We start from the raw sequence: 57,671 nt of genomic DNA, 5'->3' as shown, positions 1-57,671 counted from the left end.
CGACTGCTGTCCGGTATCTACGAACCCTCGCGCGGTAGCGCGCGCATCCGCGGGCGGGTGGCGCCGGTGTTCGATCTGGGTGTCGGGATGGACCCGGAGATCTCCGGGTACGAGAACATCATCATCCGCGGCCTGTTCCTCGGACAGACCCGTAAGCAGATGCTGGCCAAAATCGACGAGATCGCCGATTTCACCGAACTCGGCGAATACCTGTCCATGCCGCTGCGTACCTATTCGACCGGTATGCGGGTCCGGCTGGCGATGGGTGTGGTGACCTCCATCGACCCCGAGATCCTGCTGCTGGACGAGGGGATCGGCGCGGTCGACGCGGAGTTCATGAAGAAGGCCCGGATCCGGCTGCAGGAACTGGTCGCCCGCTCCGGCATCCTGGTTTTCGCCAGCCACTCCAACGAATTCCTCGCCCAGCTCTGCGATTCCGCGATGTGGATCGACCACGGCCAGATCCGGCTACAGGGCGGAATCGAAGAAGTGGTCCGCGCCTACGAAGGGCCGGACGCGGGTAATCATGTGGCGACCGTATTGCGTGAGCTGGAGGCGGAGAAGACCGGTGGTTCCACCGCCGGAGCCGGTGAGCCCGAGCCGCAGCCGGCCGACAGCGAACGAGAACTGGAGAACAACCAGGTATGAGCGAGTCAGGCCCGGAGGGGGCGGCGGAGCGTGACCACGCGGAGCCCTCGGTACCGACGGACCCCGCAGCGGCGGTACTGCCTGCGGTCGACTACAGCGCGGACGCCGTCGTCGTGGCCGTGGTGGTGACGCATAAGCGGCGTGACCTGCTGGCCGAATCGCTGAAAGCCGTAGGGACTCAGTCGCGGCCGGTCGATCATCTGATCGTGGTCGACAACGGGAACGAGGACGAGGTGGCCGAACTGGTCGCCGATCAGCCGGTGCCGACCACCTATCTCGGTTCGGCGCACAATCTCGGCGGTGCCGGCGGGTTCGCGCTCGGCATGCTGCACGCGCTGAGCCTGGGCGCGGACTGGGTATGGCTGGCCGACGACGACGGCCGCCCCGACGGGCCGGAAGTACTTGCCACGCTGTTCGATTGCGCACGCCGCCACGAACTCGTGGAGGTTTCGCCGGTGGTCTGCGATATCGACGAACCCGACCGGCTGGCTTTCCCGCTGCGCCGCGGCCTGGTGTGGCGGCGGCGGCGTTCCGAACTCGGCGACGACGACTTTTTGCCGGGTATCGCCTCCCTGTTCAACGGCGCGCTGATCTCGGCGCAGGCCGTGGATGTGATCGGCGTACCGGATCTGCGGTTGTTCGTCCGCGGTGACGAAGTGGAGGTCCACCGGCGCCTGGTGCGCTCCGGATTACCCTTCGGCACCTGCCTGCAAACGGCCTACCTGCACCCGAACGGTGCCGCCGAATTCAAGCCGATCCTGGGCGGGCGGATGCACACCCAGTACCCGGACGATCCGGTGAAGCGCTATTTCACCTACCGCAACCGCGGGTATCTCATGTCGCAGCCGGGTATGCGAAAGCTGCTGCCGCAGGAATGGATTCGTTTCTCCTGGTTCTTCCTGGTGACCCGCCGCGATCCGGCCGGATTGCGCGAGTGGTTCCACCTGCGCAGCCTCGGCCGCAACGAGCAGTTCCAGAAACCGGACTAACCGCGGATCGCCCATACTGCTCATATCGGTCAACCGATGCGTAACAGGGGTTGACGGCGGATGCGAGAGTTTCCTCCCCAGCAGGTAGGTTCGGCTGGCAATCAGCATGATTCGGGAGGAGATCGATGAGTTACCCCGGCGGTCAGCCGCCACAGGGAATGCCCGCACCCGGCCAGTACCCGGCGCCGCAACCACAGTTCGCGCCGCCGGCACCGCATCCGGGCGGGCAGCCGCAGCAACCAGGGGGACCACAGGGGCAGCAGCAGTGGGGCGTGCCGCCGCAGGGATTCGGGCAGCCCACCGGGCAACCGCAGTTCCCCAGCAGTCCACAACCCCAGCCGGTGGGGCAACCACAGTTCCAGAGCGGACCGTACCCGCAGCCGGGGCAGCCGCCGGCACAGTTCGGACCCGGCGGGCAGCCCGGGCCGTACGGTCAGCAGCCGGGACAGGCGGCGCCGAACGATCCACCGGGCATCACGGTGGACTGTTCCTACACCCCCATAGAATTCCTGCTCGCCATCACCAAACCGAAAATTTTCGTGAACGGGCAGCAGGTGCCGAATACGCGCTGGGGCGCGAACCATATCCCGGTCGGCGCCGGTAACTACCATGTGCGTGTGGTGACGCCGTGGCTGTTCGATATGGGCCCCGCCGAGGCCCCGATTTCTGTGCAGCCCGGGCAGGCGGTTCGCTACTACTATCGGGCGCCCGCGATCATCTTCATGAACGGCGCGTTCGGGCCGGTACCGCAGAAGACCCCCGGCATGGTGGTGATGTACGTGCTGTGGGCGTTCGTCGCGCTCATGGTCGTGCTCAATTTCGCCATTATGGCCTCGATGTGAGTCGGCGCGAGGCGCTCGGCGGGCCGGTACCGGCCCGCCGAGCGCCCGCGTAGTACCGACGCCCGCGTTCTTCCGTAGTCCCGCACATCGCGGTGCCGAACGCCGCGCGAGGCGGCAGAGTCGACAGCCGTGCGGCAGTACGGTGCGCCCGACCTGCGATGATCGCGCGCCCTCTGGGCAATACCCGGCCGGTTGCCTACGCTCGAACCGCATGCGCCGGCCGCGTTGGGTATCGCGCGGCGGCGGCCGCGACGACAGAAGGGCAGGCTATGACGGCAACCGGAGGCAAACCACTGAGCGGGCGGACGATGATCATGTCCGGCGGCAGCCGTGGCATCGGCCTGGAGATCGCCAAGCGGGCCGGCGCCGACGGCGCGAATATCACCCTGATCGCCAAAACCGATCAGCCGCATCCCAAACTGCCCGGCACCATCCACACCGCGGCCGCCGAGATCGAGGCCGTGGGCGGGACGGTACTGCCGTTCGTCGGCGATATCCGGCTCGACGATTCGGTGGCCGAGGCCGTCCGCCGGACCACCGAACGTTTCGGCGGGATCGATATGGTGGTGAACAACGCCTCCGCCATCGACCTGTCCCCCACGGACGCGCTGGCGATGAAGAAGTACGACCTGATGCAGGACATCAACTGCCGCGGCAGTTTCCTGCTGTCCAAGCTCTGCATTCCGGAGCTGCGCAAATCCGCGGCGGCCGGGCGTAATCCGCATATCCTCACGTTGTCGCCGCCACTGAACCTGGACCCGAAATGGGCGGGTTCCGCCCTGGGCTACACAATCGCCAAATACGGTATGTCGCTGACCACGCTGGGTCTGGCCGAGGAACTGAAATCCGACGGTATCGGCGTGAATTCGCTGTGGCCCCGCACCACAATCGCCACCGCCGCGGTACGCAATCTCCTCGGCGGCGAGGAGATGGTGAGTACCTCGCGGACCCCGGATATCTACGCCGACGCGGCCTATCTGGTGCTCACCGCACCGGCCGCCGAAACCACCGGAAATTTCTTCATCGACGATGATGTACTGGCCGCCCACGGCATCACCGACCTCGACAAATACCGCGTAACCCCCGGCGACGGCCCGCTCAGTACGGATCTCTTCCTCTGATCACCGGCGGCACCCACTCGCCGCTACGCGTCGACGGACTCGATGCGACCCTCGCCTCACCTCGCCCGGCCGACAGGTGGCTGCCACCGAGCAGTGCGGCCCTCCCCTTCTCGACGAGCAGGCGGTGGGCGCATGCGTGCGGCAAGCAAGGTCCGCACCGCGGTGGCGGGCAGCCCGCTACCGCGGATCTCGGTGCGCGGATACCGGCTGTTACGGGTGGAACGCCCCGGTTCCACCCGTGATCAGCTCATTTCCCGTTGATGCCGTACAACCGCTCCCAGTTCTCGCGGCTGGTGAGTTCGGCGTGGGCGCTGCGGTAGCGCTCCTGCAGCGTCGGTAGTTCTTTGCGCAACCGGCGCAGGACCCGCAGCGTGCGCAGCAGCAGGGCGCGTGCTCGTGCTTTGTCGCGTTTACGTACCCGCACACCCGATTGCGAGGCGTCGGTGACGACCACATGGTCGAACAGCGAGACATGCCACCAGTGCGCATCCTCGCGGGTCACTCCCATGAGCCCGTACTGCACCCGGCCGGTCCACTGCTGGATCGCTCGTTTGATCAGCACTGCCAGTAGCCGGCTCGGTTCGGCCCCGGCTCGGCGTACCCGGATATCGGCGGAGTTCACCGTCGGGGTGGCCGCCGGATGTTTCACGGTTTCCGGGTAGTCGGCGCGGCTGGTGCGGGCCCGGCGCAGCACATCGATGCCGCCGTCGCGCAAGATCTGCGGCCCCTGCAGGAAATCCTCGATCCCCTGCAGGGTGGTGTGGGCGAGACCGTATTGCATCCCGACCAGGTACTCCCCGATATTGCGGAGCAACTGCTGGGAGACGGTGCCGGCGTCCAGGTCGGCGTGCATGGCGCTGACGATCAGCGAGTTACGGGTGCTGAAGTAGCGGGCCCAGTCGTCGAAATCCTTCCAGTAGAAGTCCGCGTGCCAGACCGCCGCGTTCGGCAGGGTGACCGTGACGAACCCGTGCTCGCGGGCGCGGACCCCGTATTCCACATCGTCCCACTGGAAGAAGATCGGCAACGGCAGCCCGATCTTCTTCACGACCTCGGCCGGGATCAGGCAGGTCCACCAGGCGTTGTAGCCGGCATCGACGCGGCGTTCCTGGTTCTTCTTGAGCATGCTGGTGTTGCGCAGTGCCTTGGGCACCTTCTGGCCGTGCATCAGCTTGTGCAGGTGCACATCTTCGGCGCCGACGTTCAGGTAGTCGGGGTTGAGCAGGAACAGCATCTGCGCGCCGACCAGGGTCGGTTCCACGGTGAGGTTGGCGAAGGCCTGCAACCGCAGCACGGTTTCGGGTTCGCACAGAATATCGTCGTCCATGAGGATGACGTCGGCGTGTTCGTTGGCCGCCGACACCTCGTACAGCCCCCGGGTGAAACCGCCGGCGCCGCCCAGGTTGGGCTGGCGGATATAGCGCAGTTTCGCGCCGAGCGCGGGCCGGGTTTGCTGGTACCGCGGCTGGTTCTCCACCAGATCAGTGCCCTGGTCCACTACGTACACCGCGTCGAGGGCGCCGAGCACGGTCTCGTCGGAGGCCAGTGCCGCGACGGTTTCGGCGCAGTCCTGGGCGCGGTTGAAGGTGCAGATGGCGATGGCCACCGGGCGTACGGTGTCGGGCGCCGGCGCGGTCCAGGTGAGATCCGAAACGGCCAGTTCCCCGCCGACGGCATCGAATTCGAGCCAGAGCGCGCCGCCGTCGACGAACTGATCCAGTGGGGCGGTCAAGGTCACCGGGCCGCCGGCGGTGACCTCGGTGCTGCCGACGATGCGGCGGTGCCCGGCGATATCGGAGGCGACGATCCGCACTCTGGCGTGTTTGCCGACCTCCAAGGTCATGGTCGCCTGTACTTCGGTCACCACGGTCCAGCGCTGCCAGTAGCTGGCGGCGAAACGGCCGAAGTAGGTGTTGGTGTGTGCGGTGGCGCCCTTTTCCAGGTGCAGGCTCAGCCGCTCGCGGGTGGCGCGGCCCTTGACCACCGCGTACAGCTCGTCGCTGATCTTGGGTGACGGTCCGGTGAAGATACCCCGGGCCAGCACCAGCCGGTCCGGTGCCCGATGGTGTTCGGCGCGCAGCGACTCCGGCGCGACCGCCGAGTGTTCGTTCGTCTCGCTAACGGCCTGCATAGCCGACTGGTCCATGAAGTCCTCGAAATCCTTATATGCCGACGGGACCGACATGTCCCGGAATACGGTTCGCGGCGGGCCCGAGAATATCAATCAGCCACGCCGGTCGCCCGTTCGGTCGTTTCCCTATCGCCTCCACCTGTAAACACGAACTTGCCATAGGCCCAATAGCGGAACACCACCGCGATGATCTGACCTATCAGTGTTCCAGAAATATTGTCGGCCAGCGGGGTGGACAGATCCAGCACATACCGGGAGAAACCCAGGCAACCCAGCTGCAGCCCGATGGCGATCACATTGATCAGCGCGTACATCACGTACTCGCGGGCCGGGCTACCGGTTTGCTTGTGCGAGAACGTCCACCATTTGTTGCCGAAGTAGGTGACCACGGTCGCCACCGCGATCGCGATGATCTTCGCGGGCAGCGGGATGTGGAACATCACTCCCTCGCCGCCCCAGGCACCGAAGTTGAACACCAGCAGGTTGTAGGCGCCGGCATCGACCAGGAACCCGATCACCCCGACTACCAGGAACGCCGCGCTCTGCCGTAGCCCGGCACGCACTCGCGCGACGAGCGAACGGGGGACCGGCGCGCCGGTGTCGACCACGGCCGACGACTCACCAGATGACACGCGCCGACGGTACCGTAGTGACCTGAGCCATCGGTCACGACATGGCAGGAGCGAGTCAGGCCCGGAGGCGGCAGCACAGTGTAACCACGAAGGGCCCTCGCTTCTGCCCCATGGATACAGCCCGGTACTCTCCCGGTGTTCCCATATCCATCGATTTCGAGGATTTGACCAGGTGGAGTCCACCGTTCTGCGCGTTGCCGCCGTGGTTCCGTGCCACAACGAAGAAGCGTCGGTCGCCAAAGTCGTCACCGACCTCAAGGCGGCGGTGCCGGGAATTGTCGTGTACGTATACGACAATCTCAGCACCGATGCCACGGTCGAGAAAGCACAGGCCGCCGGCGCCATCGTGCGCAAGGAACTGGCCAAGGGCAAAGGCAATGTCGTACGCCGCGCCTTCGCCGATATCGAGGCCGATGTGTACCTCATGATCGACGGCGACGACACCTACGATGCGGCCGCGGCCCCGGAAATGATCGAAACCCTGCTCTCCGGGCCCTTCGATCATGTGCTCGGCGTCCGGAAGCAGGATGTGGGCGGATCCGCCTACCGGGCCGGTCACGAAACCGGTAACCGGGTCCTCAACGGAGTGGTCGGCAAGGTTTTCGGCGAAAACGTCGAGGATATGCTGAGCGGGTTCCGGGTGTTCTCCCGCCGCTTCGTCAAGAGCTTTCCTGCCGTATCCCGGGAATTCGAGATCGAAACCGAACTCACCGTGCATTCGCTGCATTTGCGCGTTCCGAAAGCCGCGGTGCCGGTCGGCTTCCGGGACCGGCCCGCGGGCAGTGAAAGCAAACTGCGCACCTACCACGACGGATTCAAAATCCTGGCCCTGATCTTCGGCCTGGCCCGGCACGAACGGCCGGTCGCGTTCTACGGCCTGTTCGGCACCCTGAGCTGGCTCGTCTCGGTGGTCCTGACCATCCCGATCATCGCGGAATACTACGAATCCCATACCGTGCCGCGCTTCCCCACCCTCTTCCTGGCGTGCACACTGCTGCTGGTGGGCTTCCTCGCCTGGACCGCAGGCCTGATCCTGGACGGTATCCGCCGCTCCCGGCACGAAGCCGCTCGGCTGATCTATCTGCGCTACGAGGCGCCGACCGCGGCACCACCGGCCGCTTCGACCGGCGAAACCCAGCCGGATCCCGTGGCCGGGGATATCCGTTGACCGCCGATACCGAGACCCGTCCCGCCGGAAACGAGCGGGCCGCGGGCAGTAAACCCCTGTCTGCTCCGGCCCGCGCCGGCCGCGCCGTGATCCACCGGGCCGGCCCGGCGACCGTCGCCTTCCTCCTGCTCGCCGGGATCTTCGGCACGGTGTTCGCGGTGATGAGCCCGCCGTTCTGGGGACACGACGAACTCACCCAGTTCGGCCGCGCCTACCAGGTATCGCAAGGCGGACTGGGCCCCACCGAAATCGAGGACGACCGCGGTGTCGCCTACGGCGGTGAAGTACCGGCCGCCGTGGAAGCGCTCATGGGATTCGCGCTCGACGATTACACGCACAACCCGGGTGAGCCGTACCCCCTCGTCGCCGACCCCGGCACCTACCAGCGGCTGAGTGACGCACCGGTCACCGACGAGCAGAAAACGGTGTGGTTCACCAATACCGCGGCGTATTCGGCGGTGCCCTATATCCCGAACGCGATCGGTATCTGGACCGCCGACCTCGTCGGTGCCGACGCGGGCACGATGGTGCGCCTCACCAGGCTTGCCGGCCTGGCCTCGTATCTGCTGGTGGTCGGTTTCGCGCTGTGGGCGCTGCGGGCGCACCGCATCCAATGGCTGGCCTTCACCGTGGCCGTTCTGCCGATCGCGGTGTTCCAGGCCGGCACCATCACCGCCGACACCCTCACCAACGCGCTCGCCCTGCTGGTCTCCGCATTGCTGGTCAAGGGACTGTTCCTCGGGGACAGGCTGGGTCGCACCGAAACGGCCGCGGTGATGGCCTGCGCCGTTCTGCTGCCGCTGTGCAAACCGACTTACATCCTGCTGGCCATGCTGGTGGTGCTGATTCCGGCCGAACGGATGGGCCTGACCGGGTGGCGCCGCTGGATCACCTGGGCCTGCGCCGCCCTGGGCGCCGCCGGGTTCGCGGTGTGGATGAAGATCGCGGCACCCACCGGCGAGGGCACCAGCCTGATGCGCCCGAAGCACCAGTGGTACACGGTGGATACCGGTGAACAGCTGATCGGCATCCTGACCGACCCGTTCGGTTTCCTGCGAACCTTCTGGGAAAGCATTCTGCGCCGCGACCACGAATGGTTCACCGAATTCTTCGGCGAACTCGGCTTCGCGTACGTGAATGTGCCCGCCACCGCGATCGTGGCCTGCCTGCTGGCGCTCGCCGTGAGTGTCGGGACGGCCGAACGCTTCGCTCACCCGGATTTCCGGCGGACGCTGGTGGTCGCGCTGACCATGGCCGCCAGTGTCGCGATGATCTACGTGACGCTGTACATGTCGTTCACGCCGGTCGGGTACTACATCATCGACGGCGTCCAGGGGCGGTACTTCATTCCGCTGGCCATCGTGACCTCGGCGGTGCTGTTGCGCTGGATGCCGTTCCGGCTGCGCGGCCCCGGGGATCGTGAGCCGGGGCGGGGGGCCGCGGTGACGGTCGTGGTGGCGGCGACGATCGCGCTGGTTGCCACGGTCGCGAAGTACCACATCTACGTCTGGGCGTAGGTCTAGGGCGCCTCGATGGTCCGTTCGCCGGCTTCGGCGTAGGCGCGTTCGGTGGCGGCTTTGACCGGGCGCCACCAGGATTCGTTGTCCCGGTACCAGGCCACGGTGGCGGCCAGGCCGGTCCGGAAGTCCGCATAGCGGGGGCGCCAGCCCAGTTCGTCGCGGAGCGTGCTCGCGTCGATGGCATAACGCTGATCGTGTCCGGCGCGGTCGGTGACGAAATCGAAATCGTCCGGGGCGCGACCGAACTCGGCCAGCAGCAGTTCGACCACGGCGCGATTTCCGAGCTCGCCGTCCGCGCCGATCAGGTACGTCTGCCCGATCCGGCCGCGTTCCAGCACATCCCAGACGGCGCGGTTGTGATCGTCCACGTGGATCCAATCGCGGATCTGCTGTCCGCCGCCGTACAGTCGCGGCCGCACGCCGTCGATCAGATTGGTGATCTGGCGCGGAATGAACTTCTCGACATGCTGATACGGCCCGTAGTTGTTGGAGCAGTTCGACAGGGTGGCGCGGATCCCGAAGGACCGTACCCAGGCGCGGACCAACATATCGCCGGCCGCCTTCGTCGCCGAATAGGGGCTCGAGGGGTTGTACGGCGTGCGTTCGGTGAACGCGGGATCGCCGGCGGCGAGATCACCGTAGACCTCGTCGGTCGACACATGGTGGTAGCGCACCCCATGGCGGCGTATGGCCTGCAGCAGGGAATATGTGCCGACGATATTCGTCTGCACGAACGGCCACGGTTCGGTCAGGGAATTGTCGTTATGCGATTCGGCGGCGAAATGGACGACAGCGTCCACCCCGCTGACCAGTTCGTCGACCAGGTCCAGATCCGCGATATCGCCGTGCACGAAATCGATACGGTCGGCCACCGGATCCAGCGAAGAACGGTTACCGGCATAGGTGAGCGCGTCGAGAACGGTGACCGTCACCTCCGGCCGTTCGGTGACGGTCTGCTGGACGAAGTTGGCTCCGATGAACCCGGCCCCACCGGTCACGAGAAGACGCACCCATCCACTCTACGTCCCGGCGGGCACCGCGGCGGGCGGCCGGTGTTTCAGGCCGGCAGCCGATCCGCTCCCCAGCTGCGGTGCACATACCCGACGACCCCGTCCAGTTCGGCGCGGTCCACCGAGGCCAGTTCGCCCGGTTCGAGGGGGTCGAAATGGAAGATGTAGAGCCGGGAGGCGAACTGTTCGAACGGCAGCGACGCCTCGCCGAAACGTTCGCCGTGGCCGGCTGTTCCCACCACGACTCCGTCGCCCCAGTCCTGACCGCTGTCGTTGTTCGGGTTGTAGAAGTAGACCCGCATCCGGTCCTGCGGATCCAGCGCGACCCGCAGGATGGTGATCGCATGCCAGCCCACGAACCGGGCGGCGCTGTCGGTCACCGCGACTCCGGCCGGCTGCGGGTGGATCAACGGCTGGTTGCCGTTGTGGAACGGGTGGTAACTGGCATAGAAGTGGCGTAGGAACTCGTCCAGATCGGTGAGCTGACCGGTGGCCACGTCGACGTTGATCCGGAATCCCCGGCCCGACCACCAACCGTGGAATTCCGGGTTCACCCAGCGGTGCGGATCGCCCTCGCGATCGGCACACTGCCGGCCCATTTCCGCGTAGATACGGTCCAGATGCGGCACCACCAGCAGCGATACCGGGTCCAGATCGACCGGCAGTTTCGTGGCGACCCCGCCCACGCTGTCACGCGAGGAGATGGGCCGGCCTTCGAAATGCATGACGACCTCGTCGTCGCGCGCCGCCCAGGCCAGTGTTTGCAGCAGATAGTCGGGGTCGTTGTAGGCCCACATCGACAGCGCGCGGGCCGACTGGCAGGTCGGATTGTCGCCCTGACCGACGCCCAGCGGCAGCCCCAGAATGGACAGCATGCCCGCGAGCAGGCGGGCATGGGGGTCCGGGTCGGGGCCGAATGCCTGGGTGAGCCGTTCCTGCGAGTACGGCGAGAGCTGCAACGCGAGCTGCCGCCACAGCGCGGGGGCGACCGGCGGCTGGTAGAGGATGCCGCGTTCCAGCAGCAGCGCGATCCCGTAGATGCACTGTGCGGTTTCGACGTGCACGGCGTCGGCGATGAGGCGGCGTACCAGTTCGTGGTAGCAGAGCAGGCATTCGCGGCCGGTGCTGGACAGGCCCAGCGCCTCCCCCAGCAGGTATTCGCCCTTGCCGAGCAGGAAACGCACCAGTACCGCGTGATACGGGGAGACCAGGCCGGTGTCGTGCATGGACCGAGCGAAACCCGCGGTCTCGTACGCCAGCGCACTGTCGTCCATGGTTTCGAGGCGCTCCCGGTAGACCTCGACACCCGGATCTTCCCGGCACGCCTCGGTGGTGCCGTAGAGACTGCTGATCAACCGGTCGGCACCGAGTCCGGCGGCGCCCAGATCGATATCGGGGTTGGTCCGGGCGACGGCGATCTGGGTGATCATCCGCTTCACCGGTTCCACCTGGATCGGGCGCTGGCGCAAGATCCGCCAGATCTCGTCGACCAGGTTCTCCAGCACCTTCTCGTAGCCGATCTCCTCGACGAGATGGCGCAGCAGTTCCCGCGAAACCTGAGCCATCCGGCCCTGCTGCGCCCGTTCCGCCTCGGAGGGGGGCGTGAACAGCAGGGTCAGATTCATGGCCAGCACCTGGGACAGATGATGGTTCGCCTGTTCGGCGGAGATCATCGGGTGCACGTACTCGCCCTTGGCCACCGCCAGCAGCCGCAGATTGCTCACCGTTTCCAGCACCACGGTGTCGCCGTTGGCGCTGCGCAGGGAACCGGTGCTCAACGAGGGGATCAGGATCTGCGGCTGCGCCCAGTCCGTACCGACGAACAGACCGGCCGATTCCAGCCGCGCCGCCCGTGCCCGTACGGCCGCGCAACCGCCGGGCAACAGCAGGACTCGGCGCAGCGCCGCGAGAACCCTCGACAGCTTCAGGTGCTTGCCGAAATCGCTGGTGTCCGCGAGCAGCTGCGTCGCGTCATCCAGCAAGGCCAGACGTCTGTCGAGGGTCGCCCCGTCACCGCTGAGTGGGGTCAAATGAGGATCCTCCCCGTGATCAGATTACTGCCGAACGAATCAGATGTAGAAATCGAGCTCTTCCTGTCGCTTCAGCAGATCCCGCAAAGTGTACGGGTCGTCACCGAAGAAGTACAACAGGCCCCAATGGTTGCCGAACGCGGTACGTTTGGTCACTTTTTCCGTCAACGGCTCCGCGAGCTCGTGAGTTTCGAAATATTCGTGGTCCTCGGTCTCGTCGGGCACCGACAACTGACTGACCACGCGCCGCCGCGGATAAACACCGAAGCAGCCGGCATGCCCTTTCGCATCCTCCACTTCCCGCGGAAAGAAGTTCTCGATCTCTTCTTCGGTGGTCTTCGGGTCGAAGGCCAGGACGAGGGCATGGTAGGCGTTGAACCCGTACGAGCGCTCCAGCAGTTCGAACACCTTGAACCCGGGCGGCCGGTAGGCGACCTCACCGAAGTACATCTCACCGTCGCTGGTGACGAAATATTCCGGGTGCACGAAGCCGAACTCGATATCGAACGTTTTCACCAGCCGTTCGACCTGGCGGATGATTTCCGGGCGGAACTTCTCCAACTCGGGTGTCGCCGGGACGAATACAGAATACCCGAGGGTGACATACTCGGAAATGTTGAGGAAGCATATCCGGCCGTTGTGTATCCACGCCTCCACGGCGAATTCCCAGCCGTCCAGATGTGATTCCATCAGGACCGGGAACTCGTCGTCGGGGATCGTATCGATCTCGTCCGGGGTCCGGATAACCCGATGTCCGAGGCAGCCGGCCTTGTCGAAGGCCTTCACATGGATGGGATCGTTGGGGTCCCCGTCGAGCTTGAGCAGGGTCTGGTTCACTCGTTTCAGAAAACGGATCACATCATCGCGTTCGTGGGCTTCCTCGAATATTCCGACGCGGATACCGCCCAACTGTGCGCGCCGCTTCATCAGCGCTTTGTCGCGCAACAGCATGGCCTGCCCGAAAAGGCGTGGATTATCCATCAACACCGAATTGATGGCACCCGCCCATTCGACGGTTTCCTCGAAGATGGGAATGGCGACGTCCACGCCCATGTCCTGTAGCGTCTCGGCGATTTCCATCGACCGATCGTTGAGCCGTTCGAAGTTCCAGGGAAGATAGGGTATGCCGTTTTCGGCGCAATAATCCGCCACCCACTCCGGGGCCACCACGACGTAGCGCCGGTCGAACCGATCCACCGCTTCCACGGCATTCAAACTCCAACCCAGCAAGGCAACGTAACCTTTATCCGGGTCGCACCCTTCATCAGTGTTCCGAACTCTGGATTCTGATGCCGAAATCGACAAAACCTCTCCCCTCTCGACCATATCTACAGCTCGCTGAATCACGAGGGCGTCGGTTCACACGCGAAAACTCCGGCCACACCGCCGGCACAGATATCGGGTCGCTACCGAATCCGCGTCGAAAGTTCGAATTCGCCGTGGACCGGAAAAAGTAACGCCCTCATTTCCACCGAGTACCCGATGTTTCCGGAACGAAACCGGCAGACGGGTCCCGGCGCACCCGGTCCGCACCGAAAGCGCCGCAGCCTCACCGGTATCGGGCCACCCGAACCGGCCGGGCCCCGGGTCGCGCACCCACCCGGGCGTGGCCACCGGACCCCCGGTAACCCTGCCGCACGAACACCGCCGCATCCCGGCTGGCACACTGATCGAACATGCGCGGAATCATTCTGGCGGGCGGCACCGGGTCACGGCTGCATCCGATCACGCGCGGGGTGAGCAAACAGCTGGTCCCGGTCTACGACAAGCCGATGGTCTACTACCCGCTGTCCACTCTCATGCTGGCCGGTATCCGGGACATCCTGGTGATCACCACACCCGAGGACGCCGAATCCTTCACCCGGCTACTCGGCGACGGATCGCAGTTCGGCATCTCGATCAGCTATGTGGTGCAGCCGGTTCCCGACGGTATCGCGAAGGCCTTCGTACTCGGCGCCGGCCATATCGGCGGCGACTCCGCCGCGCTGGTTCTGGGCGACAACATCTTCCACGGCCCCGGCCTGGGCACCAGCCTGCACCGGTTCGCCGATATCGACGGCGGCGCCATCTTCGCCTACCGGGTCTCGGATCCGACCGCATACGGTGTCGTCGAATTCGCCGACGGCAAGGCGATCTCCATCGAGGAGAAGCCGAAGGTCCCGCGCTCGAACTATGTGGTGCCGGGGCTGTACTTCTACGACAACGACGTAGTGGAGATCGCTCGCGGTCTCGTCCCGTCGGCGCGCGGCGAATACGAGATCAGCGATATCAACCGGGCCTATCTGGAAGCCGGCCGGCTGGGTGTCGATGTGCTGGCGCGGGGCACCGCCTGGCTCGATACCGGCACCTTCGATTCGCTGCTCGACGCCGCCAACTATGTGCGCACCGTCGAGGAACGCCAGGGTTTGAAGATCGGCGTGCCGGAGGAGGTCGCGTGGCGGATGGGCTATATCGACGACGAACAACTGTGCCTGCTGGCCGACCCGCTCACCCGCTCCGGTTACGGTAAGTATCTGCTCGATCTGCTCGAGCACGGACGGAGTTGGTGAGTAGGTAGATGCGGATCAGTGAGATGTCGGTCCCCGGCGCCTGGGTGTTCAGTCCCACGGTCCACGGCGACGATCGCGGCTGTTTCGCCGAAACCTTCCGCGCCTCGGAGTTCGAGAAGATCACCGGCCGGCCGTTCGATCTGCTGCAGGTCAACACCTCGGTCTCCGCGGCCGGGGTACTGCGCGGGATCCATTACACCGACGATCCGCCCGGCCAGGCGAAATACGTCACCTGCGTACGGGGCGCGTTCCTGGATGTCGTGATCGATCTGCGGGCCGGATCGCCGACCTTCGGCCGCTGGGACAGTGTGCTGCTCGACGACCGCGACCGGCGCTCGGTTTTCCTCTCCGAGGGGCTCGGGCATGCCGTCCTGTCGCTGGCCGACGATTCCACCCTCACCTATTTGTGCTCCCTCGAATACAGCCCCGAATACGACCACGATCTGGACGCCTTCGATCCGGATCTGGCCATCGATTGGCCGACGGCCGGTCGCGACGGGCAGCCACTCACCTACCTCCGTTCACCGAAGGACGCGGCGGCACCGCGACTACGCGACCGCTGACCGCCCGGGCGAATCGGGCCGGCGCCGGAAATATCGCGCAGAACCCCGCCGCGAGCGCGGTTTCCGCCGGATTCGCCGAGCGGCCGGTTCGGCGGTAATGTCGCTGCCCGGTGGTTCCGTCGCGGAGCCGCCCCCACGGTGCCGGTGAAATCACCGGCCCAGGCGCCCCGGCCGTCGCCGGGCCGGTTCTCGGGGGATTCGTCCACTGACTCACTGGCCGTACCGGGATCCTCCCTGGATTCCACCCGGGAAGCCGACCGTGACCAGGTATAGCGGTGCCGGCCGCTGCTATTCCCCCGTGGAAAGGAATGAGACCTAGCCGACAGTCGAAAAAATTCGCTGGAACGGCGTAACGCCACGGGGACCCGGCACCGATACGACCCATGAAAGCCGGAGCTGATCTATACCGGGGAATGGAGATGACAGTGCGTACGACGTTTTCGACTTCCGTCTCGGCGGGCGCCAAGTCCGCGGCCGCGCGGGACTACGTCCAGCGTGGCTGGACGGTCGCCGAAACGACCAACGGCCTGTGCCTGATCACCGATGCCGACCTGTCCGCCGTCGAGGTCACCGGGGAGTTGGCCGCGTCGGTACGCCGGTACCTGCGCGCGAACAACCTGACCGGTCCGGTCATCGAGATTCCGGGCGCCGAGCGCCGCGAAATCCATCTGGTCACCGGTATGCGCAAGGCCGAGCGTGCCGTCGAGGCGCTCCGGGCAGCCGGTGCGGTCGTGCACACCGACGGTGACGGCATCCCGCTGCCGCCCACCCACCTTTCGGCGGGTTCGGCCAGCTGGGGCGTCGCGCCCGACGAGTCCCGCTGGATTCCGCCGGTGGTCGCCCTCGGCGCGGCGGTGCGTACCGCCCTCGCCCGGCGCCCGCGCCGGCTGACCAGCGTCGCCTGAGCAGGCACAACACATACCCGGAAGCGAGAACCCCGGTCGTGGACCACGACCGGGGCTCTCGTCGTGCCGAAACACTGCCGGGCCGGGGCCCAGGGTCCCCAGGTTCTCCCTCGGCCGGGGACAGCGCCGAAAGAAATCAGCGGATACGGAAGATGACCAGGCGCTGCACCACGAAGTTGATAACCGTCGCCGTCCCCTGGGCGATCAGATAGGCCAGCGGTACCCGCCACCACAGGCCCTCGTCGATGGCCTCGTAGACCACCCAGTTGATGCCGACCTGCACGCAAAAGGTCAAGGCATAGAGCACGACCACAGCGATGAAACGGGCCCGGCTGGGCGGCGCGTTGAAGGTCCATCGCCGGTTGATCAGATACGCCGTCGTGGTGCCGGCAATGAAACCGATCGCCTTCGCGATATTCACCGGTAGTCCGGCCACCTCGAGCAGCAGCCAGTACAGCCCGAAGTCGACCACCGCGGAGAGCGCTCCGGTGGCCACGAATCGCAGCAACTGCGTTTTCAGGCCGATTTCCGCGCTCGCCTGACCGGAAGCATTCGGCGCGAGCCCGCCCGTCGCCTGCTCCTCGGGCGAGACGGAAAGATCCCCGGTTTCCCCCGGCGCTACCCGAGGTCCCCGGCTTACGGCATTGCTTTCAGGGGCCACCGCCCGAAATCTACTTGCCCGACCCACCCGTGGGCCTCCCGGGTGACCGACACCGCCGAACCTCCCGCTTCCTGTGATGCAGTAACCCCCACGGGCGACACCGCAGGCGGCGCAATGTTGCAGTAGCCTCTATCCCGATGTCCACGAAAGCTCCGACCTCGACCCAGTCGGCCGGTACCGAGACCCCGGCGGCCGGCGAACCCGATACAGCTGTTACCGGGTTCGCGCTACCTACCACCACCCGGAAACTCGCCGGATGGGCTCGTACCGCCGCGACCACCGCCGAGGTGCTCTCGACGAGCGACCCGGAACTCATCGCCGAAGCGGTCGCCAAGGTCGCCACGGACAACGATGGCAAACCGGCGCATCTGCAGCGCGGTGTGATCGCCCGCGGCCTCGGCCGCTCCTACGGCGACAACGCGCAGAACGCGGGTGGCCTGGTGGTCGATATGACCGCATTGAACAAGATCCACCGGATCGACCGGGACAGCCGGTTGGTCGATGTCGATGCGGGCGTCAATCTCGACCAGCTGATGAAGGCCGCACTGCCGTTCGGGCTGTGGGTCCCGGTTCTGCCCGGAACCCGGCAGGTCACCGTCGGCGGCGCCATCGGTTCCGATATCCACGGTAAGAACCATCACAGCGCGGGCAGTTTCGGTAACCATGTGCGGTCGATGCAGCTGCTCACCGCGGACGGCACCGTGCAGACCATCAGCCCGAAGAAGAACGCCAAGCTGTTCTGGGCCACCGTCGGCGGCTGCGGCCTGACCGGCATCATCCTGCGGGCCACCATCGAGATGACCCCGACCGAAACCGCGTACTTCATCGCCGACGGTGATGTGACCTCCGGCCTGGACGAAACCATCGCCTTCCACAGCGACGGCTCCGAGGACAAGTACGAGTACAGCTCGGCCTGGTTCGATGCGCTCAGCCCGATGCCGAAACTCGGCCGGGCGGTGATTTCGCGCGGTTCGCTGGCCACACTGGACCAGCTGCCGAAGAAACTGCAGAAGAACCCACTCGGGTTCACCGGGAAAACCTTCCTCACGTTCCCCGATGTCTTCCCGAACGGCCTGCTCAACAACAAGACCTTCACCCTGGCGACGGAGGTCTGGTACCGCAAGGGCGCGACCTACCGGCAGAAGCCGCAGAACCTGACGGCCTTCTACCACCCGCTCGATATGCTCGGCGAATGGAACCGCGCCTACGGTTCACGCGGATTCCTGCAGTACCAGTTCGTGGTGCCGCCGGAGGCGGTGGCGGAATTCAAGCAGATCCTCATCGATATCCAGGCCAGCGGGCACTACTCGTTCCTCAACGTGTTCAAGTACTTCGGTGAAGGTAATCAGGCACCGTTGAGTTTCCCGATGCCGGGCTGGAACGTCTGCCTGGACTTCCCGATCGCACCCGGGCTCAACGAGTTCGTCACCGAATTGGACCGGCGGGTCCTGGAATTCGGTGGCCGGCTCTACACCGGGAAGGATTCGCGCACCACGGCCGAAACCTTCCATCAGATGTATCCCCGGATCGACGAGTGGATCAAGGTGCGCCGCAGCGTCGACCCGACAGGCGTATTCATGTCCGATATGGCGAGAAGGCTGGAGCTCCAGTGATCAACGCGGTAGGCAATCCGCAGTCCATTCTGCTGTTCGGCGGGACCTCGGAAATCGGCCTCGCGATCTGTGCGGAATACCTGAAGAAGGGCCCCGCCCGGGTGGTCCTGGCCGTGGTGCCCGGTGATCCGCTACGCGATACCGCTGTCGCCCAGCTGAAGGCGGCCGGTGCGAGCCAGGTCGATGTGCTCGATTTCGACGCGCTCGACACCACCGCGCACCCCGAGGTTGTCGAAAAGGCCTGGGCCGACGGCGATATCGATGTCGCGATCGTGGCGTTCGGGTTGCTCGGCAATGCCGAAGAACTGTGGCAGGACCAGCGCAAGGCGGTCCAGATCGCGCAGATCAACTACACCGCCGCGGTATCGGTGGGCGTGCTGATCGGCGAGAAGATGAAGGCGCAGGGCTTCGGCCGGATCATCGCCATGTCCTCGGCGGCCGGTGAGCGGGTGCGGCGCTCGAATTTCGTCTACGGCTCCACCAAGGCCGGGCTGGACGGTTTCTACCTTGGCCTCGGCGAGGCGCTGCGGCCGTTCGGGCCCCGAGTGCTGGTGATCCGGCCGGGTCAGGTGCGCACCACCACCACGATCGAGCACTGGAAGGCCACCGGCGCCAAAGAGGCACCGCTCACGGTGGACAAGGAAGAAGTGGCAGCGCTGGCCGTCGCGGCCTCGGAGAAGGGCAAGGAGCTCATCTGGGCGCCCGGCGCGTTCCGGTACGTGATGATGATCCTGCGCCATATCCCGCGCCCGATCTTCCGCAAACTCCCCGTCTGACGTCCCGCCGCGACAGCGGCCGGAACAAGCTCGAAGGCCGTCGTGCCGGATCATCTCCGGCACGACGGCCTTCGTCGTATCAGGTCCACCCAGCGCACGGTTATCCGTGGCGGGTTCGCTCTCACACCCGCGTCATTCGCTGTCCGAGTTCCCGGCGCAGCACCTCCTGAGACGGCAGGCGCCCGAGGACGCGCAATACCGTTGGTCGTAGTTCTCGCTGCTCCTCATCGGTGAGCAAGCCGACGAGATCGCGCAGTTCCATATCTTCGAAGGCCGAGGTCATGCGACCCAGGGTACGGCGTGAGTCCGGGTTCGTCATCCGTTCGGGAATTCCCTCACCTGGAAATAAACCGGACTGTGAGGTAACGCATATGATTGACGAGTCTCGATGTAGCGCACCGTAGTTCAACTCACCTTGATGGGCGCGTCGGTCTCCAGACCGCCGCGATTGCGCTGGGTGACGGTCAATTCCGCGGGCTGCGCGCCGGTCCGGTACGGGGTGTACCGCTCGAGCGAACCCCAGTCCCGCGCCCAGTCCTCGGCGAGGTAGGTGGCCACCGAATCCGCCTGCAGGAGTAGTTCGGTCCAGCCCAGCGGGCCGCCCCCGATATGGTCCTGCCAGGCATTGGACGCATCGGATCCGGTCCGGTCCGGCAGGATGCGCCAGCGCGGCACCTCCGCGACCCCGTTTGCGTGGTCGAACGGCCGCTGACAGGCGAAAGCGAGACCGACGTGCCAATCCAACAGCACCGGATCGGTATGCCCGACAACCGAATCCAAGGTCGCCAGGCGCGGCAGGCGGGGCGGGGTGACGGCCAGCCACTGGCGGCTGGTGATGTCGTTGTCCACCGCGACCAGCCGGACGGCATTCACCTCGGGCGGCAACTGGTCCAGCGGGACCCGCAGATTGCGCCAGGACGGGTTCGGGCCGATATCCAGCGGAGTCACCGAGCCCAGTACCTGCATGGTGCCATCGGCGGCTCGCGTGCCGTATTCGACGGTCAATTCCTGCCCGTAGGTCAGAACTCCATCGGCGTCTATCGATTTGATCCGGCCGGCGGCGGTTATCGCCAGCACCCGGTAGGCGGGGTCGGCGCGCATCTCGTGGGTCAGGTCCAGGCGATACCACTGCGAGGTCAGTTGCGCCTGCTGCTGGTCACCGTCCTGGTAGCTGCCCAGCACCGGCGTGCGGGCGGGGTCGAGACCGAACGGCAGGGTCACGGTGGAACCGTTGATCCCGGCCCGGGCCTCGGTACCGCCGCCGGTCCCGGCACCGGTGGTGTCGGTGGTTTTGTTCTCGCTGTCGGATTCGAGCGAGTTCGCGCTGCCGGAGACGGTTTCCTCCGCGTCGGCGGTGAGATCATCGGCCACTCCGTCCGGAGTGAAACCGGTCGTCTCGGCCTCGGGATCGCTGGAGACCAGACCGTTGGCCGGATCGCCGTCGTACGGCTGCAGTAAGGAATCGGCGGTATCGGTCTCCACCAGCACCTCGTCGGCCAATCCGCACGGATCACCGGCCAGCGCCCGGATATTCGATTTGGCGATCGAATACGCCGGGTATTGGGCCACGGCTGCCTTGGTCAGCGACGCGATCTCGAACAACACCATCAGCGCTGCCGCGATGGTCAACGGTGCCGATGCGTAGCGCGACGAACGGGACGGCGGACCGCCGCGATACGGCGCCCGGTAGTGCAACCACAACGCGACCAGCAGCGCGAGCACGCTGAGCCCGAGGAACAGTGTCGAGAAACCCTTCCCCGCGGCCAGTGGCGCCTTGTCCCACCACGGGACCCCGTAACTGGACACATACCACCAGCCGTTCGACCCGGTGAAGGTGATGGCCAGCAGGAACAGCACGGCGGCGGCGAACAGCGCGCGGTTACGGGGCGCGCGAATACCGTTGGTGCCCACGGCCACCGCGGCCAGGGCGGCGAGAGAACCGGCCAGACCGGCGTAGACGCCGAAGTGATGGGTCCATTTGGTGGGCGTGAACATCATCAGCAGCAGCGAGGCGAACACGATGCCGAGAACGCGCACCGACGGTCCTCGCGCGGTGCCCGGGATCCGGCCCTTGCGCAGTACCTGCAGAATGCAGACCAGCAGGCAGAGCAGCATCAGCAGCACACCGAAACGCCGGGCCAGCGAACCGTCCGGGGAGAGCATGAGCAGCGAATCCCAGCGGGTGCGCTCGTCGAACCACGCCACGTTCGGGCCGACAGCGGTGCGTACCCGGGTGGCTTCCAGCACCGTCGACAGGGTCTGGTCGGCGAAGATCACCACGAGTACCAGCGTTCCGGCGGCCAGTCCGGGCGCGAGCAGACTCGCGTACCGTCCCACCGCACCCCACACACTCCTGCCCTGCCTGTCCGGCGCCGGTGAAGGTCCTGCGTCGTCAGGCTCCGCTACCGCATCCGGGCCCGACCCGTTCCTGTCGGCACGGGCCCGTTTGATGATGATCTGCAGAACCGGACGGGAACCCGCGATCAGCGCGGCGATACAGATGAGCCCGGTCGGGCCCGCGGCCAGCGAGAACGCCGCGATCAGGATCGCGACCGCGGCCGGCAGCAGCCGTGCGGTGGCGATGGCGCGTTCGATCGAACACCAGGTGAGGAGCGCACCGGCGGCGATCAGCGGTTCGGGGCGCAGACCGTTGTCGTAGGGCAGCCAGAACGCCAGGAACACCAGCCCGGCGGTCCACAGCGCGACCTGGTTACCGCGTACCCGGGCGCCGAGCCGCGGCAGCACTTCGCGGCTGATCACCAGCCAGCAGACGATCCCGGCGAGCAGCGTGGGCAACCGCATCCACGGGCTCGATTCCGAGATCCGCGACATCCACGCCAGCACCTCGTAGGACCAGCCGAACGGTGCCTCGGGTACCCCGAACCAGCGGTAGTAGTTCGCCAGATAACCGGATTTCTCCGACACCCTGGCCATATTCAGGATGTAGCCGTCGTCGGAGGTGTTGGCACCGATCACATGCCAGCCCACCAGCACCCCGAGTACCGCGCCGTCGGCGAGCCGGAAGCGCCACCAGTGCGATGGCAGGAACCGGCGGGCGCGGCGGCCGTCGCTGGTGTCGAGCAGGTGCAGGGCCAGCAGCGCCAGCATTGTGAACACGACCGCGCCGATGATCGCGGCCAGTTTCAGCGGGGTCGGCGAGGAGGTGAAACGGGAGTCGATATCGGCGTGCAACCGGATACCGCCGAGCTGCTCGGCGGGCAGATCGGTGAAGACACCGACCATTTGCGGCCGGATATCCCGATCCACCTGGGTGCGCAACGGAGTGCCGTCCGCGCGGACGGCACCGGTGATCTCGGCGGTGGTAGAGGTCGCGGTCGAAACCACCGACAGCGATTCGCAACCGGCCAGTTCCGCACGGTCGGCGGACAGCAGCGGTACATCGCGCAGCACCACCGAGAATGTGTCGCCGGACATGCCGACCCGCAGGCCGCGGGCCGACGATTTACCCGATTCGTCGGGAACCGTGGCCACCACGGTCCCCTCGGCGGCGGCCGCTACCGGGCACGGCACCGTGAGATCCAGCCGCAGCGGCTGATAACTCACCAGTGGCGCCTCGACGTCGGTCGCACCGGCCTGCGGCCACTCCAGGACCGTCTGGTCCTGCCGGACCGGCAGCACCGGCGCCAGGATCGCCAGCACGAACCCGAGTAGCCCGGACATCAGGGCCAGCAAACGGATACGGTTCAACGCTCGGGGGGATCGTTGCGGTCGCACGGGGCTCGACTCTAATGGGCGCAACCAGGTGCAGCGCATCCACGGCTGTGCACGGCGGATCTCAGCGGTTCACCACGATCAGGCTGAACGGTCCGATATCGGTGGTGGTGAACCGGGGATCGTCGAACAGGGCCGCCGGGAACGTGACGGTGTAGCGGCGGACGTTGGGGTCGTTCGGGTATACGTCCTCGGCCAGCCGCAGGGTGTAATCGTCACCGCTGCGGCGGAACAGGAAAGCGTCGGGGGCGCGCCACGGTGCGGCGGACATCGCGTCGAGGAGTTCCTGCGGCGTCTCCAGTTCGCTCCAGGCCTCGATGGCCGCGGACCGATCCGCGTAGTCGGCCAGCGGATTCGCGTAATGCGAGGTCAGGCCCTGGAATCCGAAGTACGGGTAGTAGGCGAGGAAGGTGGTGTCGCCGGTGAGCAGTACGTTCTCCGACGGTTCGCGGCCGGTCTGCGCCCGCAGCGCGTCGTCGATGTGGTGGTAGTGCCGGACGGCGGCGGGGTCGCGCTGGTCGGCGCGGTGTCCGTCGCCGTCGGTATCGGTATAGGCGGTGGTGATCTCGGGAGCCAGGATGTGCGGAATGTTCTGGCAGTAGGCCAGCGCACCCACGGTCGCGAGCACGATCGCCACCCAGCGGAACCGTGCCGGTTCGTTCAAGGCCTGATACACCGCCCGGGCGCCCTCGACGAACCCGAACGCACCGGCAGCGGCCAGCAGCACCAGCAGCACCGGTTCCAGCCGGAACGACAGCAGGGTGCTGCCCGCCACCGTGGCCAGCATCGACAGCAGCGACCACAGATAGACCGCGATCACTCCGAGGCCGAGAGATTGCGCCCGCCGCGAGGAGCTCGCGCGCAGTACCAGCCAGATCACTCCGACCAGGCACAGGCCGCCGAGCAGCGAGAACTCCGCCATCGGCAGCGGCAGTTCGGACCCGGCCTCGGGCAGATAGTGGAAAGCACCACCGGATTCCAGCTTCGGGTTGTCCAGCATCCGCAGCAGGAAAGGTACGAACACGGGCAGCCCGACCAGCGCGGTGACCACGCCCATTACGACCAGCCGCAGCAACGGCGCACCGATCGCGCGCCCGATCCCCTGGACCTTCTCCCCCGCAGACCCCTGTTGTGCCGCGATCCGCCGCGGTGTCCGCGCGGCGTAGCGGGCCCGCACCCCCAGCCCGGCCGCGACCACCGCCATGAGCACTACCGTGAACACAGCGAAGGCGAAGTAGAGCGTGTAGAACGTGGCCGCCAAGCCGAGGAACAGCCCCGTCCCCAGTACCGCGGCCCAGCCGCCCGCCGTGGCAGCACCGGGTAGTCCGGCGATCTTCCCGTCCGCGCCGGAATCCCGCGCGGCCGTAGCACCGGACGACCCCGCAGCGGACGGGTTGTCGTTGCCGGCGCCGCGTTCCGTCGCGATGGTCTGCCGATCCGCCGGATCGGCAGGCGAAGCTGCCGGCTCAGGGGTATCGGCGGGGCTCCCCGGGCGCACCGCTCCCCCGCTTGCGGGCGAGGTCGGGCGTGCGAGTTCGGCCGGGCGATACAGCGCCCCCCACGCCATCACCAGTACCGGCGGGATGAGGATGGCGATGACGGCGCCGTAGGCCTCGGGCGCGGCATAGGTGACGCCAACCGCGGTGATCGCGGCGGTCACCCCTACTGCCCAGTCGGCGCGGATCAACCGCGACCACAGCACCATCGAGACCACCGCCGCCACCGCGATCGACCCGATCGCGTACGGCTTGAAGACCTCCCAGCCGTCCATCCCGAGCACATTGGCGACGCGGCCGCCGAACCAGAACCATCCGGCCGGGTAGAACGGCGGCAGGTCCGCATAGGTCATATCGCGCAGCGCGGCGCTGTCGGTGAGCCGCGTCAGGTATTCGGTGCGGAATTCCTGATCGACCGAGATACCGAACAGGTACAGCTTCGTCGCCGCCAGCGGCAGTCCCAGCGTGACGGTGACGAACGCCGAGATACCGGCCCAGGACAGCAGTTTCGCCCACCGCCGGGCCCGTCGCAGCCGCAGCAGCGCGATCGATACCGCGAGCAACACCGCGGCGCCGACCTGACCCACGGTGGTCAGCGCCCGCAACACATTCGAGGAGTTGAACGCCGGCCAGTTCACCAGCGAAAACGCGATCAAACCGACCGCGACCACCAGCACGGCGACCACTGTGGCCGATACCGCCTCGCCGATTCCGGCCCCGACCTGACGCCCCAAACGCGCGCCACGACTCGTCGTCATCGGCGTACTTACCTCCGGCTCCTGTCCACCTACTGGCCGTCGGTCAGCCTAGTGGAGAACCACCGCGCGCCGACCGCACCGGCCGACGGGTCCGGCCGAGACCCGGCCGACCTCGGGACCGACGGACGGGCCGGGGTCAGACGACCGGCCCGTCCGAGCCCTCGCGCACGAGGCCCTGACCACAACGAATCGACTATCAGTACACCCGCAACATCCCTGGATCCCACAGACCGCTCCGGGTTGCGGTGCCGGTCTGCAGTTGGGCGGGGACCGCGTCGTAGTACTGGTCGTAGCGTTCCAGCGTGCCCCAGTCGCGACCCCAGTCGTTCTTCAGATAGGTCGGGATGGTGGTGGATTTCGCCAGCATCTGGGAGAACCCGAGCGGGCCGCCGAACTCCTGGGCCTGCCAGGTGTTGGTGGAGCTCACCGCCAGCGGGCGGTCGGGCAGGACGCGGAACTTCGGCACCTCGGCGACACCGTTCTCGTGCCGGAACGGGCGCTGGCACGGGAACTGCAGGCCGACCGCCCAGTCGAGCAGGATCGGCTGTTCCGAACCCAGGTAGTCGTTGGCGGTTTCCAGTTTCGGCAGCCGCGGCGGCGTGAACGCCAGCCACTGGTCGCCGATCAGGATCGGATCGTTGGCGACGATGCGCACCGCATCGGCTTCGGGGGCGAGTTCGTCCAGCGGGATACGCAAGTTGCGCCAGGACGGCGAGGGACCGATATCGCGCGGCACGTAGGTGCCGATATAGCTGACCGAACCGTCCGGCTGTCGTTTCCCGTAGTCGACGGTGAGCGACTGGCCGTACTGCATGACACCGCTGTCGTCGTAGGACAGGATCCGCCCGGCGGCGGTGACGACCAGCAGCGGATGATCCGGGGAGCGCTGCGGCATTTCGTACCAGCTGGAGGTGACCTGCGCGGGCCGCTGCACACCTTCCTGGTAGCTGCCGAGGATCGGCGTGGTGGCCGGGTCCAGCCCGAACGGCAGGGCCACAGTGGATCCGTTGACGCCGAGCGCGCCTTGACCACCGCCGGTCCCGGCGTTCTGGCCTTCCGCGAACGAGGCACCCACCGACTGGTTGGAGGTGTTACCGGTCCCCGGTTTCACCTCGACCGCATCGGCGGACAGATCGTCCGGGACCCCGTTGGGATCGAAACCGACCGGTTCCACCCCGGCCAGCGGATCGCCGGGGTTGGTGGGCGGGTTGGCCGGATCGATGATCGGGTTCAACCGGCCCGCGTTGGCGTTCACCTCGACCAGCACATCGTTGGCGAGCCCACAGGATTCACCGGCGACAGCGTCGATATTGCCCCGCGCCAGCGAATAACCCGGGTACTGCGAATAAGCGCCCTTGGCCAGCGACAGCACCTCGAACAGCACCATCGCCGCGGCCACCAGGGTCAGCGGTATGGCGGCGAACTTACGGATCCGCCGACCGCGCACGGTCCGGGCGGAATCCGGCGGCTTGGCATACCCCTCCCGCAGTACATGCCAGCCCACCAGCAACAACGACAGCCCGAACAGCACCAGCATCACGGTGTTGGACGAGATTCCGAACAGCGAGATCCGCTTGTCGAACCACGGAACCCCGTAGCTGGAGACGTACCAGTAGCCGTTGATTCCGGAGAACGCGAGCGCCAGCGTGAACAGCAGACCGGCCAGGAAGATCGCCCGGTTCTTGCGAGCACGCAGCGCCGACGCCGACACCGCGACCGCTGTCACCGCCGCCAGCGAACCCGCGATACCGGCGTAGGCGCCGAAGTGGTGGGTCCACTTGGTCGGAAGGAACATCATGAAGAAGATCGTTCCGATCACCACACCCATCAACCGCCAGGTCGGGCCGGCGGCGATACCGGGGACCCGGCGGCGGCGCAGCAGCACCAGCATGGTGGTGAACAGGCACAGCAGCATTACCAGGAAAGCGAAGCGGCGCGCGAGCGATCCGTCCACGGTTTCGACGAACAGGTAGTAGTAGCGCAGGTAGTCCTCGTACCAGGCGAGGTTCGGCCCGGCCAGCTGCCGGACGCGGTTGGCCTCCTGGATCCCGGCGAAGGTCTGATCGCTGTAGACCACCGTGAGCACCAGGAGCCCGGCGGCCGCCAGCGGCGCCAGCAATGCGGCGGTGCCGTGTTCCCGATGCCGTTTCACGATTATTCGGGTGATCGGCCGGATACCGGCCAGCAGCGCGGCCACACACATGAGGCCGGTCGGGGCCGCGGCCAGGGTGAACGCCGCGACCACCACCGCGACGGCGGCAGGTAGCAGGCGCGCGGTGGCGATGGCCCGCTCGACCGAAACCCAGGTGAGCAGCGCACCGAGCGCGACGATGGGCTCCGAACGCAGACCGTTGTCGAAGGGCATCCAGAACGCCAGGAACACCAGGCCACCGGTCCACAGCGGCACACTGCCGAACCAGGCCCGGGCACGCGCCCCCCGCAACCCGTTGCCCAGACGCGGCACCACCTCGCGGCTGAGCACCATCCAGGACAGGATCCCGCAGGCCAGGGCGGGCAGCCGGACCCACGGGCTGGCCGTGGAGACCTCGGCGAACAGCTGGATCACGTAGTAGTACCAGCCGAACGGCGCCTCCGGGACCCCGTACCAGCGGAAGTAGTTGGCCATATAGCCGGCGTCCGGCGCCACCCGGACCATGCTCAGGATGTAGCCGTCGTCGGAGGTGTTGGCGCCGAGGAAATGCCAGACCAGCAGGGTGCCGACCACCCCGCCGTCGGCGAGGGTGGGTTTGAGCCAGTTCGCGGGCAGGAACCGCCGGTGCCCGCGCCCGTCGCTGGTGTCCAGCCGGGCCAGCGCCACGAGCGCGAGCACGGTGCACAGTACGGCCGCGATCATGGCGGCGAGTTTGATCCAGGTGGGGCTCGAGCTGAACCGGGTGTCGATGGTCGACTCGAGGCTCATCCCGGCCGGGACATCACCGGTCATATCGGTGAAGATGCCCACCATCTGCGGTCGCAGATCACCCACCAGCTGCCCCGCGTTGGGGGCGCCGGTCTCGGTGACCAGCCCCTCGAACGCCGCCGTGGTGCGCTCGTTGTCGGAGCTGATGGTGATGGCCGAGCAGTTCGCCATCTCGGCGCGGTCGGCGGTGGCCACCACCGCATTACGGTCCACCACATCGACCGAAGTGTCCGAGACCCGCACGAACAGCGCCTCCAGCGCCGCCCGGTCGCCCTGCGGGGGTGCGGTGGCCAGCAGCATGCCGCCCTCGGGCGGCAGCTGGTTCACCGCCGAACACGGGATGGTCGCGGTGAGGTCGAGCGGTACCTGCGACATCAACGGGGCCTGCGTATTGGCCAGGCTGTTGTTCTGCGGCCAGGTCAGCATCGCCGTGGTCTGGGTGACCGGTAGGAACGGGGTGGCGATCGCGAAGAGCGCACCGAGTACACCGGTGACGATCGCGACGAGACGCGCCACCCGGAAATCTCTCGGCGTAACCCTGCGCCCCGGCTCCGGCGGCGTCTTCGTCAGTACTGCGGTGGCGACTTCTGGCACGCTGGCATGCTACTTGGGCGCGCCGCGCCCGGCCCGCTGATACCCCGGCGCGTACCCGGCCGAAACGAAAACGCTCAGGCGAACAGGCATAAAATCTATCGGAACGGGGTAAAGAGGGGCGGCTGGCACAATCGGCCCGGAAATCACCCCCTTATGCGCGGGGTATAGCGGCGGTAATGGAAAGGTAGGGGCATGACCAAGGTGAATCTCGAGACGAACTACGGAACCATCGGCCTCCAGCTGGACGAGGCGAAGGCGCCGGACACCGTCCGCAACTTCGTCGAATACGTCGAGTCCGGACACTACGACGGCACGATCTTCCATCGCGTGATCCCGGGCTTCATGGTTCAGGGCGGCGGCTTCGACGGTCAGATGCAGCAGAAGCCGACCAAGGCGCCGATCCAGAACGAGGCCGCCAACGGCCTCAAGAACGACAAGTACACGGTCGCCATGGCGCGCACCAACGACCCGCATTCCGCGACGGCGCAGTTCTTCATCAATGTCGCCGACAACGATTTCCTCAACCACACCCAGCCCGCGGGCCAGGGCTGGGGTTACGCCGTCTTCGGCGCCGTCACCGACGGCACCGATGTCGTCGACGAAATCGCGAAGGTGTCCACCTCGTCGCAGGGTATGCACCAGGATGTGCCGTCGGAGAACGTGGTGATCAAATCCGCGTCCATCGTCGGCTGAAATCGGGTTCTGATCGCGGTTCGGGTCGCGCCGGCGCCGTTACTCGGCGCGCCCCGGGCCGTGTCCGGTCACAGCGGCAGCAGATGGTGTTTACGCGGATTGCGGACCACCGTCTTGTCCCGCAGCAGTTGTAGCGCGCGGCGCAGCTCCAGCCGGGTCTGCGACGGCTCGATCACCGCATCGATGAACCCGCGTTCGGCCGCCACCCACGGCGTGGCCACGGTGGCGTTGTAGAAATCGACCAACTGCTGGCGGACGGCCGCTTTCTGGTCCTCCGGCGCGGCAGCGATCTGGCTCGCGCCGATCAGGCTCACCGCGCTCTCCGCGCCCATCACCGCGATCCGTGCCGTGGGCCAGGCGAGGTTCACATCGGCACCGCACTGTTTGGACCCCATCACGGCATACCCGCCGCCGTAGGCCTTGCGGACGACCACGGTCACCTTGGGCACGGTGGCCTCCACGAACGCGAACAAGAACCGGCCACCGCGTTTGATGACGCCGATCTTCTCCTGTTCCACACCCGGCATGAAACCGGGAGTGTCGACCACGAGCACCAGCGGAATCTCGTAGGCATCGCACAACCGGATGAAATGCGAGGCCTTGTCCGAGGCACGAGCGTCGAGGGCGCCCGCGTACACCATCGGCTGATTGGCGACCACACCCACACTGCGACCGTCCACCCGGGCGAAACCGGTGATGATGTTCTTCCCGGCTTCCGCGCCGTATTCGTGGAAGCCGCCGTCGTCGAAGATCCGCAGCAGAACATCGTGCATGTCGTAGCCGGCATTATCGGAATCCGGGACGAGCGAGTTCAGTTCCCGGTCGCTGTCGGTGACCTCCGGTTCCAGCCCCGGATTGATGACCGGCGGCTGCTCCTGGCAGCTGGTCGGCATATACGACAGGTACTCGCGCACCCAGGCGAACGCCGCCGTCTCGTCCTTCGCGATGTGATGGATATTGCCGTACTGAGCCTGCGCATGTGCGCCACCCAGTTCTTCCAGGCTCACATCCTCACCGGTGACCTCACGGATCACCTTCGGACCGGTGACGAACATATGCGCCGATTCCACCGCCACCACGACATCGGTATTGATCGGCGAATACACCGCGCCACCGGCGCAGTTGCCGAGAATCATCGAAATCGTGGGCACCATCCCCGACAGCGGCTCCTGCCGGGTGCTCAACTCGGCGTACCAGGCCAGCGAGGACACCGCCTCCTGCACCCGGGCACCACCGGAATCGTTGATCCCGATCATCGGGCAGCCGACCTTCGCGGCATACTCCATGATCGCGGCGACCTTACGGCCGAACATCTCCCCCACCGACCCGCCGTAAACGGTCTGATCGTGGGAGAACACCGCCACCGGGCGGCCGTCGACCAGCCCGTGCCCGGTCACCACACCGTCCCCGTACAGCGCGGCCGGATCGCCGGGCCGGCGAACCAGCGCACCGATCTCGGTGAAACTACCCGGATCGAGCAGCATATTGATCCGGTCACGAGCGCTGGGAATCCCCTTTCGCGCCCGCTTCGCCACGCCGGCCTCGCCCGCCGGTTCCTGGGCGAGCTCCAAACGCTGCCGCAGGTCGGCGAGTTTTTCGGCGGTAGTGCTCACTTGCTCCCTTTCACACCCGATGAGTCGATCCGGGCGAGTTTAGCGGTGAGGTCCGCGCCGATTTTCCCGATCCTGGGCTCGTCGACAATCTGCAGGTGATCGCCGGGAATGTGGATAACCTCCAGGTTGGGCACGTACTCGTCCCAGCCGCCGTTGGGCTGACGCTCGGCAAACCGCGGCTCGAGCTCGATGATCCCATCGTGGTACCGATCGGCCAGGTAGAGAACCACGTCACCGTCGTATCGACTGGGTTGCACCTGCTGCAGTGCCCGGCCCTCGATCCAGGACGTCCGCTGATGTTCGAGGACACCACCCGGGATTTTGGCACCGGTCATCTTGATCAGATCTGCCACGATCTTGAACTGCTCCTCCGGCGAAGCGTCGGCCAGTTCGCGCAATTGATCAGGATCCAGTTCGCCGTCGACGCCGTATGTCTTCTGCGCGAATGCCTGATAGCGCTCCATCCGGCGTACCCGCTCGGCCGGGCTGTCGTCCTCCGGTTCAGAGGGAATCGCGAGATCGATCAATCCGACAATCCGCACATCGGCGCCTTCGGCACGCAACAGCTGCGCCACCGCCATTGCGAATACCGCACCGAGCGACCAGCCGTACAGCACATAAGGGCCGTCGCCCTGAAGCTTCCGTAGTTCGGGCAGGTACTGCCGGGCACGCTCTTCGATCGAGCCTTCGACCCGTTCGAACCCGTACATCGGGGTCTCGGCGGGCAACCGCTTCAACAGCGGTTCGTACACGAGAGTGTTACCGCCGGACGGATGGAACACGAACACCGGAACGGCCTGCGACCCTTCGGGTCGTGCGCGCAACGGCCGGACGAACCCGTCCACATCCGCCCCGCTGTCCTGCAGCGTGCGCACGATATCGGCGAGCTGTTCGATGGTTTCGCAATCGAGCACATCGTCGACGGTGATCTCCGCCCCGACCCGCTCGGTGAGGCGTTCGGCCAGCTTTTCGGCGGTGTCTTCGTCCAGGATCGGCAAGGTATTGAAGATCCCGCCGGCCGATTCGCCGGTGATCGTGGCCCAGGAGGCGTAGGTCAGCCGCTCCGCAGCGTCACGTGGCGGAACGTTCTCCTCATCCGCGGCACCGGCCGCACCGCCCCCGAATACCGCAGCACCTGCGGCCGGGGCCGGCTTCGCCGCAGCGACCGCGGGCTGGGTCGCACTGCGCCCGGAATCCGTTTCCGTATCGGCGCCACCGGATTTCGCACCATTCGCGGTCGCACCCGGCGCCTGGTTCGTGGTGGCTGCCGCGGCCGGGCTATCCGTTACCGACTTCGAAGTCGCATCGGCGGGGGTTTCGGTTGTCTCGGCAGTGGTTTCGGCCGCCGTATCACCGCCCGATGCCTGATTCAACGCCGCGACCGGGTCCTGCCCCGATTCCATGGCCGCCTTCGCCGCTTCGACGAAGTTATCGTCCACATTGAGCGCACCGGATTCCCCGGCGGCCTGCTTCTCGGCCATTTCCCGCACTTCGTCGCGGTGCTCGATCGCGTAGCGCAGCACCTTCCCGACCTCGTGCAGGCTGGCATCGCGTACCGCCGACACCTGGAGCTGCGGAATATCGAATTCGTATTCGACCCGGTTCTTGATCCGCATCGCCATCAGCGAATCGAGGCCGAGTTCCATGAGCGGGATCTCCATCGGCAGATCCTCGACGGCGTAACCCATGGATTCGGCGACGATGAGCGCCAGCCGTTCCTCCACGGTCTGGCCGCTGTCCGGGTTCCAGCGGTCGCCGAAGCCGGCGGTGTCCACCGCGTCCAGGACTTCGGGTTCCGAGGTGAGGGCCGGGGCAACTGCCGCGGATTCGGCCGGGGCGGGGATCGCCCGGTCCGCACCGGAGGTGATCACCGCGTCGAACAGCAGCCGGAACTGCGCACCTTCGCGCGCATGCACCTGTACCGACGCGCCGCCGGGGTGCGGGGTGAGGGTGGTGGTCAGTGTCCCGGTCGCGGGCAACGGTGCGTGGGCGATACTGGCGCCCACGTTCACATCGGCCAGTACCTGTGCGGCCGCCGCGCGTACCAGCGCCGGCAGTTCGTCCACCGCCGCCGCCTGCACCTCCCACACGTGGCGGCCGTCCGGCAGCGCCACCGAGGCGCCCGGCACCCGCGCGCTGCCGCCGGTGGACAACGGGCTCACCTTGGGCCAGTAGTACTTACGGACGAACGCGGTCCGCGGGATATCGGCGTAGGGCCCGGCCGGGACCAGCGACGTCAGATCCACCGAATGGCCGTGCACGTACAACTGTGCCAGCGCCGTGATCACCGCGGCGGATTCGTCTTCTTTGCGTTTGAGCGTGGGGATGAGCTGGGCGTCGTGCAGCCCGGCAGCGAAGGTGGTGCCGAGTACCTGCATGAGCGCCACCGAGTTCGGGGCCAGTTCCAGGAACGTCGTGATCCCGGCGTCGACCGCGCGTCTCACCGCATTGGTGAAGTACACGCTGTGGCGCATGTTCTTCACCCAGTAGGCCTCGGTGTGCACCGGGTCGTGACCGGGTGCGTAGTACTGCTCCTTGTCGACCGTGGAGTACAGCCCGACCGTCGGTTTCGTCGGTTCGAGCCCGGCCAGTTCGGCGGCGAGTTCACCGAGCAGTGGATCCATCTGCGAGGTGTGCCCGGCGCCCTTGGTCTGCAGCACGCGGGCGAATTTCCCGGCTTCCTCGACCTTCGCGACGATCGCGGCGACCTGATCCACCGGGCCACCGATGACGGTGTTGGTCGGCGCCGCGTAGACCGCGACCTCGATATCGGGGTAGTCGGACAGCATGGCGGCGATATCCTCGGCGCTCAACTCCACCAGCGCCATATTGCGGACATCGTCGTCGGTGAGCATCTGCTCGCCTTCGCGCATCAGGCGGGAACGCGCGCAGATCACCCGCACCGCGTCCTCCAGCGGCAGCCCGCCGCTGATGTACGCACCGGCCACCTCGCCCTGGGAGTGGCCGACGATCGCGGTGGGTTCGGCTCCGTGCGCCCGCAGCAGTGCGGCGAGCCCGATCTGGATCGTGAACGTGCCGACCTGGGAGGTGCCGATATCCCAGTCCTGGGCGTCGTCGAGCATCAGCTCACGTACCGAATAGCCGGCCTCGTCCTCGACGAGTTCGTCGACCTCGTCGACGGTGCGGCGGAAGATCGAATTCTCCTGGTAGAGCTGTTTACCCATCTTCCGGTGCTGGGCACCGAACCCGGCCATCACCCACATCGGCCCCTCGGGCGCGGGCGCGTCCGCGGTGAACACCCCGGCGCCCGGCTTACCCGCGGCGATCGCGCGCAACCCGGCCACCGCCTCGGCGTGATCCTTGGCCAGCACGACCCCGCGAGACCGCCAATGACTGCGCTTGGCCAGTGCCCGCGCCACATCCGCCAGCGGGGTCCGCTGTCCCGCTTCGCTTTCGAGCCAATCGGCCAGATCGGCGGCGGCGCGGCGACGACGCGAGGGCAGGTAGGCGGAAACGGCCAGGATCACCGGCAGCGGTTCGGCGCGATCGGCCGACCATTCGGCTTCGGGCGCGGCTTCCGCGGTGACCGCTTCGGCCTCCGTCACCACATCGGTGGTCTCCACGTCGAGTCCGGCGGCCTCCGGCGAGCTGTCGGCGGGTTCTTCGGCCGCGAGGGCCGGAGCCACGTACTCCTGGACCACCACGTGCGCATTGGCCCCGCCGAAACCGAAACCGGAGATACCCACCGTGGCGGTGCCGCTGTAGCGCGGGAACCGGGTCGGTTCGTCGACGACCTTCAGCCGCGCCTGCTCGAACGGGATGTACGGGCTGGGCGCCGCGTAGTTGATATTGGCCGGCACGACATCGTTACGGAACGCCATGAGCACCTTGGCCAGGCTTGCCACGCCGGCCGCGGATTCCAGGTGCCCGAAGTTGGTCTTGGCCGATCCCAGCAGGACGGGTGCATCGGCGGCACGACCGGCGCCGACCACACGGCCCAGCGCCGCCGCCTCGATCGGATCGCCGATGGGGGTACCGGTGCCGTGCGCCTCGATGTAGTCGACGGTGGAGGGCACGATCCCGGCGTCGCGATAGGCGCGGCGCAGTACATCTGCCTGGGCCTCGGGGTTGGGCGCGGGCAGACCGTTGGACCGTCCGTCGCTGTTGACCGCCGAACCCTTGACCACGGCCAGGATGTCGTCGCCGTCACGTTCGGCGTCGGCCAGGCGTTTCAACACGACCAGCCCGGCTCCCTCGGAGCGCACCATACCGTCGGCATCGGCGGAGAAGGCCTTGATCCGGCCGTCCTTCGCGACCGCGCCGGCCTGGTCGAATCCCAGCGTGACCATGGGCGCGAGCATCATATTGACGCCACCGGCAAGGGCCACATCGGCATCGCCGGCCCGCAGCGCCTGGACGGCCTGGTGTACGGCTACCAGCGTCGACGAGCACGCGGTATCCACTGCCACGGACGGACCGCGGAAATCGAAGAAATAGGAGACGCGGTTGGGAATGATGCTGTTCGCGCTGCCCATGATCTTGTAAGCCTCGGCCGAGGCCGGGACGTTCGGATCCGTATCGCCCAGGCTCATGGCGGCGAGCAGCTGGAAATCGCTGGTCGAGGTACCGATGTACACACCGACCGATTCCCCGCGCAGATCACTGGCCGGGATATGCGCGTGCTCCAGCGCTTCCCAGGTCAGCTCCATCATCAGCCGCTGCTGCGGATCGATCCGCTCGACCTCGATCGGCGACATGGCGAAGAACTCGGCGTCGAAATCGGTGACGACGTTCTGGTCCAGGTAGCCGCCGCGGGTATTACCCTCTGCCACGGCCTGCGCGAACTGCGGTTCGCTCAGGAATTCCGCCCAGCGTCCCTCGGGGAGGTCGCGGATGGCGTCGCCGCCGTTCATCAGGAATTCCCAGGTCGATTCCGGGGTGTCGCCCGCACCCGGCAACCGGGTCGACAGACCCACGATCGCGATATCGTGCGCTTCCCCCGGTACGAGCCCGGCGGTATAGAACTGGTCGTCGGGAACCTCGAGCGTGCTCTCCGGCGGCCCGTTGACGATCACCTCGGCCAGCGAGGCGATCGTCGGATGCTGATAGATGATGGTGGGATCGAGCATCACACCGGTGAGGTCCTCGATTTCGCCGCCGAGGGCCAGCGCATCGCGCGAGGCGAGCCCGAACTCCTCCATCGGCCGGTCGACGGTGATCTTGTCGACCGACTGGCCGGTGGCCTCGGCCACCCAGCGCCGCAACCACTCTCGTAGTTCCGCCACCGATATCTCGGATTTCGCGGCACCGGACCCGGCCGCCGCGCTCGTCCCGGCGGCATCGCCCTCCTGCTCGACGGGAAGGTTCTCGGTCGTATCCGGCGACGTGCCCTCGTTATCAGCCATCAGTCCTCAAGCTACCTGTCTGTATGCGGTGCCTGGCAACAGCCTGCATCGCAGGGATGGGGTGGACGGCAATCCTCCCGGACGCTGCGACACCGCGACGACCGGGCTCATTCCTCGGGTGCATCGGGGAACGCCTGCTGCGTGTAACCACCGCGCAGTGTGCCCTCGATATATGCCGCCTTGCAGGCGCGGCGTGCGATCTTCCCGCTGGAGGTACGCGGGATCGAGCCCGCGGGCACCAGCAGCAGGTCGCGCACGGTGACACCGTGGCGCTGGGAAATCGCCGCCCGGACCGCGTCCGCGATGGGCATCGGATCGGCCTTACCGGCGCCGGGGCCACGCTCGGCGACGACGACCAGCTGTTCGGAGGCATCGTCGGCGTCGAATTTCAGGCCCGAATGGCTGCCCTGCGCGAAGACCTCGGCGGGGAGCTGATTGGCCGGGACCGAGAATGCCGCGACGAACCCGGGCCGCAGGGCATTGCTGGCTTCCTGCGCGGAGAACTCCAGGTCCTGCGGGTAGTGGTTGCGGCCGTCGACGATCACCAGGTCCTTCACCCGGCCGGTGATGTAGAGCTCGCCGTCGAAGTACACGCCGTAGTCGCCGGTGCGCATCCAGTTCGCGTCGGCGGCGCTGCCCTCGGCGTGGCTGCCTTCGGGCAGGCGCTCGGTGACCTTGTTCCGGAAGGTCGCATTCGTTTCGTTCTCGCGGCCCCAGTACCCGATACCCATGTTGTTGCCGTGCAGCCAGATCTCGCCGACGTGCCCGTCGGGCTGTTCGCGTGGCGTACCGTCGACCGATTCCGGATCCACGATCACGGCCCACTGCGAGCGGGCGATATAACCACAGCTGACCTGGGCGATCGCATTATCCGAACCCGGTTCGACCTGCACCATCCGGCCGGCGTTCAGCTCGGTGCGGTCGACATAGGTGACCTTGGCCTCGTCCTCCGCCTTGGTGGCCGAGACGAACAGGGTGGCTTCGGCCATGCCGTAGCACGGTTTGATGGCCGTCTTCGGCAGGCCGTACGGGGCGAAGGCCTCGTTGAACTTCTTCATCGACGAGGTGGTCACCGGTTCGCTGCCGTTGATCAGGCCGATCACATTGGACAGGTCCAGCGATTCACCGTTCTTCGGCAGCCCGCGCACGGCGGCATGTTCGAACGCGAAGTTCGGGGCCGCGGCGAAGGTACCCGCGCCGTCGGAGGCGGCGGCGAGCTCCTTGATCCAGCGGTATGGGCGCCGCACGAACGAGGCCGGCGACATGATGGTGATGAACTTGCCGCCCACGGCGGGCAGGATCACGGTCAGCAGGCCCATATCGTGGAACAGCGGCAGCCAGGTGACACCGCGCGAATTCCAGTCCAGATTGATGGCGTCGACCATCTGCAGCAGGTTGGTGCCGACGGCGCGGTGGGTGATCTCCACACCGGCCGGGGTGCGCGTGGAACCCGAGGTGTACTGCAGGTAGGCGATATCGTCCACCGAGATATCGGGCCGCACCCAGCTTTCCCCGACACTGTCGGGAATCGCGTCGACGGCGATGATGCGTGGGCGCTGCGCGGCGGGCAGGGAACGGAAGAACTGGCGCACGCCGGCCGCGGACGAACTGGCGGTGAGAATGGCCGACGGTTCGCAGTCGCCGAGCACCGCGTGCAACCGGTCGGTATGACCGGGCTCGTCGGGATCGAACAGCGGCACCGCGATCGCGCCCGCGTAGATGGCGGCGAAGAAGGAGATCACGTAGTCCAGGCCCTGCGGTGCGAGTACCGCCACCCGGTCACCGGGTTTGGTGACCTGCTGCAGTCGACCGGCCACCGCGCGCAGCCGGACCCCGAACTGTTGCCACGTCAGCTCGTGTACCTCACCATCGCGTTCGCGCGAATAGTCGATGTAGCGGTACGCCAAGGTGTTCGCGTCGTTGCGGGTGTGCTTCTCGACGTGGTCGACCAGGGTGCGATCATCGGGAATGGTGATGTTCCCGTTCTCGTCCAGGTAGTCGTCGAAAGTCTCGTCCATTCCTTCTCCTCCGAGGCGCACGCCGCAACGGCACGATGACCGTTATTTACTGTGTGGCCCCGACTCGCTTTCGCCGCGGTGCTCTCATCCGAGAACTTTTCCCGCAGGTTCGGTGTGCGGTCTGCGCGGTGACCGCTATCGGCTAGATGTTCTCAAACCAGAGACATGTTACAGAGATGAGCTTCTCACTCCTCCCGGAGCAAGGGAATCACCGGCGCGAAAGCGTCCATCTGGGTCGGGTAGATGCCTATATAGGACATGCCCGTGAGTTGGCGCACCCGCCGCATCTGGTCGGCGATCTCCTCGAACGTGCCGATGGCCACATACGGGGAGTTCAGGATGTCCTCCACAGTGAGCTGGGTATCCACCTCGAGGTCGGGAAGCTGTCCGCGGTCCAGGGCCGCAAGGGCCATTTCCGCCATTTTCTCCCGGTCGTCGGTGATGACGATCGCGGTAACGGCCCAGTTCAGCTCGATCTGGGAGAACCGCTCCCCGGCGGCTTCCTTGATCAACTCCACCTTCTCGATGGTCTTCTCCAGGGTGATGCTGGACAGCAGGCCCTGACCTTTCGGTGTGGTGACCGGTACCACCGAGATGATGTCGGCGTGTTTGGCGGCCAGCTTCAGCATGCGCGGCCCACCACCACCGGTGCACAGCGGCGGACGGGGCCCCTGCCGCGGCCGTGGCGTCCCCTTGATACCGCGCACCTGGTAGTACTTGCCCTCGAAGGTGCATTCCTGCCCACGCAGCAGCACATCGAGGATGGTCAGCGTCTCGTCGAGTTTGGCCAGCCGGATTCCGGGGCGGTCGTAGTCCAGCCCGGCGGCGGCGAATTCGTCGGCCTTCCAACCGGCCCCGATGCCCACCTCGAGCCGGCCTTTCGACAGCACATCGATGGTGGCGAGGTCCTTGGCGAGCACCACCGGGTGCCGGAAGCCGTTGGCCAGCACCGAGGTGCCGAGGCGGATCTTGTCGGTGGCCTGGGACAGCGCGCCGAGGGCGGCGATCGGACCGATCTGGTCACCGAGATGATCCGGCACCACGAAGGTGTCGTAGCCGTACTCCTCGGCCTGCTGCGCCGTTTGGATGAACTTGCGGGCGCCACCTTCCTGCTTGTTCCCCTCGCCGGCGGCGGCGAAGCGGAACTTTCGCAACGGAGTGCCCAGCGCGCTCAACTCATCCACCGGTGCGGCGGCTTCTGTCATGAACTCATGCTCCTGGATATCGGAAGTCACTGCGTATCCCGGCCGGCGCAGGGCCGGGACGCGCGATCACCAGCGCACTTTACAGCGTGCTGCGGGGGAAGGAACACGCTGCGTGCGGTGAATTGTCACAACACGCCGCCCGCACTTCGCGGGTCCACCGCAACAGCGGCTCACCAGGGACAATTTGGCCTACTCGAGCCGAACGGGCCGCGCCGGGTGTCTGGGTCGCCGCCGCCGTGCGCCGGTCGCCTTCCTGACTGTGCGGCCTCATGCTGCTGCCTGCGGTATCGCCGCATGGCAACACTGCCCCGACCGGACGATCGCGTCATGAATGCGGCGGCTGCGGCGCGCCTTCGACCAGGCCGGTAGCCCAGTTCGCCGCCCACTGGGTGGCCGTGGTTCCGTCGGGCTCCACCACGAAGTTGTGGTACAGGCTGTGCACGGGGTTACCGACGGCGGCCGTGAGTGTGCCCAGGCTGCCGACGATATTGCCGGGGCTGAGCGCATTGCGCGGTGCGTCACAGATCAGGTCGCCGGGTGCGCAGACCGTGTAGACCCGGTCGGCGATTTCGCCGAAACCTTCCTCACGCGCCCCCGTCATCGTGATCCCGGGCACGCTCAACCCGGCCAGCGCGACCTCCGCGCCGATACCGGGCGGCGGGGTACCCACCTGGATCGGTTGCCCCGGTCCCGGCTCACCGGATCGGCGGCCGTCGGCGATCAGGGTCACCCCGAGCACCCGGTCGGCCGGCACCGGGCCATTGCCCTTACCGATCTGTTCGGCGATATCCCCTGCGATCACCGCGCCCTGCGAGAACCCGGCCAGCACATATGTGGTGAGTGGGCATTCTTCGTGACGCTGGGTCAGGAAATCGAATGTTCGCCGCATGCCCTCGGACCGCGAGACGTTGTAGGAGGCCTGCCCGTCCGGCGGGAACGCTATCGGGTTGGAGAACTGCGCGACGTAGGGAACCGTGTACACGTCGACTCGTTGGTCCGGGAACTGTTCCCGCACCGGATCGCTGATGTTCAGCATCAGCGAAGCCGGGTTGGCCGACGGGTTGTAGGGGTCGTCGGTACTGTTCGACTCCCAGGTACCCGGCACCGAAATCATCTGCACATCCGGGCAGCTCGCCGGCTGGCTGGTCGGCTCCTCCGGCCCCGGCTCCGGCCCGGGCGCCGGCGGCGGTTCGCGCAGGCACCCGGCCAGCAGATACCAGAGCACTATCACGATGACGAGCCCGGCCACACCGAGCGCGAGCAGCGTCAAACAGCCCGCCGACCTCGACCGACGGGCTCCGGAACGTCCCCTACTCACCGGCAACCACTAGCAGTAGTGCGCTTTCGCGGTATTGATGTAGATCTGTCCCGCCTGCTCGACCGGCATCTTCGCGGGATCGAAGGCCGCATCCGCACCGGCCATCGCGGTCACCCAGGTGAGCATGGCGGGGTCCGGGGTGCCCTGCGCCACCTGACTGCACACGTAGGAACCGATACTCAGCGCGGTATCCGGGGTCGACGGGGTCACACCCTGTTTCGCCAGCTCATCGATATAGGTCTGTTCCTTGGGGCCGAGCTCCGCGGCCGCGGGTTCCTGAGGCTCCACCGGCGCGGGACGCTCCATTTCCTCCGCAGGTTCCTCCGGAGCGGCGCTCTCCTCCGGAGCCGGAGCCGGCGGCTCGGGCGCGGGCGTCTGTTCCCCCGGCGCGGGCGCCGGCGCCGAGCTCTCGGACGATGCGGCGGCCGGGGTCGACAGCGTCGGGGTGCTGGTCGCGGTCGATTCCTCGTCGCCGCAGCCGGCGAGCAGTCCGGCAGCCGCCACGGCCGCCACCACACCGAGCATCGTGCCTCGGGTCCGATACATACATTCCATCCTGTGTTCCGGCGCGCCGTTGCGCGCTGGTTCACGGCACCCCTGTCGAGTGCCGCCGAACCACTGGTTTGACCGTCGGGTTACGTCCGGGCCCGCCGCAGTAGTCGCGGGCCGCGCCCTCCGAGGGTAATACCAGAACCCAGATCAACGCTGCGCGGCGCTGTCGATGCTCTGCAGCGCGTGGGTAGACCGCCGGAAAAGTGCATCACCGCCCAACCTATCCCTGATTTGCCGACCTCAACGGTTCGGGGCCCGTCTCGTTCTGGAGCGACAGAGCGGGGGAGCGAAGCGGAGGAGCGTCGGAGTGAAGAACGAGACCCATAGGGCCCCGAACCCCGCGCTGCCGGAGGCGGCGCCATCAATACAGCACTTCGGCACGATTGTCCCGGACAGTGATCACGCCGTGCTGGAAATTCTGCTGCACCCCGCCCGGGATGGCGAATTCGTCACTGATCGGGAAGCCCAGGCGACCGTTCTCGAATCCCGCGTCGCGCCAGGCGTCCATGATCGGGCCGTTGCGGACCGTCCAGGCACCCGAGAGCGGACTCCAGTAGATGTTGCCGCCCTCGAACCCGCTGTACCTGCCGAAATCCTTCAACGGGAGTTCGGGAGCCACCGGGAAGCCGAGCCAACTGTTCTCGAAACCCAGTTCGGCGTATTTGCCGAGGATGAGCCCTTCCACCCGGTGGGCACCGGTGGCGGGGCTGAAATAGAACGGGCCGCCTTCGAAGGGTTGCACCGCGCCGTCGCGATGCGGTGTCCGGACCTCCGGCCCCACCGGGTATTTCGCCGGGCCGCCCTCGTAGCCCTGACGGCCCCATTCGGCCAGGATCGCCCCGCGCACCATCTGCGCGCCGGTTTCCGGTGTCCAGTACAGCGACCCGTGCTGGAAGGGCTGATAACGACCCCGGCCGTCCGGCAGTGGTGTTTCGCCGCCGATCGGCAGGCCGAGCGCACCGTGCGGTCCGGAAGCGGCCTGATAACCGCCACCGATACGGCCGGCCACCGGGTGCGCGCCCGCCTCGGGAGTGAAGAAGACCCGGCCGTGCAGGAAATCCTGGGCCACGCCGCCCGGCACCCGGTATTCGCCGGTGAGGCAGGTGCCGAGCCAGCCGTTGCCGGCCGCCACGGCGGCGATGGCACCACCGACAGCGCATTCCGGTTTCGCGGCGGGTACACCGAGTGCGGCGGCGGCCTGGGGCCAGGACTGGCGCAGTTCGAAATCCCAGTACGGCCAGGTATGGGTACCGGCGGAGCGGTATTTGACGGTCGCGGGGATGCGCAGTTCGTGCAGCTTCGAAACGAAATTCTGGGAGGTGATCAGCGAGAGTGTTTCCAGGCCCATCCCGAACATATTCGGGGTGACTCCCGGGATCTCGGATCCTTCGTCGTGTTTTCCGGAGGCGCCGGTCCCGCTGGATATATAGAGGGATTTACCTTTCAGGCGGTCGGCGAGGTACACCGGATCGTGTTCCTCCCACAGCGGGCTGTCGGGCGGACCCCACATGGCCGCGGCGTCGAATCCGCCCGCGTCGATCATGGCGAGCCGGATCGCCTGCGGCATACCCGTACTCGTGGTGGTGAGGAAACCGGAGTAGGAGGCGGCGAATTTCGCGAAATCGCTGTTGCGGGCGGACAGGAACATGGCAGCCGTGCCGCCCATGGAGAGTCCGGCAATTCCGCGGGTATCGGTGGCGCGCCATCGACTTTCCAGCAGGGGCGGAAGTTCCTTGGTGAGAAAGGTTTCCCACTTGTAGTTCTTGCCGTTGTCGGGTTCCAGCCAATCCGAATAGAAACTGGCCTGGCCGCCGACCGGCAGCACGGCCGTGACGTTCTTGTCGGCGAAGAAATCGACAGCGCCGGTTTCGGCAATCCAGCCGCTGTTGTCGTCGGTAGCGCGCAACCCGTCGAGCATGTAGAGCACCGGGAACTTCGCGTTGGGCGAGGTGTTCCAGTCCCGTGCCAGCAGCAACCGGACCTGGATGGGTGCGCCCATGGCAGGCGAATTCACCCAGATAGCGACGTGCCGGTCGGAATGCCAGACGATATCGCGGATCGTCGCCGGTGCGGCGGCCGCGGTGGGCTGGGCAGGCGCCGGAGCCTGGGCGGCGGCGAAGGGCAACACCAGCGCGGCCGCCAGTAGGGCGAGCCCGCGCCGGGCACGTACACCGGATCGGCCGGTCGAACCCCCTCTAACGCGTTTCTTCCCTGCCACACACTGTTTGTACCGCCGTCACCGGCGGATTCCCGGTAGACGCGCGGACAGCAAATCAGTTGATCACCGTCGTGACCCGGAAACAGCAACGGCGCCACCTGCTCGTATTGCTTTGCAGGTGGCGCCGTTGCGCGGTGCTATCGGTTCAGCGGCAACCGATCAGCGTGTCGTTCTTGTCACCAGCCGTTGGTGGAATCCAGGAACATCTTGCGGGAAGCGAAGAGCTGGCTCTCCCAGTACTTCCAGGAGTGGGTGCCGACGTTCGGGAAGTCGAAGTGGGCGTTGATGCCGAGCGACTTCAGCCGCGACTGGAAGGCGCGGGTGTTCACCAGCGACAGTGCTTCCAGTGCCATGGCGTTACCGGTGTTGAACGCACCGATCGCACCCGCCGGCTTGTCGTGCGGACCCGGCAGCCCGCTGGCCGCCGAGATGTACATCGGCAGGCCGCGCAGCTGCGGCGCGAAGACGAACGGGTCCATACGCAGCCACTGCGGACTCCACGGGGCGGCCATCGAGTCGACGTTGTAGCGGCCCGCGTCCAGCATGGCGATCCGGATGGCCTCACGCATACCCGGCGCCGAGATGTTCAGGTAGCCGGAGTAGGCAGCGGCCGACTTGAACTGGTCCCGGTGGTAGGCGGCCAGCGCCAGCGCGGCGCTACCACCCATCGACAGGCCCGCGATCGCGTTGTTGGTGCGGGAGACACCGTGGCCCTCGAGGAACGCGGGCAGTTCCTGAGTGAGGAACGTTTCCCACTTGTAGGTGAACTTCTGGCCGTTGGTGTTGCTGGGCGAGTACCAGTCGGCGTAGAAGCTGGACTGGCCGCCGACCGGCATGATCAGCGAGATGTTGTCGTTCGCGAACTGCTGGAGCGCGTTGGTCTCGAAGGACCAGGCGTTGCGGTCTTCGCGGGCGCGGAGACCGTCGAGCAGGTAGAGCCCGGCGTTACCACCGCGCGCCGCCCACTGCACCTGGACCTTGATGGGGCCCATACTGGAGGGAACCATCAGTTCCTCCAGGCCCGCCCGGTGGACCGGCGTCGCCGGCGAGGCCACGGCGGTCGGAGCCGCGAGACCCGCAGCGACCGGTAGCGCGAATGCCGCCGCACCGATTGCCAGAATCCGGTTACGCCAACTGCGAGGTGCCCGAGACCGCCCAATACTTCTCTTCGGGCCGGCTGCCCTGCCGAAACGCATGAATTCTGCTCTCTTTCTGCTGTTGTGGTGTTGTACGCCACCGCTGCGCGGACAACACCCCGTTTCTCCTCGGCGGCGCCGGCGGCCGGTCCCGACCAACCATCGGCCGACAGCGCTACAACGATCTGGTCACAGATGCGCTCGCTGGACCTTATTCGACCTCATCGAGCCCAAGCAAGGCCGTGCTGATCGGATGGCCGAAATCCGCCGCGAGAACGTTGTGATCGCCCCGTGACGATACCTTGCCGAAGCGTTGATGTCTCGGTGGGCCGTGATATTCCTCCGTTATCGAAATCGTGCTCTGACCGGGGTTGTGTAACGGAATACGAACCATGGGCGAATTCCCATCGACAGCAGTGTGCCCGCCACCGAGAAGTCTCGGTGGCGGGCACACTGCTGTGGTCGCGCGGGCCGGTCCCGGCCCCCCAACCGCCGGTTATCCGATATTCGCGGACAAATCCGGAATCATCCGATGTACTTCGGCTTCCCAGTACGTCCAGGAGTGGATGCCCGCCTGCGGGAACGAGTACGTGACATTGTTCGCACCCAGCGACATCATCCGCAGCTGGAACGACCGGGTGTTGGCGAGCGCCAGCGCCTCCAGCGCCATTCCGTTCACGGTATTGCCGTTGAATCCGTCGGCCGGGGCGGGCAACCCGCTACCGGCGGATATCCACAGGCGGGTGTTGTGGTCGCGTAGCAACGGCGCGAAAACGAACGGATCCATCCGCAGCCACTGCGGACCCCACGGCGGCGCCATGGAGTCGACGTTGTACCCACCGGCATCGATCATGGCCATCCGGATGGCCTCACGCATACCCGGCGCGGAGATGTTCAGGTAGCCGGAGTAGGAACCGGCGAAACTGAACTGGTCCGGGTGATAGGCGGCCAGGGTCAGTGCGCCGCTGCCGCCCATCGACAATCCGAATACGCCGTTGCGGTACGGGTTGAATCCGAGCCGGTCGCGCAATGCCCAGCGCAGATGCTGATTTATGAACGTTTCCCAGGCGTAGCGATAGCTTTTGCCCGGCCCTTCGGATATCACGTTGAGTGCGCCGGAACCCGACGACGACCCGGTCGGCGGTGCCCCGAAGAACGAACTCGGCGCATTCCAATCGGCGTAGAAGCTGGACATACCGCCGATCGGCATGACGACGTTGATATTCCAGTCGGTGAGCGCGTCGGCGACATTGGTGTCGAACTCCCAGCCGCTGTGCGTCTCGGGGGCGCGCATACCGTCCAAGGCGTAGACGACGCGGTTGGTGTTGCCGTCCTTGGCCCGGAAGATCCGTGACCTGACCGGGCCCATCTCGGGGGAATCGACCACGAAATCGAATCCCCGAGGGTTGGGTGCCGCCTCGACCGGGGCGCCCGTATCGGACAGCGACACCGCGAGCGGGACGAGCAGTGCCACGGTGATACCCAGTGCCCAACGACCGATCCACCGCCGGGATCGGACCGATCTGAGCCTTCGCGCACTTCGCATTCGACTAGACCTTTCGCCTGGACAGCCGGACAGCAAACCACGAGCTACGTTACCGGCCCCATATCGGATACATAGACCACAGCACCCGTTGGATACGGGAGCCGTTACCTGGATACATGTTCCTGGCGCATCAATCGGCCAGATGCATGTTCATGTTGCCAGATAGTGGCGCAGGTCACGTGCATACGCGTGGCGCGGCTGCGATTTCGTTGCCCCGCGCCCCAGTGAACGGGCGCGGCAACGTCTCCGCAAAACAAACCGTCCGGTCCGGTCAAGGCGGGCGGGATCAGCCGATATTCGCCGAGAGATCCGGGATCATCCGGTACACCTCTTCGGTCCAGTACCGCCAGTTGTGCACGCCGACAGCCGGGAAATCGTAGGTGACGTTCTGGGCGCCCAGCGACATCATGCGGGCCTGGAATGCCCTGGTGTTGACCAGCGCCAGTGCCTCCAGCCCCATGGCGTTCACGGTGTGCATATCAAGCCCGTCCGCGGCCGCGGGCAGCCCGCTCCCGGCCGATATCCAGAGCCGGGTGTTGTTGGCGCGCAGCATCGGCGCAAAGACGAACGGGTCCATCCGCAGCCACTGCGGGCTCCACGGTGGCGCCATTGCGTCGATATTGAAACCGCCGGCGTCCAGCATGGCCACCCGCAGGGCCTCACGCATACCGGGCGCGGATACGTTCAGGTAGCCCGAATAAGAGGCCGCGTACCGGAACTGGTCCGGATGGTATGCCGCGAGGGCGAGTGCCGCGCTGCCGCCCATGGACAGCCCGAAGACGCCGTTTCCGTTCGGGTTGAAGCCGAGCCGGTCGCGCAGCGCCCAGCGCAGGTCACGGGTCAGGAAGGTTTCCCATTTGTAGGTGTTGGACCGGCCCAGCCCGGCCGCCGAACCCGAGGCGAGCCCCGAACCCGAATCCGCCGCCGACCCGCTGGCATCGCCGGCGCTACCGGAACTGCCGAGGCCGAAGAAATTGCTCGGCGCGTTCCAATCCGCGTAGAAGCTGGAGCGGCCGCCGACCGGCATGACCACGTTGATATTCCATTTGGTGAGCTCACGGGCGACATCGGTATCGATCTCCCAGCCGCTGAGATCGTCGCGGGCGCGCATCCCGTCCAGCGCGTAGACCACCCGGCCGGTGTTGCCGTCCGCGGCGCGGAAGATACGCGATTTGATCGGCCCCATCTCCGGGGATTCGACCCAGAAGTCGAACCCGAAAGCGGGATCGAAACGCGCCGAGGCCGGAGCGTCCGGACCGGCGACCGACATTCCCACCGGCAGCAGTACCGCCAGGGAGAGCAGCGCCGCTCGTTTCAGCCGGTTGCCCAGCCGCCGCCCTGGGTGGCCGGTCCGTTGGCCGCGGCCGATAACGCCTCGCATTACTCCCACCCTCCGTCGTGCGACCCATCGATCGCGTGGTCCGACGCCGGTTCCCGGCTGCGTGCGTACCGAGAACGGACGCCAGCACAATAGCGTGACACGCCCACAGCCGCCCGCCGGGAACCCACGCCGATCCGGCAGTGCCGAAAGGCTATCGGTGAAAGGGCAGCTCAGCGCACCGGCGGTACGGGATCGACCAGGCCACAGCGTTGAATCTCATACTCCGGGACGCGATCTATGCGGTAGGAGGCGAAATCGAAGGCGTTCAACAGATTGTGCTTGAAGCGTTCGAAGGTCAACGGCCCCTTGTAGGACAGCTGCAGTGCGTGGGTCTGCGGGCACGACATGGCGACGTGGGCCTGTTCCACCCAGTCCTCGTCCATGTACCAGGGCAGCCACGGTTTACGGTCCACCATGCCGGTTTCCACGATCACCCAGTCCGGGTAGAGGCTCTTGTCGTGACCGATACGGCCGTCCTCGAGTCGTTCGGTATGCGCGGCCAACGGGAAGGCCAGACCCATCGGATCGATGACCCGGACATCCAGCCCGACATTCATGCTGGTCATACCGAGGTTGAGGAAGTAGACCGTATGCCCCGCGCCATCCGGCGGAATCGGAACCGGCGGCGGTGCGATATACCAGAACATGAACGAGGGCGAATTCAGCAGCAGGCCACCGTCGGGCGTGTTCTCGATGGCCTCCACCATGGGCCGCATCCGCGCGTAGTCGAGGTAGTCCTCGGCGCGGATCGGGTGGTCATGGCCGGTGTTGAGGACGTAGTAGATACGTTCGTCGACGATACCGGAGTCATCGATCTTGGTTCCGGTTTGGATCGCGGTGGTCCCCGAAGCCATCAGGGCCCAGACCACCGTTCCCGCCAGCGCAACCACCAGCAGGCCGAAGGCCGGGGCGTCCCGGCGTGTCAATGCCCGGACTCCACCCTCGGGCAACCGCAGCGGCAGCACCGCAACCGGCAGCAGGAACAGGAACAGCTGCGGCAGCAGCATCCGGCCGTGCATGAAATCGCCACCGACCCGCAGTGCGTAGACGGTGAGGATCACCGCGGCGCCCAGCACCAGCGTGACCACTGCGGCCGGGGTCCGCAGCCGTTCGCGCAGCCGGCGCAATCGACCGGGCTTCTCTCCCGCCGGGTTCTGCTCCGCGGCACGATCCACGACGACCGGTTCGGCACGGTACACCCGCGCCGCCACCAGGCCCGCGATCAGCAGAATCGCCAGTGGCACATAGAGGTAATACGGGCCCGCGAGATCCCAGAGGTAGGTGAGGCCCTGCCCCCATTTGGCCCCGCCCGCATCCTTGGCGACCGCGGTGTTCGGGTACGGCAGCCCGTAGTAACCCATCCGCCAGACCTGGTAGCACAGCGGTAGCGCGCCGGCCACAGCGACGATCAGGCCGCGCAGCAGCCACGGCCGCAACCGCGAGGCCGGCATCGGAGCGAAGAAGATCAACAGCAGCGCCAGTCCGCCGACCACCGCCATCTCCGGCCGGATCAGCGGGGCCAGGCCCGCGAGAAATGCCAGTCCCAGCAACCCGGGAACGCCGGGGCGTTCAGCTTTGCTCCAGCGGATCAGCAGCAGCCACAGCAGCGCGATCCAGCAGATGACCAGGCCGTTCTCCAGGCCGGAGGTCACATAGTCGCGGGCCGGCGGGACGGCGATATAGGCCAGCGCACCGGCCGGTAGCAGCAGCGTCGACGAGGCCGGACCCCACAGCTTGCCCGTACCCAACATCGCGAACACCAGCGCCAGCAGCGACAGTGTCAGCGCGACGCCCAGGACGACATACTCGAGCCGGGCCTGGGTCACCCAGCTGAAGAACCAGACCGTGTAGGTCCATGCCGTACTGGTGTTGGTCTCCACCCGCTCACCCGGGTTGAACACCGGGCCGTTACCGGCCAGCAGATTGCGCACGGTACGCAGCACGATGAGACCGTCGTCGGCGATCCAGCGCCGCTGCCAGGCGCCGAAGGCGAACAGCGCGACAGTCGCCACGATCCCACCCGCGAACACCGCACGCGGTATCCAGGTGGGACGCGCCGACGAGCGGGACTGCTCGGTGGCAGCCCCCTCGCCGGTCTTTTCTTGTTCGGCTACCGCAATCTCGTCAGAAGAGATAGACAGCGACACCTACCGCTCCGATCCAGGCAATGGCGAGCAACTGCAGGACGCGGTCTCCGAAGGCGATCTCTTCCGGCTCCCCCGCTTCACCACCGTCGACATCCACGGCGTACCGCAGAATCGCGACGGTGAACGGGATCATCGAGAGAGCAAACCACTCCGTATCTTTGGCCGCACCCTGTTCGAAAGCCCACAGTCCGTAGAAGACCACGACCGCCGTGGCAGCCAGGCTCCAGGTGAATCGTAGGTAGGTCGGGGTGTAGTACTCCAGGGATTTGCGAATCTTGGCCCCGGTCGAAAGTGCCAGCTGTAGTTCGGCATACCGCTTACCGGCCGCCATGAACAGCGACCCGAAGGCCATGATCAGCAGGAACCACTGCGACAGCGGGATTCCGGCGGCCACACCACCGGCCACCGCGCGCAGCAGGAAGCCCGAGGACACGATGCAGATATCCAGGACGGCCTGGTGCTTGAGACCGAAGCAGTAGGCCAGCTGGACGCCGACGTACACGCCGATGGCGGCGGCGAGCTGCCAGTTCGCCACGAAGGAGAGCCCGATCGAGCCGATCAGCAGCACCGCCGCCAGCGCGAAGGCCAGGTTCACCGGAACCACACCGGCCGCGATCGGACGGAACCGTTTGGTGGGATGGGCCCGATCGGCCTCGACATCCATCGCGTCGTTGACCAGGTAGATACCCGAGGCGGCCATACAGAAGACCACGAACGCGATCCCGACGTGGGCGAGCACATCCAGATCGGTGACCGACCCGGCGGCCATCGGCGCCGCCAGCACCAGGACATTCTTCACCCACTGGCGCGGGCGTGCGGCCTTGATCAGGCCACCGACCAAGGTCTTGGGTGGTCCCTTGACCTCGGACTCGGCCAGATCGACGCCGGTGGGCTCTTCACTCATATCAGGCAGCGCCTTTTCGTCTTGTACGGTCACTGTCGAGTCTCTTTTCGGCGGCGAGCAGGACGGCGGCGGACGCGGCGCCGAGCGCGGAACCGGCGATCACATCGGAGGGGTAATGCACCCCGAGAACGACCCTGGACAGCAACATCGGCGGTACGAGCACCGCTGGCAAGGGTAGCCCGGTCAATTTTCCGAGCAGCACCGCCGCCGCCGTTGTCGACGTCGCGTGTGAGGACGGGAAGCTGAGTTTGCTCGGCGTACCGACGTTGACCTGCACCGACGGCGCATGGGGTCGCGGGCGGCGCACTATGCGCTTGATCACGATGGACGCCGCGTGCGCGCCGACGGCGCCGACGGCAACCCCGGCCCACTGCCGCCGGCGGGGCTTGTCGGCGAGTGCACCGGCCGCGGCGATCGCGACCCAGCCGAGCGCATGCTCACCGAAATGCGACATACCGCGCGCCGCCGAGATCACCGGCGGGGTCGCGATGGCACCCTGCACCGCCTCGATGATCTTCACCTCGGGCGGGGCCTGCCCGGCGGCCGAATCCTGCAGGCTGGGGTTCATCGCATTCACCGCTGGGTCTCCGTACTACCGTCGATACCGAAAACCTTCTCCCACGCGGCGGTACCGGTGAGTTCGGCATGCGCGGCACGATAGCGCTGCCGCATCTCCGGCATCCGGTCGGCGAGTTCCTTACGCAATCGCAGCGCTTCGCGCAGCAGCCCGTAGGCCTGCCGCGGATCCCGTTTCCGGTACACCACACCGCGCCCGTCGGCGGTGGTGACGGTGACTCCGTCGACCTGGGAGAGCAGGAACCAGCGCGCGTCCAGGGTCGGCACATTGAGCTGCGGGCGCTCGTGATGCTCCGGATGCGCCGGCCGCAGATTGTTCAGCACGCCTTTGCCGAGCCGTACGATCTTGGCGATCGGGTTGGCCGGTTCGGCCACCGCGCCGACCCCGATACCGCTGGCCAGCGGTAGTTCGGTCGAGGACGGCAGGGTCACCGCGTCCGGATATCGTTTGCGCAGTTCGTGTACCGCGCCCAGCGCGCTGGGCAGCAGTTCGAAAAGGCGCTGCGGACCGGCCAGGAAATCGCGGATCGCCAGATTCTGGACGGCGACCGTCGAATATTCCAGGCAGAGCAGATGTTTGACGGTCGCCTTGACCGTATGCGCGATCATGGCGCGCCCGTTACCCGGCTGGTACAGCGAGGCCACGACCAGGCGGTTGCGCAGATGGAAATATGCCTGCCAGTCGATGGCGTCGTCCTTATCGCTCCACGCCATATGCCAGACCGCGGCACCCGGCAGGGTGACCGTCGGATAACCGGCTTCCCGGGCTCGCAACCCGTATTCGACATCGTCCCATTTCAGGAACAGCGGTAGCGGCTGCCCGAGTTGTTCGGCCACCTGCCGCGGAATGACGCAGGTCCACCAGCCGTTGAAATCACCGTCGATACGCCGGTGCAGGAGTTTCGAATTGTCCCGGTCACGCAGCGGGTACTTCGCGAAATCGTGATCGTATTCGACATTCGGCGCCGCCGACCACATGAAGATATTGCGGTCGACCACCTCGCCCATCACATGCAGGTGCGAACGTTCCTGCAGGTTGAGCATCTGGCCGCCCACCAACACCGGAGATTCGGCGAAACGGGCGAAAGCCAGGGAACGCAGAATCGAATCGGGTTCGATCTCGATATCGTCGTCCATGTAGACGATGAATTCGGCACTGGTCGATTTCAGTGCCTCGTACATCACCCGGCTGTATCCACCGGATCCGCCGAGATTCGGCTGATCGTGAATGGCGAGCCGGTCGCCCAGTACGGCAGCGGCCTCGTCGAAACCGGGTTCGTCGACAACCTTGCGGGTGCCCTGATCGGGGATGATCACCGCGTCGATCTGTGCCAGCACCAGCGGGTCGGCGCCGAGCGCGGCCAGCGTTTTCACCGCGTCGGTGGGGCGGTTGAAGGTCGGCATACCGACTGCGATCCGGCCCTCGCCGGGCGCTTCGATCGGCGCGTACCAGCCGCCGGACACCAGCGTCACCGCGGTATCGGTGGTGATATCGAACCAGAGCCAGCCGCCGTCCTCGAACGGCCCGAAATCGGTCTCCAGTTCGAGTGTCACGGTTTCGGCGCCGGGCGCCACCGCGAACTCCTGGCCCTGCACGTGGATACGCGAGCCGTCGGCCTTGGACCGGTACATATCGACCCGCCCGTGCCCGGCCAGCTCCAGCCGCAGCACCACCGAATCGAGGATGCTCCAGCGCCGCCAGTAACTGGCCGGCAGCGCGTTGAAATAGGTGCAGAACGACACCTCGGACTCCGCGCCCACCGAGAGCGAGGTCCGGGTGCCGGCATGTGCGCGCCGCGCGTTGGTCGCCGACTCTTCCAAGTAGAGAGTGCGCACATCCAGCGGCTCACCCGGACGGGGCAGGATCACCCGCTGCAGGAGTGATTTCGCACGGGTGGCGGACGCGCTGTGCGTCAGTGATGCAGAGGTCATACGTCGTTGTTCTCCTCGGCCAGCGGTGCACCCGATTCCAGATGCGGCCGCAGCACATTGTCGAACATGTTCAGTGCGCTCGCGATGGCCATATGCATATCCAGGTACTGGTAGGTACCGAGGCGGCCGCCGAACAGGACCTTCGCCGCGGCGGTCTCCTGCTTGGCCAGCGCGCGATACGCAGTCAGTTTGGCTCGGTCTTCAGGGGTGTTGATCGGATAGTACGGTTCGTCGCCGGTCTGGGCGAAACGCGAGTACTCGCGCATGATGACCGTCTTGTCCGTGGGATAGTCCCGCTCCGGATGGAAATGCCGGGGTTCGATGATGCGGGTGTAGGGCGGGTCGGCGTCGTTGTAGTTCATCACCGATGTGCCCTGGTAGTCACCGGTCGGCAGGACCTCGGTCTCGAAGTCGATCGTGCGCCAGCCCAGCTCGCCCTCGGCGTAGTCGAAGTAGCGGTCCAGCGGGCCGGTGTAGATCACCGGGGCATCCGGGTTCTGCGCACGCAACTCGTCGCGCACGTCGAACCAGTCGGTGTTCACCCGGACCTCGATCAGTTCACTGGCCGCCATGTTCTCCAGCCACTTCGTGTACCCCTCCTTGGGCAGGCCCTCGTAGGTGTCGTTGAAGTAGCGGTTGTCGAACGTGTAGCGGACCGGCAGCCGGGTGATATTGCCGGCCGGCAGTTCCTTGGGGTCGGTCTGCCACTGCTTGGCGGTGTAATCGCGGACGAAGGCCTCGTAGAGCGGGCGCCCGATCAGCGAGATGGCCTTTTCCTCGAGGTTCTGCGCGTCGGCGGTCTCGATCTCGGCGGACTGCTCGGAGATCAGCGCGCGGGCCTCCTCCGGAGTGAAATACCGGCCGAAGAACTGCGAGACCAGCCCCAGCCCCATCGGGAACTGATAGGCCTGGCCCTTGTGCAGGGCGAAAACACGATGCTGATAACCGGTGAACTCGGTGAACTGCGTGACATAGTCCCAAACCCGCTTGTTCGAGGTGTGGAACAGATGTGCACCATATTTGTGTATTTCGATCCCGGTTTCGGGTTCGGGCTCCGAATAGGCGTTACCGCCGATATGCGGACGGCGGTCCAGCACGAGGACTCTCTTGCCGAGTAAATTCGCGCTGCGCTCGGCGACCGTCAGCCCGAAGAAACCGGAGCCGACGACGATCAGGTCGAACTGTGCGTTGTTATCTGAGTTACCCGGAGACGATGCGGCGGTCACGGGAGCCCAGCGTATCGGAAGCATTTCCCGGCGCCAGTCGGGATCAGCGGACTGTTGGTAACAGCAGGTGAGATGGGTTCCGGACATCTGGGGCCGGAACCGTGCCGCCCGGCATCGGTACAGGATGCACCGGTGAGCTCGACCGGCCGGGCTCCATGGTCGGACAGTTCGGTGATTCCTGGACCGTCAGTAGCCGTACGGAGCGGGTCCGTAGCCGCCCGCCATGGCGGGCGCGGCAGGCATCCGGGCCGCGTCGATCCACCGCTTGGTCGAACCGAGAGAGGCCAGGATCAGGGTCCCGAGAGCGAAAAGACCGGCGATGATCGCGGTGATCCCGAATCCGAAAATCGAGACGATGAGGAACGCGACGCACGCGACGATCACCGTGGTGCGGCCGGCGCTGCTCCGTTTCAGCAGCATGATCCCGCCGACCAGCAGGGCCACCGCCACGATGAGGTACAGAATTCCCCAGATGATGCCGACGCCCTCGAAATCGATATCCACGTCGGTGCCGCTGCTACTGCTGCTACTGGAGGAGCTGCTGCGCCGGCGCGCCCCGGTGGCCAGCGCCGCCCCGTTGGTGAGCGAACTCTCCGAGGTGGCAGCGGTCAGGATGAACATGGAGATGGCCATACCGACGCTGGAGAGGGCACCCAGCAACGCAAGGATGCCTGCGGTGATACCGGTTCCCCCGCTCGGCGCGGGTTGCGGGTGCCCGTACGGGCCGGGTGCGGCCGCATAGGCCGGGGCCGGGTAACCGGGACCCGGTGCCGGGTATCCCGGTTGGTGCGGCGGCTGACCATACGGATAACTCATGGGACCTCCCCCTGATAAAGGTTTTCGGGAACTCTACCGCGCCGCAATGGAGTTCGCCGACGTCTCGTCCCACCCATTGTGAAACGCAGGTGTCCGCACACTTTCTCGTGTGCGGACACCTGCGCCGGCCCGTTTTCTATTCGAGATAGGTGTCCGCGTAGTACTTCATCGCGTCGCGAACCAGCTCCACCGTGCCTTTACCGTGCCGGTCGTAGTTGATACCGAAACGTTCGTCCGCGACATACATTTCACCGAGTCCGGCGAATTCCTTCGCGCTCGGCCGGCGGCCCTGCCAGCCCGCCGTCACCCATTCGTAGTGCCGCCGGGTGATCGCCCGGACCTCGGCGCTGTCCGGCGCCAGCCCGGCCTGCCACGCCCGGCCGTAGTCCGCGGCGATATCGAGCTGATCCTGCTGGAACTGCTGTTTCTGTGCCGTGGTGAGCGCATTCCACCAGCGGTCGCCGCGCTCGTAGGCCTCGGCGCCCCAGCGCTCGGTGACCTCGTCCTTGTATTGCGTGTGGTCGAATTCTTCGAAAACTTCTGCCGCCACGAGTCGTTCACCTCTTTCCAATTTGCCCAGCGTGGTGCGTACCGACTCGATCCGGCGGCGGATCCGGTCCTGTTCACCCTGCAACAGGTCCAGTTGCGCGCGCAGTGCGGTGGCGGCGTCCTTCTCCCCGGCCAGGATCTCCCCGATCACGGGTAGACCCACACCGAGTTCGCGCAGCAGCAGGATCCGCTGCAGCCGCACCAGGGAACGCTCGTCGTAGTAGCGGTATCCGTTGGCGCCGATCCGGCTGGGCGGCAGCAGTCCCACCTGCCCGTAATGGCGCAGTGTGCGACTGGTGGTACCGGCCGCCCCGGCCAGCTCCTGGATGGACCATTCGCCGGTGCCCGAACCCGCACCCACGACCACTCACCTCTTCCGTATCGCGTCGGTTCCTCCAGCGTGCAAGTTGACGCAGCGTAAAGGTCAAGCGGTCGTGAGGCGGCGTTCACGCACCGTCGAAGAGGTCTGTCGCCTCCATGTCTGTAGGGATTTTCTGGGCACCCGGTACGGCGGCCGGGCGGTCCCCCTGCAGCGCAGGCCCGCCGGCGGGGGTTTCCGGTACGTCTGCGGCCCCGGCGCGACCCGCCGGCACGCGGCCCGGAGCGGTATCGGGGTCGCCTCCGGCGGCTCCCGAACTACCCGATTCGGTGGTTCCGGGTTCGCTCGTTCCGGGAGTGCCCGTGCCGGGTTCGGTTGCTTCCGAATCTGCGCTGCCCACCGCGGGCTCCTCCAGGTTCGGCACCATCTGCATCAGCGTGGTGAAGTCGACGACCTGCGCCCCGAGCGTCGGCGTGTAGACGATGACGCCGTTCTCGAACATTCGGTAGCTACCGGCGTCGTCGGGAAGCGCCATTTCCGGGGTGACGGGCAGGCCGACCACACTGCGTGCGCCGCCCATCTCCGCGTAGGCAGTATCGATCGGCGAGGGCGTTTCGCCCGGTTTCAGGCCGGGTAGCACCGGATTCGTCCCATCCGGTGACGTCGGCAGACTGCCCTCGGGGGTCCGCGGCACCGGGGCGCCCGCGTTCGGTGCGGTCTTATCGCCTTCCGGTGATGCCGGCGGTACGGAGTTGCCGGGCATACCGGGCGTGGACCCGTCGGGGCGCGCGGCCTGGATCTCCGGGTCGCCCGGCGCGGCCGGCATGGGACCGGCGACCGCGAGCTCCGCGGGGGTCGGGCCCACCTCGAAAGTCTGGATATCGGCAGGTTGCCCGCCGTCGGGCGCGGCGGAGTACTCGGACCGCAGAATCCGCCCGTCACGCAGCAGCACCTGGCCTGCGGTGGCCTCCACCGCGGCGGTGGTGCGCGGATCCTCCTGGGCGGTACCGCTGTAGACCTGGCAGTCGGTGGTATCGCAGGTCTGCGCGTACGGCCAGCGTGTCTCGGCGAGAGCATAGGAGCGCGCCGCGATGGCCTGGGCCCCGAGCGCGACGGGGTCCCAGCCTGCGGGCATCTCCGCGGGGATCACGCCGAGTAGATAGTCCTGGACGTCCACCCGGTTGACCGTGCGGGGGTCGCCGTTTTCGGTGGCCACGCCCACGGATCCGCGGTACGCGCCACCTCCGCACAGGGTGAGGTGTTCGTTCGCCGGGCGGTTGGGGTTCGGGTCGACGGGATAGACCCAAGGGTCGTCGACGGCGGTCTCCCAGAGCACGCCGCCCGCACACCCGTCGGTGACCACGACATGCGCGCCGCCGTCCGGCAGGGGTATCAGCCGGGCGGCCTCGCCGGGTTCGAGCACCCGCCCCGCCACCCGGGCACCCGCATCCGAGAAGACAACCGGTTCGGCGCCGTCGTAACCCTGCAACCGGACCGA

Annotated in this window: 41 protein-coding genes (1 of these 41 running past the window's edge); 13 read left to right on the top strand and 28 right to left on the bottom strand. The window is 66.5% G+C overall.

Translation table 11 applies throughout. The features are described from left to right. The 5 genes from wzt to ON22_RS37750 form a co-directional block, all read left to right on the top strand. On the top strand, positions 1–648 hold the 3' portion of the coding sequence (gene wzt, locus ON22_RS00785) for a galactan export ABC transporter ATP-binding subunit Wzt/RfbE (RefSeq protein WP_051157021.1). The gene continues 234 nt to the left of window position 1, outside the view; only the last 648 of its 882 coding nucleotides appear in the window; its start codon lies off the left edge, out of view; its stop codon occupies positions 646–648. Further along, positions 645–1,637, top strand: coding sequence for a galactofuranosyltransferase GlfT1 (gene glfT1, locus ON22_RS00780; RefSeq protein ID WP_231508529.1), 993 nt, complete (start codon positions 645–647; stop codon positions 1,635–1,637). Before wzt ends, glfT1 begins: the two co-directional genes overlap by 4 nt. A 125-nt stretch (positions 1,638–1,762) precedes the next feature. Then, a complete protein-coding gene (locus ON22_RS37755; protein WP_231508528.1) occupies positions 1,763–2,479 on the top strand; it encodes a hypothetical protein in 717 nt (238 codons plus the stop codon). A gap of 269 nt (positions 2,480–2,748) precedes the next feature. Beyond that, positions 2,749–3,600 (top strand): SDR family oxidoreductase, encoded by an 852-nt coding sequence (locus ON22_RS00770; RefSeq protein ID WP_033243856.1) that lies wholly within the window; start codon positions 2,749–2,751, stop codon positions 3,598–3,600. A gap of 132 nt (positions 3,601–3,732) precedes the next feature. Next, positions 3,733–3,861, top strand: coding sequence for a hypothetical protein (locus ON22_RS37750; RefSeq protein ID WP_255218502.1), 129 nt, complete (start codon positions 3,733–3,735; stop codon positions 3,859–3,861). On the opposite strand, the gene ON22_RS00765 is transcribed toward ON22_RS37750, so the two are convergent. Then, positions 3,848–5,746: a glycosyltransferase gene (locus ON22_RS00765; RefSeq protein WP_033244453.1), complete on the bottom strand. Its 1,899-nt coding sequence runs from the start codon at positions 5,744–5,746 to the stop codon at positions 3,848–3,850. The genes ON22_RS37750 and ON22_RS00765 overlap by 14 nt on opposite strands. A gap of 74 nt (positions 5,747–5,820) precedes the next feature. Continuing rightward, positions 5,821–6,363, bottom strand: a complete 543-nt coding sequence (locus ON22_RS00760) for a GtrA family protein (RefSeq protein WP_033243855.1) — start codon at positions 6,361–6,363, stop codon at positions 5,821–5,823. A 172-nt stretch (positions 6,364–6,535) separates the two neighbouring features. On the opposite strand from ON22_RS00760, the gene ON22_RS00755 reads away from it, so the two are divergent. Then, positions 6,536–7,531, top strand: a complete 996-nt coding sequence (locus ON22_RS00755; RefSeq protein WP_033243854.1) for a glycosyltransferase — start codon at positions 6,536–6,538, stop codon at positions 7,529–7,531. Further along, positions 7,528–9,048: a DUF2142 domain-containing protein gene (locus ON22_RS00750; RefSeq protein WP_081595230.1), complete on the top strand. Its 1,521-nt coding sequence runs from the start codon at positions 7,528–7,530 to the stop codon at positions 9,046–9,048. Before ON22_RS00755 ends, ON22_RS00750 begins: the two co-directional genes overlap by 4 nt. A 2-nt stretch (positions 9,049–9,050) precedes the next feature. Here ON22_RS00750 and rfbB read toward each other — a convergent pair whose 3' ends face one another. Genes rfbB through ON22_RS00735 form a run of 3 tightly spaced genes read right to left on the bottom strand, consistent with a single transcriptional unit; the run spans position 9,051 to position 13,171 of the window. Next, positions 9,051–10,061: a dTDP-glucose 4,6-dehydratase gene (gene rfbB, locus ON22_RS00745; protein ID WP_033243853.1), complete on the bottom strand. Its 1,011-nt coding sequence runs from the start codon at positions 10,059–10,061 to the stop codon at positions 9,051–9,053. A gap of 47 nt (positions 10,062–10,108) precedes the next feature. Continuing rightward, on the bottom strand, positions 10,109–12,091 hold the full coding sequence (locus ON22_RS00740; protein ID WP_033243852.1) for a hypothetical protein: 1,983 nt from the start codon (positions 12,089–12,091) through the stop codon (positions 10,109–10,111). A 39-nt stretch (positions 12,092–12,130) separates the two neighbouring features. Then, positions 12,131–13,171 carry an ATP-grasp domain-containing protein gene (locus ON22_RS00735; RefSeq protein WP_231508588.1) on the bottom strand — a complete coding sequence of 347 codons (1,041 nt, stop codon included), beginning with the start codon at positions 13,169–13,171 and terminating at the stop codon, positions 12,131–12,133. Between the two features lie 596 nt (positions 13,172–13,767). Here ON22_RS00735 and rfbA point away from each other — a divergent pair. The 3 genes from rfbA (at position 13,768) to ON22_RS00720 (ending at position 16,108) form a co-directional block, all read left to right on the top strand. Next, the gene (gene rfbA, locus ON22_RS00730; RefSeq protein ID WP_033243851.1) at positions 13,768–14,640 is read left to right on the top strand and encodes a glucose-1-phosphate thymidylyltransferase RfbA; all 873 of its coding nucleotides are present in this window, start codon (positions 13,768–13,770) and stop codon (positions 14,638–14,640) included. 8 nt (positions 14,641–14,648) lie between these two features. Further along, positions 14,649–15,203, top strand: a complete 555-nt coding sequence (locus ON22_RS00725; protein ID WP_033243850.1) for a dTDP-4-dehydrorhamnose 3,5-epimerase family protein — start codon at positions 14,649–14,651, stop codon at positions 15,201–15,203. Positions 15,204–15,616: 413 nt separating this feature from the next. After that, on the top strand, positions 15,617–16,108 hold the full coding sequence (locus ON22_RS00720; RefSeq protein ID WP_174375532.1) for a hypothetical protein: 492 nt from the start codon (positions 15,617–15,619) through the stop codon (positions 16,106–16,108). A 136-nt stretch (positions 16,109–16,244) separates the two neighbouring features. Here the strand turns inward: ON22_RS00720 and ON22_RS00715 are convergent, their stop codons facing one another. Then, positions 16,245–16,634, bottom strand: coding sequence for a GtrA family protein (locus ON22_RS00715; RefSeq protein WP_033244449.1), 390 nt, complete (start codon positions 16,632–16,634; stop codon positions 16,245–16,247). 272 nt (positions 16,635–16,906) lie between these two features. Here ON22_RS00715 and dprE1 point away from each other — a divergent pair, with 272 nt between their 5' ends. Together dprE1 and dprE2 are read left to right on the top strand one after the other, a co-directional pair. Beyond that, positions 16,907–18,382, top strand: coding sequence for a decaprenylphosphoryl-beta-D-ribose oxidase (dprE1, locus tag ON22_RS00710; RefSeq protein WP_033243849.1), 1,476 nt, complete (start codon positions 16,907–16,909; stop codon positions 18,380–18,382). Continuing rightward, positions 18,379–19,158, top strand: coding sequence for a decaprenylphospho-beta-D-erythro-pentofuranosid-2-ulose 2-reductase (gene dprE2 / locus ON22_RS00705; protein WP_033243848.1), 780 nt, complete (start codon positions 18,379–18,381; stop codon positions 19,156–19,158). Before dprE1 ends, dprE2 begins: the two co-directional genes overlap by 4 nt. A 121-nt stretch (positions 19,159–19,279) precedes the next feature. Here the strand turns inward: dprE2 and ON22_RS37165 are convergent, their stop codons facing one another. The 4 genes from ON22_RS37165 to ON22_RS00690 all read right to left on the bottom strand — a co-directional run bounded on the left by ON22_RS37165 (position 19,280) and on the right by ON22_RS00690 (position 28,658). After that, positions 19,280–19,441: a hypothetical protein gene (locus tag ON22_RS37165; RefSeq protein WP_168433881.1), complete on the bottom strand. Its 162-nt coding sequence runs from the start codon at positions 19,439–19,441 to the stop codon at positions 19,280–19,282. Between the two features lie 122 nt (positions 19,442–19,563). Continuing rightward, positions 19,564–22,932, bottom strand: a complete 3,369-nt coding sequence (locus ON22_RS00700) for an arabinosyltransferase domain-containing protein (RefSeq protein WP_081595229.1) — start codon at positions 22,930–22,932, stop codon at positions 19,564–19,566. A 22-nt stretch (positions 22,933–22,954) separates the two neighbouring features. Next, entirely contained in the window at positions 22,955–25,144 is a 2,190-nt protein-coding gene (locus ON22_RS00695) for a galactan 5-O-arabinofuranosyltransferase (protein ID WP_051157018.1), read from the bottom strand. Between the two features lie 196 nt (positions 25,145–25,340). Beyond that, positions 25,341–28,658 (bottom strand): arabinosyltransferase domain-containing protein, encoded by a 3,318-nt coding sequence (locus ON22_RS00690; RefSeq protein WP_033243845.1) that lies wholly within the window; start codon positions 28,656–28,658, stop codon positions 25,341–25,343. A 192-nt stretch (positions 28,659–28,850) separates the two neighbouring features. Between ON22_RS00690 and ON22_RS00685 the strand changes: the two genes are divergently transcribed. Then, positions 28,851–29,351, top strand: coding sequence for a peptidylprolyl isomerase (locus tag ON22_RS00685; RefSeq protein WP_033243844.1), 501 nt, complete (start codon positions 28,851–28,853; stop codon positions 29,349–29,351). A gap of 68 nt (positions 29,352–29,419) precedes the next feature. Here the strand turns inward: ON22_RS00685 and ON22_RS00680 are convergent, their stop codons facing one another. The 18 genes from ON22_RS00680 to ON22_RS36240 form a co-directional block, all read right to left on the bottom strand. Next, positions 29,420–30,964, bottom strand: a complete 1,545-nt coding sequence (locus ON22_RS00680) for an acyl-CoA carboxylase subunit beta (protein WP_033243843.1) — start codon at positions 30,962–30,964, stop codon at positions 29,420–29,422. Then, on the bottom strand, positions 30,961–36,330 hold the full coding sequence (pks13, locus tag ON22_RS00675; RefSeq protein WP_033243842.1) for a polyketide synthase Pks13: 5,370 nt from the start codon (positions 36,328–36,330) through the stop codon (positions 30,961–30,963). The genes ON22_RS00680 and pks13 overlap by 4 nt, the downstream gene beginning before the upstream one ends. A gap of 107 nt (positions 36,331–36,437) precedes the next feature. Continuing rightward, positions 36,438–38,348 carry a long-chain-fatty-acid--AMP ligase FadD32 gene (fadD32, locus tag ON22_RS00670; RefSeq protein ID WP_033243841.1) on the bottom strand — a complete coding sequence of 637 codons (1,911 nt, stop codon included), beginning with the start codon at positions 38,346–38,348 and terminating at the stop codon, positions 36,438–36,440. Between the two features lie 185 nt (positions 38,349–38,533). Beyond that, positions 38,534–39,553, bottom strand: a complete 1,020-nt coding sequence (locus ON22_RS00665) for an LLM class F420-dependent oxidoreductase (protein WP_033243840.1) — start codon at positions 39,551–39,553, stop codon at positions 38,534–38,536. A 325-nt stretch (positions 39,554–39,878) separates the two neighbouring features. Continuing rightward, positions 39,879–40,871, bottom strand: a complete 993-nt coding sequence (locus tag ON22_RS00660) for a cutinase family protein (protein ID WP_033243839.1) — start codon at positions 40,869–40,871, stop codon at positions 39,879–39,881. Positions 40,872–40,880: 9 nt separating this feature from the next. After that, the gene (locus ON22_RS00655) at positions 40,881–41,417 is read right to left on the bottom strand and encodes a DUF732 domain-containing protein (protein WP_033243838.1); all 537 of its coding nucleotides are present in this window, start codon (positions 41,415–41,417) and stop codon (positions 40,881–40,883) included. Between the two features lie 367 nt (positions 41,418–41,784). Beyond that, entirely contained in the window at positions 41,785–43,641 is a 1,857-nt protein-coding gene (locus ON22_RS00650; protein ID WP_081595228.1) for an alpha/beta hydrolase-fold protein, read from the bottom strand. A gap of 176 nt (positions 43,642–43,817) precedes the next feature. Then, complete coding sequence (locus ON22_RS00645; RefSeq protein WP_081595227.1) at positions 43,818–44,837, bottom strand: alpha/beta hydrolase; 1,020 nt, start codon at positions 44,835–44,837, stop codon at positions 43,818–43,820. A 436-nt stretch (positions 44,838–45,273) separates the two neighbouring features. After that, positions 45,274–46,323, bottom strand: a complete 1,050-nt coding sequence (locus tag ON22_RS00640) for an alpha/beta hydrolase (protein WP_033243836.1) — start codon at positions 46,321–46,323, stop codon at positions 45,274–45,276. A gap of 286 nt (positions 46,324–46,609) precedes the next feature. After that, positions 46,610–47,704, bottom strand: a complete 1,095-nt coding sequence (locus ON22_RS00635) for an alpha/beta hydrolase (protein ID WP_051157017.1) — start codon at positions 47,702–47,704, stop codon at positions 46,610–46,612. A 170-nt stretch (positions 47,705–47,874) separates the two neighbouring features. Then, a complete protein-coding gene (locus tag ON22_RS00630) occupies positions 47,875–49,851 on the bottom strand; it encodes an arabinofuranosyltransferase AftB family protein (RefSeq protein ID WP_033243835.1) in 1,977 nt (658 codons plus the stop codon). Continuing rightward, positions 49,829–50,755, bottom strand: coding sequence for a decaprenyl-phosphate phosphoribosyltransferase (locus tag ON22_RS00625; RefSeq protein WP_033243834.1), 927 nt, complete (start codon positions 50,753–50,755; stop codon positions 49,829–49,831). Before ON22_RS00625 ends, ON22_RS00630 begins: the two co-directional genes overlap by 23 nt. 1 nt (position 50,756) lies before the next feature. After that, positions 50,757–51,323 (bottom strand): phosphatase PAP2 family protein, encoded by a 567-nt coding sequence (locus tag ON22_RS00620; protein ID WP_051157035.1) that lies wholly within the window; start codon positions 51,321–51,323, stop codon positions 50,757–50,759. A 5-nt stretch (positions 51,324–51,328) separates the two neighbouring features. Then, positions 51,329–53,263: a glycosyltransferase gene (locus ON22_RS00615; RefSeq protein ID WP_051157016.1), complete on the bottom strand. Its 1,935-nt coding sequence runs from the start codon at positions 53,261–53,263 to the stop codon at positions 51,329–51,331. Next, positions 53,260–54,489: a UDP-galactopyranose mutase gene (glf, locus tag ON22_RS00610; protein WP_033244443.1), complete on the bottom strand. Its 1,230-nt coding sequence runs from the start codon at positions 54,487–54,489 to the stop codon at positions 53,260–53,262. The genes ON22_RS00615 and glf overlap by 4 nt, the downstream gene beginning before the upstream one ends. Positions 54,490–54,675: 186 nt before the next feature. Beyond that, the gene (locus ON22_RS00605) at positions 54,676–55,305 is read right to left on the bottom strand and encodes a hypothetical protein (protein ID WP_033243833.1); all 630 of its coding nucleotides are present in this window, start codon (positions 55,303–55,305) and stop codon (positions 54,676–54,678) included. Positions 55,306–55,441: 136 nt separating this feature from the next. Continuing rightward, positions 55,442–56,215, bottom strand: coding sequence for a MerR family transcriptional regulator (locus tag ON22_RS00600; RefSeq protein ID WP_033244442.1), 774 nt, complete (start codon positions 56,213–56,215; stop codon positions 55,442–55,444). Positions 56,216–56,300: 85 nt separating this feature from the next. Next, on the bottom strand, positions 56,301–57,671 hold a 1,371-nt coding region (locus tag ON22_RS36240; protein ID WP_051157015.1), incomplete at its 5' end, for a SpoIID/LytB domain-containing protein.

Origin of the sequence: Nocardia carnea NBRC 14403, assembly GCF_000308515.1 — a bacterium.
GTDB classification, from domain to species: domain Bacteria; phylum Actinomycetota; class Actinomycetes; order Mycobacteriales; family Mycobacteriaceae; genus Nocardia; species Nocardia carnea.
Note: the sequence above shows the minus strand (reverse complement) of the source record. Positions and strands in the feature narration are given on the sequence as shown.

Excerpts from the sequence above, each read along its gene's own strand:
- glfT1 (WP_231508529.1), top strand. The coding sequence starts at position 645 with ATGAGCGAGTCAGGCCCGGAGGGGGCGGCGGAGCGTGACCACGCGGAG.
- ON22_RS37755 (WP_231508528.1), top strand. The coding sequence starts at position 1,763 with ATGAGTTACCCCGGCGGTCAGCCGCCACAGGGAATGCCCGCACCCGGC.
- ON22_RS00770 (WP_033243856.1), top strand. The coding sequence starts at position 2,749 with ATGACGGCAACCGGAGGCAAACCACTGAGCGGGCGGACGATGATCATG.
- ON22_RS37750 (WP_255218502.1), top strand. The coding sequence starts at position 3,733 with ATGCGTGCGGCAAGCAAGGTCCGCACCGCGGTGGCGGGCAGCCCGCTA.
- ON22_RS00765 (WP_033244453.1), bottom strand. The coding sequence starts at position 5,746 with ATGGACCAGTCGGCTATGCAGGCCGTTAGCGAGACGAACGAACACTCG.
- ON22_RS00735 (WP_231508588.1), bottom strand. The coding sequence starts at position 13,171 with ATGGAAATCGCCGAGACGCTACAGGACATGGGCGTGGACGTCGCCATT.
- rfbA (WP_033243851.1), top strand. The coding sequence starts at position 13,768 with ATGCGCGGAATCATTCTGGCGGGCGGCACCGGGTCACGGCTGCATCCG.
- ON22_RS00725 (WP_033243850.1), top strand. The coding sequence starts at position 14,649 with ATGCGGATCAGTGAGATGTCGGTCCCCGGCGCCTGGGTGTTCAGTCCC.
- ON22_RS00720 (WP_174375532.1), top strand. The coding sequence starts at position 15,617 with ATGGAGATGACAGTGCGTACGACGTTTTCGACTTCCGTCTCGGCGGGC.
- dprE1 (WP_033243849.1), top strand. The coding sequence starts at position 16,907 with ATGTCCACGAAAGCTCCGACCTCGACCCAGTCGGCCGGTACCGAGACC.
- ON22_RS37165 (WP_168433881.1), bottom strand. The coding sequence starts at position 19,441 with ATGACCTCGGCCTTCGAAGATATGGAACTGCGCGATCTCGTCGGCTTG.
- ON22_RS00700 (WP_081595229.1), bottom strand. The coding sequence starts at position 22,932 with ATGCGCTGCACCTGGTTGCGCCCATTAGAGTCGAGCCCCGTGCGACCG.
- ON22_RS00695 (WP_051157018.1), bottom strand. The coding sequence starts at position 25,144 with ATGACGACGAGTCGTGGCGCGCGTTTGGGGCGTCAGGTCGGGGCCGGA.
- ON22_RS00685 (WP_033243844.1), top strand. The coding sequence starts at position 28,851 with ATGACCAAGGTGAATCTCGAGACGAACTACGGAACCATCGGCCTCCAG.
- pks13 (WP_033243842.1), bottom strand. The coding sequence starts at position 36,330 with ATGGCTGATAACGAGGGCACGTCGCCGGATACGACCGAGAACCTTCCC.
- fadD32 (WP_033243841.1), bottom strand. The coding sequence starts at position 38,348 with ATGGACGAGACTTTCGACGACTACCTGGACGAGAACGGGAACATCACC.
- ON22_RS00665 (WP_033243840.1), bottom strand. The coding sequence starts at position 39,553 with ATGACAGAAGCCGCCGCACCGGTGGATGAGTTGAGCGCGCTGGGCACT.
- ON22_RS00655 (WP_033243838.1), bottom strand. The coding sequence starts at position 41,417 with ATGTATCGGACCCGAGGCACGATGCTCGGTGTGGTGGCGGCCGTGGCG.
- ON22_RS00645 (WP_081595227.1), bottom strand. The coding sequence starts at position 44,837 with ATGCGTTTCGGCAGGGCAGCCGGCCCGAAGAGAAGTATTGGGCGGTCT.
- ON22_RS00640 (WP_033243836.1), bottom strand. The coding sequence starts at position 46,323 with ATGCGAAGTGCGCGAAGGCTCAGATCGGTCCGATCCCGGCGGTGGATC.
- ON22_RS00635 (WP_051157017.1), bottom strand. The coding sequence starts at position 47,704 with ATGCGAGGCGTTATCGGCCGCGGCCAACGGACCGGCCACCCAGGGCGG.
- ON22_RS00625 (WP_033243834.1), bottom strand. The coding sequence starts at position 50,755 with ATGAGTGAAGAGCCCACCGGCGTCGATCTGGCCGAGTCCGAGGTCAAG.
- ON22_RS00620 (WP_051157035.1), bottom strand. The coding sequence starts at position 51,323 with ATGAACCCCAGCCTGCAGGATTCGGCCGCCGGGCAGGCCCCGCCCGAG.
- ON22_RS00615 (WP_051157016.1), bottom strand. The coding sequence starts at position 53,263 with ATGACCTCTGCATCACTGACGCACAGCGCGTCCGCCACCCGTGCGAAA.
- ON22_RS00605 (WP_033243833.1), bottom strand. The coding sequence starts at position 55,305 with ATGAGTTATCCGTATGGTCAGCCGCCGCACCAACCGGGATACCCGGCA.